Below are 54,774 nucleotides of genomic sequence, written 5' to 3'. Positions count from 1 at the left end.
TTAGATTTGGAGGGCTGTTAAATGGGAGGTGGTGGCAGTACTCAAAGTACCAATAAAACAACCAATACCAATACCTCGGGTTCGAGTGCCATTAGTGGTGACAACCTCGGGACTGTGCTGACTGGTGTCAATATTGCGAAAGGCTCAAGCCTTAACATTATGGCCACTGACCACGGCGCAGTAAAAAGTGCGGGTGATATTGCCAAGGCGGCATTACTGAGTAATACCGCTGCGATGAAAGAAGCCAGTGATTTAGGCTCAAAGGCGATTGATGCCAATACTGAAACATTGGGTGCTGCGTTTGATTTTGGCCGTGATGCGCTGAAAGAAAGCAGCAACACGGCGCAAAACGCTATGGCCGAAAATGGCGCAGTCAGTCGTGGTGCCATGGATAACATGCGAAAAAATAGCGAAAGTTCAATGTCAGCGGTTAAAGCAATGGCCTCGCAATCGGGAGAGAACACCCGTGCTGCGTTGGTCATGGCTGAAAATACCGCTAGTCGTAGCCAAATTGGTGCGGCGGGTGAAATGAGTAAAGTCGCTATTGCGGTAGCCGTTGTGCTTGGCGTTGGTTTTACCGTCATGGCGATTAAGGGGGCTAAATGAAAAAGCTAACCTTACAACCCAGTGGAACTAAACGCTTTGCCGTTAGTTCGGCCAAATGGCTGATTGTGCGTGAATCACAAGAATATTTATATATTCGCAGTGATAACGGTGAGCGTATCCGTGTTGATGCGGGGGATACCTTAGATATATCCAGTTTTAAAGAACTGGAAATATCTAATCCACATACAGCCGTTATTAATGCCGTCATTCAATTGGCTAAACATAAAATTATTACTACGCCACCTGCAAAAGTGAAGTTTGCAGAGAGCATGGCGATTAGTGAAATTAGAGCTGTGGTTAATACCAGAACTGAAATTGCACAACGTTTTATTAGCCGCCCTCATATAGAAATTCAACCGAACAGTAAGACCCGTTTGTTTAATGCCTCAGTCGTGCGACTTGAGGCCATTATCCAAAATATCAGCGATGCAGAAACCGAAGCAATGCTAGGTGATAAAGATGTATCAGCGGTGGCGGGTTTACCTGTGTTAGGGGACAGAAAAGCCCCTGCGGGAATGACTATCACGGGCGGTGGTGAATTGTGGGCATATAACAACAGTAATACGGTGTTAAAAATTGCGCTATTGGAGATACACCGATGAGTCAAATGTTACCCCGTAGAACGGTCATTACCTTTGACCCACTTACGGAACATTTAAAAAACTTACAGCCCGATGAAGTAAACGCACTGCAAATGATGCAGGGCGTTTACAGCAATCAGATAGCCCTGACTACTGCGGTTATCTCATTGCAACATCAGGCTATTAATTCAGATGACGATTTGCACGGATTAGCCGATTCAGTCGCAGCCAATACGCTGCCACGGTTAACCCCAATTTGTAACGAAATTAAGGAACATTTAAACAATGGATAATTTCCAAGCCATTGGGCAGTTGGTTATAAAAGCCCAGGACTTATTAGACAGCATCAAAGGCGGCGCAATCCGAGCGATGCAAACAACCTTTGATACCTTGGTTAATACCAGTAAAACTACATTGGATAATTTTATCACTGCTCAATATGGCCGTGTTAGCAGTGTTTTAAATGACGTACACGGTGAATTACCACATGTGCTTTTAACGCGTAATCAAAGACTCGAAGTCGTTAACGATTCTTCAATTCTCGGCATGAGAACACTTTATTGTGAAGAACTGACCGTTACTAAAGAGGCGATTATTTATGCCGGCAGTGGAAATGATACTGATTTTACGGGCAAAGGTATTGCAGCTGATTTTAGAGCAAATGTTATTGGTAATAGCTATGTGAATAGTTCGTTTACCATACTGCGCGTTAAGTTTAGACGCTCTGCAAATACCCATCCTAGTCGCTTAGATAATTTTTTTGCACGTGGTAATCATCAAGGTGCGATGACGGGTGCGGCGATTGTTAAAGTTATTTCAGGTTCATTAACCGGATGGGCAAGTCAAATCAGTCATGGCAACGGATGGGAAACGAGAGGCGCTCAAGCTAAAGCGACGTCTAGAGCGGGAAACCTTAGCGGTGGAATTGGTCATGGTTCAATTAATTTAGGCGATAACTCTATCCCTAATGATGAAGGTGAATTCTTAATTTGTCTTTATGGCGTGGTTAATGGCGTTGTTGATTTTGACCGTTGGGGTGTATTCCCTGAGTTAGATAAAAGTTGGAGAGCATAATCATGATTGTATTAGTTGGTAATAAACAAATTGCTGTTGTGGGTGGCTTAATTTCAATTTCAGAAGCTGTGAGTATGTTACTTGATGATGTCAGTGAAAGTGATGTGACATTGAAATTCTCTGATTTCACTGAAGTACGACAAGCGCGTGAGCCTCTTTTAAAATCTGCAGACGACCTTATTAATGCGGCAGAAGATAAAAGTGTTGATGTGACACCATTTCGCCAATACCGCCAAGCACTGCGCGATATTCCACAAACTTTTAACGATGCACAGGACGTGGTATGGCCAACAAAACCATCATTGTCGCAAGCATCTGTTTAATTGGGGGACTTAGCTACATGACCTATAAAGCAACTTTACCGCTTGGCGTAAAAAACAATAACCCGCTTAATATTGAATATAACAAGCGCAATGATTGGAACGGCCAGTTAAGTAATAACGGCGAACGATTCGCCCGTTTTAAAAATCCCGCTTACGGTTTTAGAGCCGCGGCGAAAGTGCTGCGCTCTTATGCTCGACAGGGTTTCACTACGCTTGAGCAAATGATTAATCGCTTTGCCCCAAGCCATGAAAACGATACTAACCTGTATGCGAAAAATGTCAGCGATTGGACGGGCATTGCGCAAAGCCAAGTTGTTAACGTTAATGATGATGCTGAATTAGCTAAAGTTATTCACGCTATGTCACGCATGGAAGTCGGTAAATACTACGGCTTAACCATGGCGCAAAAAGGGGTAGCGATGGCATGACCAAGACTGACTATAAAAATATAGCGATAACAATTGTGGGCGGCGTAGCTGCCGCTTATTCAATTAAATATCTTAAGCAGTGGGGACTTTTATAATGTTTACATTATTAACAGCCTTAGTGACTGGCGGGTTTAGTGCGTTCAATGCAGTACGTAAAAATAAGGCCGATGAAATTAAACAAGACGGCGTATTAAAAGCTGCTATTTCTGAGGCAAAAGCAAAACGAGTCGCGCAAGGTGACACGAACGCGGCCAAGCTGGATGAAATTAGTCTTAATGGACGTGGCTGGAAAGATGAATATTTATTATTACTGACCACTGCGCCGTTAATTCTGTGTTTCATTCCTGATTATGCCAATTACGTGTCTTTGGGTTTTGATTCATTGGATAAAGTACCGGAATATTACTGGTATGGCTTGGCGATGGTTTATATCGACACCTTTGGATTTAGACGGATGTTACGCACGGCCATGGAACAATGGGTAAATAAACGGGCGGTGCTGTAATGGATTTTCCTGCTATTTCCCTGCTAAACAGCCTCGGCATTAATCCGATTGTCGTTTTTACTTGTTGGGTAGGCTGGCAATTAGTCAAAGTAAGCAAAGGTATTCAAAACACCTTAACCGCGCATGATAAACGCATTGATAAAGTGGAATGGGAACAAGAACGCGCACAGACAAAAGCTAAATAAAACAAAAAGCCATTGAATAACGCTATTTAATGGCTTTTTTTATATCTGAAATATAATTTTATTGAATTGAAGGTCAGCTTTTGTATAATGCCCGTCCGCCTCCTTTCACTTGAAAAAGGCGGATACAATTTGCATGGGTTCCCTAACCCCATGAATTTAACTAAAAAGGTTTATTATGCGTGAATTAACTGCAATGCAGACGCGTCAAGCGTTGATCTGTCTCTCTTGTTTTCATATTTTAGTGATCACAGCGAGCAACTATCTAGTCCAACTGCCAATCAATATATTTGGTTTCCACACCACGTGGGGAGCATTTACTTTTCCGTTTATCTTTTTAGCGACCGATCTGACTATTCGAGTATTTGGTGCTGGCATGGCGAAACGCATTATTGCGCAAGTTATGCTACCGGCATTGTTGGTCTCGTATGCGTTATCTGTGGTGTTCTTTGAAGGTAGTTATCAGGGGTTCGCTGGTTTAAGCGAGTTTAATAGTTTTGTTGGCCGTATTGCGCTGGCAAGCTTTTTGGCTTATTTATTCGGACAGGCGCTGGATATTGTTGTTTTTAATCGTTTAAGACAATTAAAAAAATGGTGGGTTGCACCAGTATTATCAACGGTATTTGGTAATCTAATTGATACTATCATTTTCTTCGCCGTGGCATTTTATCAAAGTGCCGATCCGTTTATGGCGGCTAACTGGGTTGAAATTGCGACGGTTGATTATGGGTTTAAACTGCTGATCAGTTTGATAATATTCTTACCACTTTATGGTGTGTTATTAACCAAACTGGCACGTGTTATTACATTCGAAGCGAATATAACAGCAAATGCTCCGCTGCAAAATTGAGTTAATGTAACTTAGTTTTGCTCGAGGGCGAAAGGCGCTAAACTTACTCACCTATAAGTGTAAAGTTTAGCGCCTTTTTGTTTTAGTACAGTAATGTATTCGTAGTTTAAGGTATAATCGCCAGGTTTGAAATTTTACGTTTTTAATTTACACGCAATTGAGGTGCCGAATGGCAACAGCCGTGGGTTTATATGATGATATTCGTCCTTTTAATGATGACGAAATAGCAAGTGTTGTTGAACGCTTAGTTAACGATAACGAATTTATTACTGCGATCGCGCATTTCCAGTTTCCGCGCTTGATCAAGCATTTTAGCTGGGTGATATTCCCAATGATCCGCATGGCTCTGCGCCGTAAATGTCGCAACATCACCAGTGTGAGTGAAATACAGCACGAAGTGATCGCTTATATGCAAAAAATGATTGCGAACACCACCACTCAGGTTACCTTTAATGGTACCGAGAAGTTGGATAAAGATAAGAATTATTTATTCATTTCTAATCACCGTGATATTGCCATGGATCCGGCATTTTTAAACTGGGCTTTGCATCACCATGGTTTTGATACTGTGCGTATTGCGATTGGTGATAATTTATTGAAAAAGCCATTTGTATCCGACTTGATGCGCTTAAATAAAAGTTTCATCGTCAAACGTTCAGTCAAGGGTGTACGTGAAATGATGGCCGCATTTAAGTCATTATCGGGTTATATTGCGCATTCAATACAAACGGAGCAACAGTCGATTTGGATTGCTCAAAAAGAAGGTCGTGCTAAAGATGGCAATGACCAAACGGATCCTGCGATTTTAAAAATGATGTATATGCATGGTAAGGGCCAGAAAATCAGCTTTCCAGAATACATGAAATCATTAAATATCGTGCCCGTGACTATCTCTTATGAATACGATCCAAACGATGCGGCGAAAGCCAATGAGCTTTGTCAATTAGCAACAGCTGGTGAGTATAATAAAGCTGAATTTGAAGACATCGACAGTATCGTGCAAGGTATTAACGGTTTTAAAGGTCACGTTAATATTACTTTTGGTGATGTCATTGTCGATGATATTGCTGATGCGAATGAATTGGCTGAGCGTATCGATCAAACGATAGATACGAATTACTACCTGCATGCGACTAATTTATTAGCTGCTGAGCAATTATATGCAACTGCGGCATATAAACAAGCGGCAAGTAGCGTGTCTGCAGAGCAACGGGCTAAATTTGCTGCACACTTGCAAGCAATACCGGCCACGTTACATGCCACTGTGCTTGCTGGTTATGCTAAGTCAGTCGAGAAACAGTTAGGAAAATAATCATAATCAGAGATAGCCTCAGGTTATCTCTGATTAAAATGTTTTTCGTAGCCCCAAATTAAATCCTAATGCATTAGCTTCAGTGGTGATCGCAATATCGGTAAACTGATAGTCTAAGCCAAATCCCCAAGCCACCGCAGTATTACTATCTTCAAACGTCATATTGTTATAGACAGAATTTTGATCTTGGAGTTGATATTGCCAAGCGAAATGGTCAATACCTGACGTTGCATATACAGTGAAGGTATCGTTAATCGCATAATTTAGCTTAATAACCAGTGAGGCTGCGTAAGTTAATTTACCCTCTCTGATGACATAACCACTGTTATAATCATCAATGTGTTGCTCGCCCTTTAAACCAAAAGACAATTTACTTTCTGCCGCAATGGAAAAATCACTGTTATCTAACCATGTAGGCGCAAATTGATGCCCCAACAGTATATAACCGCCAGTCGTCGCAAAAGATGCATTTAATGCGACAGGGTCTAGGTAGCTAACACCGAGTGAATAATAATTTTGGCTGATTTTATTTTCTATTTGTTCAGCTGCAATGCTACTTTTTACTTGCTCAGCACTAATGCCACTTAGTGGAAAACTCAATATAAGCAAACCGATTAGATATCTTTTCACAATAAATCCCGTCTATGTCTAATAAAACAGCTTTATCTTAGCGTTTACTGTGATGCGCGTTGTATTAAATTTATTTTATATTGCTGCAGCTCAATTGCTGAGAGTAGGTAACTTTATCATGAGCTAAGTATGGAGTTTCATGCTTATGAGTGAGGGTTATTACCTTTTCGGATAACGTCTGGGAGCATTCATAGTTAATCACTCATTAAAAATAATTAACCCTAGGGTTTATGTGACAACCTGTTACTAACTGGTATTGTTTCAATCAACAGCTTAGTTAGGCTTAAACAACCTGTTTATCATGGTCACTTGGTTGTAAACGTTTAATTAAATTATCTTTAGACTCATGTTATTAGCACTTTTCATCAATTTATTTTCAACATTTTTTCATATTGATCAAATTCGTTATTTCTTCAGAATAACGCTTTAAATTACCGAAAAATATCAATCTTGATTAATTGTTTTAAAGGAATGAAACGATGATAATAAGTAAAAAAACACTGCTTTCAACAGCGGTTAAAGCGGCATTAATTGGTGCGATCACTATCCCTATGGTTGGTTGTGATGATGCTGAAACTTACAATCAGCAACAGTATGTTGAAGCTGAATCAAATTTTGTGCAGCAACAACGCCAGCAACTGGTTGGTAATGTGCAAGGTGTGGTACTGGATTCAAATGGTAACCCACTAGAGGGCGCTAATGTGTCTATCGGTACGCAAACGACAACAACGGATGCGTTAGGTTATTATGCATTTTCTGATGTTGCTGCGGTGAATGTAGCGTTAAATGCAGATAGTAATGTATTGGCTGCAGTGCCATTAGTGATCAGTGTTTCTGCTGAGAGTCACTTAGGTGGTCGCACTCAAGCTTCGCCAACAGCTATTTCAGATACTTTGCAATATGTTTATATCGACGGTTTTACGGCTCAAGCAAAAAACTTATATTTACCCGAATTAACGGCGTCAGTAAAAGCGACATTACGTAGTAGTGTAACGGGTGAAGCGATTGCTAATCAAAAAGTAACGCTTGAATTCGTTGGTGTTGACGAAGGTCTAACAAGTAATAATAATGACGGTGATGGTGAATTTTCTGATATCGCATCAACTTATTTCGCTGTAACTACTGATGCAAACGGTGCATTTGTGGCTGAAAATTTACCAGCTAATTCAAGCTTTAATGTGTTAGTTGAAGATTATCGCGTTGATGGTGAATCAATACTAGATGAAACCGGTGACGTAAGCATTATTGTAGCTTTAACTACGGGGAAAGAAGCAATTGTCTCGAACTGGGGTGAGATTTTTGTAACAAGAGAAGTTGTTGCAGATGAAATTCATCCGTTTGTAATTAATATTGAAAAAGCATCATCTGCAGGGGTTCTAGCAAAAGGAGAAGATGGTACTGCGCTTAAAGGCGGCTTAGTATTTTATTTTTCTGAATCTGTTAGTGTTTTGAACACAACTGCAGGTGGGTTAGACGAGAGTACTATTAAAGTCGTTTTCAAAAATTCGGACGGTACAAGTAAATATGTAACTGCAACGAGTATTATCACAAATAATTCTATCCAGTTGAACTTAGCGCAAGCGATTCTTCCTGGGCAGGAAGTTTATGTGTACTTTGAACGTGCGGATTTTGTGGATGCGAGTGAAAATGAATTAGTGGAAGATGATTCTGGTACTGGCAACGCATTTGATGAAAATGATGTAAAAGATCAACTAGCGCTTAATGATAAATATATCAAGTATACATTAACAGGTTATGAAGCTTCAGCGGAACTAGCTGGCGATCTGACGATAATTCAAACATTTGCTGACACGCTAGAATTTTCGGAATTGAGTACGCATAATGCGGCGCTTGTTACTGTTGCGGATTCTCATTCAATTGAACAACTGAATGATAATTCAGGTCATACTCAAACGTTATTAAAAGCACTTGCTACTCAACTAGTGACAGTATCTGGTGTTGATGGACCTGTATCGAATGTATTAGTGACTACAACCGCAAGAGTTGTAATTAACCTCCCTGATAATACGGCTTTCGCTTTTATTAATGTAACAGATGAAGAGGGTGACTCAGTTGGTTCTGTTATTAGAACTGAAGATGGAACTCTTACTTCTACTACTGTAGATAATATTACTACTTCTAATATTGAGAGCGATGATACAGTATTTTATATCAGTGACACTGCACCAGGGCATATTGTGACGGTTACTGCAACGGATGTATTTGGTGTTGTAGGTGTACCAGCATCAACACAGCTTGTTGACAAAGTTGCACCAACGACTGTTATTCAAAATTCATACCTTGTTGACGTTGCTGGTAACCTAGTCACAGGTGTTTCAGCTTCCAATGTGGAAATTGATGGTGGTCAGAATGTAACATCTGGTGTTACTGGTAGTCTTGGTTATCCATACATTACACTTGCTCCTGCTATTTTAGACCTAGAGACTCTAGTGGCTGATGATAATGAGACTTCTAACTCTTCAGGTGCAAGTGTCTATGATCAGGGTGAGTTCACCGCATGGGAAGGAAGCGATATCGTAACTGCAGTAGCTTTCTCTGAAAATATAAGCTGGAAAACAGGTGCACCAACACAAACTGCTGTAGCGAGTTTAACTGAGACTTTATTGACTTCATTTGATATTGTTAATGGCGTGCCTGCTAACGGTAACGGTGGGGGCGTTGATAACTCTGTAGCACAAGATTTTGTTACCTTTAACGTAAATAATATCTTTACGCTTGCAAACGATAACCATGGTGCAGAATTATCGTTTGATGGTTTAGTGATTGATTCAAACGGTATTGATGCATCAGCGGCTAAAGTTGTTGTTCGTGATGCCTTACCTCCGATGATTGCAAGTGCAGTGTTCAGTGGTAGATATACCGATAATGTTGTTCCTGCTGATATTACGGACACTCGGAAGTTAGTTATAACCTTTAATGAAGCTATATCCCCTAAAGCTAATTATACAGCAACAACTGAACCGTCTGTCTTTAGAATGGTACTTGATGGCAAAACATATTCAACAGATACAGCAGATACAGCAGATGTTGATATAGATGCTTCTGATATTGAGTTTGGTGCTTACAGCATTACTCTTGACGTTGAACATTTAGATTCATCGTATAGCGTGGATTATACCGCTGCGGAAGCTTTGGAAGGTCAGGCTATTACAGATCTTAAAGTTAACATCGCTGACCTACATGGTAATTCAGGTGATAGTCAGTATGGTAATACTTCATATAACTATAATGGCAACACTGATGAATTAATGTTTAAAGTAAATAATATTACTATTGCTACACAGTAAGCTTATATATCTAAACACCAAACCCAGCCTCGGCTGGGTTTTTTATTACCTGCAAAAAATAATATAAAGAAATATACTTTCTTAGCGAATAAAGCTTGCAAACGCTAATGAGAATGATTACTATTAACTTGTTCTTCAGGAAGTCAGTATTTATTTCGGCAGGACAAGACATTGCTCACATTGCTTCCGGGTTAATTTTAATCCATTACTCCTTGCAGGGTAAACCGAATTTTTTCGGGCCGGTAGATCAAACTTCTTATCCCTCGATAAAAGTGAAGTTTGATTAATACCGGCTTTTTATTTTCTGCTGCTTTATAATTCCAACGCTTCTGTATTAACGCGCTATTCTCGATTATCCGCATCACTTTACGCCGTCAGCTATTCTGTGTTTCAGTCTTTGAACATGATACTAAATGAGGCTTTTATATTTTTGTGATTAACTGCAATTATGTTGGTTTTATATAAATAAACACTTGCAAACGCAAATGAGAATCGTTATTATTAACTTGTTCTTCAGGAAGTTAGTATTTATTTCGGCAGGACAAGACATTGCTCACATTGCTTCCGGGTTAATTTTAATCCATTACTCCTTGCAGGGTAAACCGAATTTTTTCGGGCCGGTAGATCAAACTTCTTATCCCTCGATAAAAGTGAAGTTTGATTGATACCGGCTTTTTATTTTCTGCTGCTTTATAATTCCAACGCTTCCGTATTAACGCGCTATTCTCGATTATCCGCATTGCTTTACGCCGTCAGCTATTCTGTGTTTCAGTCTTTGAACATGATACTTAATGAAGCTTTTTTATTTTTGTGACTAACTGCAATTATTTTAGCTTTATATAAATAAACACTTGCCAACGCAAATGAGAATCGTTATTGTTAACCTGTTCTTCAGGAAGTTAGTATTTATTTCGGTAGGACAAGACATTGCTCACATTGCTTCCGGGTTAATTTTAATCCATTACTCCTTGCAGGGTAAACCGAATTTTTTCGGGCCGGTAGATCAAACTTCTTATCCCTCGATAATAGAGAAGTTTGATTGATACCGGCTTTTTATTTTCTGCCATAAATCATTCTTTATTAACATAAATCAAACATTCCAATACTTACCTAGTGTATTATTTTTAATCATCATGACTTCTTTTTGCACATAAAATACCGTGGTGTAAGATTCTTTTCCACATATTCTAAAATCGTTAGATAACTTTGGATCTTACGGGTTGTTCGTGTAAGTGGTTGTTATTAACTGATTTTTAGTTGTTGCGATTAAGATCTTTATAGATTTCCTATTTTTTTGATCGTCATTGTTAACAGAGTTATCCACAGTTAGATCAAGATCTATGATCGAATGGTTAAGATCTGATCGCGAGATATATTTTAATCATCAACATAGCGTGAATTCGCGGCTTGTGGCATGCTTAGTCTATCCATCATTTAATTCATTGAGTTTAATTTTTATGTCTACGATCCCTAACAATCCCCTTGTGCTTGTCGATGGCTCTTCGTATCTGTTTCGCGCTTTCTATTCGCCTCCGCATTTAACTAATGCTGAAGGTATGGCAACGGGCGCTGTGTATGGTGTCGTTAACATGTTAAAGAGTTTATTAACCCAGTTTGACCCTAGCCATATCGCGGTGATCTTCGATGCCAAAGGTCCGACCTTCCGTAATGAAATGTACTCAGAATATAAAGCTAATCGTCCACCGATGCCGGATGATCTCCGTTGTCAGATCGAGCCTGTGCATAATGCTGTTAAAGCATTGGGTTTGCCGCTGATCTGTATTTCGGGTGTGGAAGCCGATGATGTGATCGGTACGATCGCCAAACAAGCCAGTGCCGAAGGTCGGGCTGTTTTGATCAGCACCGGTGATAAAGATATGGCGCAGTTGGTTGATGAGAATGTCACGCTGATCAACACCATGACGGATACCGTGTTAGATCCACAAGGCGTTGAAGAAAAATTTGGTGTGCCGCCAGAGTTGATCATTGATCTGTTAGCTCTCATGGGTGATACGGCCGATAATATTCCGGGCGTACCGGGTGTCGGCGAAAAAACCGCATTAGGTCTATTGCAGGGATTGGGTAGTATTAAGGATATCTACAAAAACTTAGAGGGCATTGCCCCTTTAGGTTTCCGTGGTTCGAAAACGCTGGCTAAAAAGATGATCGAACATCAAGACAGTGCAGAAATGTCTTATGCATTAGCAACGATCAAGCTCGATGTTGAAACGGGTGTAACCCTTGATGATCTGGCGATCGCAGAAACAGATACCGCTGCATTGGCTGAGTTATACCAGCAGATGGGCTTTAAACGTTGGTTAGCGGCGTTATTAGATGGTGCTGATGCAACTAAGCATGTGTATGCGGGTAAAGCAGCAAAATCGAGTTCAGCGGCAAGTGAGTCTGACAGTAATGACGTTGTTGCGCCTTGTACAATTGATCGCAGTAATTATGAAACGATTTTAACCCAAGCCGATTTTGATCGCTGGTTAGAGAAGTTACAAAAAGCCGATCTGTTTGCGTTCGATACTGAAACCACCAGTCTTAATTATATACAAGCTGAGTTAGTGGGTCTGTCATTTGCCGTGGCAGAAGGCGAAGCCGCTTATTTACCGGTTGCACATGACTACATTGACGCACCTGAACAATTAGATCGAGACCATGTATTAGCGTCATTAAAAACATTGCTTGAAGACAGTAATGCCAAAAAAGTTGGCCAAAATTTAAAATACGACAAATCAGTGTTAGCAAACTACGGCATTAACTTAGCGGGTATTGCGTATGACACCATGATTGAATCGTATGTTTATAACAGTATTGCCACGCGCCATGATATGGACAGTTTAGCGGATAAATACTTAGGGCATAAAACCATTAGCTTTGAAGAGATCGCCGGTAAAGGTAAAAAACAATTAACCTTTAACCAGATTGAATTAGAGCAAGCGTCACCGTATGCAGCAGAAGATGCCGATGTTACGTTACGCTTACACAATGTATTGTGGAAAAAAATTGAAGCAGAACCAACATTAGTGGCGTTGTTTAACGAAGTTGAATTACCACTAGTCAGTATTTTATCGACTGTTGAACGCCAAGGTGTATTGATTGATAAATCAAAACTTGATGCGCAAAGTGTTGAACTCGGAGCGCGTATGTTGGAGCTGGAAGCTAAAGCACACGAAATTGCCGAGCAACCATTTAACCTAAGCTCGCCAAAACAACTGCAAGAAATTCTATTTGTGAAAATGGAATTGCCGGTGATTAAGAAAACGCCAAAAGGTGCCGCGTCGACAGCAGAAGACGTGTTACAAGAACTGGCACTCAATTATCCATTACCAAAAATCATCTTAGAATACCGCAGTTTAAGTAAACTGAAATCAACCTATACCGATAAACTACCTACCTTGATTGAAGAAAAAACCGGGCGGGTACATACCTCTTATCATCAAGCGGTTACTGCGACTGGTCGTTTATCATCAAGCGATCCAAATCTACAGAACATTCCTGTTCGTGCCGGTGAAGGTCGACGTATTCGTCAGGCATTTATTCCTGAAACGGGTTATAAATATGTCGCTGTGGATTACAGCCAAATTGAATTACGTATTATGGCGCATTTATCCCAAGATAAAGGGCTGCTAACGGCGTTTTCGGAAGGTAAAGATATTCACCGCGCAACAGCAGCGGAAGTATTCTCTGTTGAGCTTGATGCAGTCACTAGTGATCAACGTCGTAGTGCCAAAGCGATTAACTTCGGGCTTATTTATGGCATGAGTGCATTCGGCTTAGGTCGTCAGTTAAACATCCCACAGAAAGAAGCCAAGCAATACATGATGCGCTATTTCGAGCGTTACCCGGGTGTATTAATCTACATGGACGAAACGCGTAAAGTAGCTAAAGATAAGGGTTATGTTGAAACGTTATCGGGTCGCCGTTTATATCTACCAGAAATTAACGCGCGTAATAAAATGCGCCAAATGGCGGCGGAACGTGCGGCGATCAACGCACCAATGCAAGGTACCGCATCTGACATTATCAAAAAAGCGATGATTAATGTTGCCGGTTGGATGGAGACTGTAGAAACAGATTCTATTCGTATGCTTATGCAGGTGCACGATGAATTAGTCTTCGAAATTAAAGCAGAACATGTTGAAGCGTATGTTGTGAAGATCAAAGAACTGATGGCTGCGGCAATGTCGTTAGATGTACCACTGCTTGCTGAAGCGGGTGTGGGTGATAACTGGGATGAAGCGCATTAATGTCTAATGAAGCGCTAAAGCAGCGCTAATCGACTTCAATTATTATATTAAATATGAAATTAAAACCAGTCTTAAGGCTGGTTTTGTTGTTTTTATACATAAAATAACGCTCCAGGTGCGCCCTGTCACAAAAAATGTAACTAAATAACGTTTTTTACTTTCGGTGGAAATAAGTTTGCCGTATATTAACGGGGTAGGGTATGGAGGTTCGAAATTATGTTTCAAACCTTTTGTTTCAAATTGAATTTATTATTCATCGCCACGTCACTTTTTGACGAGGCGTTTTTTTTGCCTAAAATTCAGTGTTTGAATTAGTCTTCGTCAACGTAGTCAACATCGCTATCTTCAAACGCTTCATCGTCGTCACTGGCAATGTTTGTTGCAGGTTCCAAAGCATACCATTCGCATAGTTTGTTTTTAAGCACATCGATACCGGTATGTTTCAATGATGAGAAGGGTGCTACTGTTACGTCACCACCAAATTCTTTTACCGCTTCTTTGACTTCTTTAACTGTTTTACTGCGCACGCCTTGTTTTAACTTATCTGCTTTGGTTAATAGCGCCATCACTGGGATCTCAGAGTCGACAGCCCACAGAATTAATTGTTTATCTAAATCTTTTAATGGGTGACGAATATCCATTAATACCACGATGCCTTTTAATGACTGACGTTTTTGTAAGTATTCACCTAAGGCTTTCTGCCATTTCTTCTTTACTTCAAAAGGTACTTTAGCAAAACCGTAACCCGGTAAATCGATGAGGCGTTTGCCCTCTTCGATTTCAAATACGTTAATAAGTTGCGTTCGGCCAGGGGTTTTACTGGTTCTTGCTAAGCTTTTTTGGCGTGTCAGCGTGTTCAATGCACTTGATTTTCCTGCATTAGATCGCCCTGCGAAAGCAATTTCAATGCCCGAATCATCTGTTAGGTGACTAATGTCTGGCGCACTAATCCTAAACGCAGCGTTTTCGAAGTGTATCTTTTTGTTATCCAATCTAATATCTCTCATTGAAATTGTGTTAAATGATTACTTTTTTTTGAAAATGTGTAAAATAGTCAAATAGAATAATAATAAGTGTAACATGTCACGCCGTGACATGGGATCGGAAGCTGAAAATAACAAGTGGAATGCTATGAAAAGTCTTGTCTTATCTTTTGCAATGTTAATCGGATTAATGGGTACCGCTCAAGCTGCAGGGGATGTAGCTGCGGGTGAAGCCATTTCCGCTACATGTGCAGCGTGTCATGGTGCTGATGGTAATAGTCCAGTCAGTATCTATCCTAAGTTAGCGGGGCAAAATGCGTCGTATATTGTTAAGCAGTTGAAAGATTTTCAACTGGCGATGCAAACCGGTGGTGAAAAGGGTCGTAATGATCCAACCATGATGGGTATGTCGGCAATGTTAACTGAACAAAACATCCAGGATCTTGCGGCGTTTTATGCGTCGAAAACCATGAAACCTGAAGAAACACCTGAAGATGTGGTTGCTGCTGGAGAACGATTATATCGTGGTGGCGATCTCGAACGTGGCATCACGGCTTGTGCCGCATGTCATGGTCCACGTGGTAACGGCAGTGAAACGGCTAAGTTCCCGAAAATATCTAGCCAACATGCCGATTATATTAAAGCGCAACTAGAGAAATTTAGCAGCCAAGAACGTGCAAATGACCAAAACGGCATGATGCATGATATCGCATATAAAATGAAACCAGCAGATATGGAAATTATTTCTAAATATCTAGGTGGTCTTCACTAATCATTTTTGTTTAGTGAGTGCATTTTAATATCGTCAAAAACTCAGCTTCGGCTGAGTTTTTTATTTTCATCTTATCTAAATTATCTTTTTTCTTCCTTGCTTTTTTGGTAGTCTGCGCTCACTTAAAGAATTGCCTACTTATGTCCTTAATAAAGATCGGTAAATTGACTATCTTTAAATAAGGCGAAATACGATACCCACTAATCAACAATGTTGTAAACAAGCTTATTGTGAACCTTGTTATTAGACAGATTTAAAACAGAGAAAACTATGACTCGTAAAAGAAAAGAACGTTCAGGCGGCCCGTTGGCTATTGCTAAATCAGATCGTAAAAAACGTGAAACCAATACCCAAGCGGTAGAAGCGCGCAAGCACAAACGTTTAAAAAAGCGTAAAGGTTTAGCATCAGGTAATAAAACCACTGAAGCTGTAAAAGGTAAAAAAGGCACGGGTGGTTCACGTAAGTCGGGCGATCCAAGAGTGGGCAGTAAAGCTCCGATTCAATTGCTAACGACACCGACGCCAGTTGCACAACCTGCGATTATTAAAGTGAAACAACCGAAAGCTGAAGTTAAGTCTGTTGCACCAGTATTAACGTTTGAGCAAGAGTTAGACAAACTAGAAAATGATGCACGCTTAAGTGGTCTATTACTACGTTTAGATAACAATGAAGTGTTAAACAGTGATGACCAAGCCTATGTCGATCAAGGTGTGGAACGCCATCAATTCTTACTTGAAGAACTTGGCTATGCTGATGACGAAGAGTTTGAAGAAGATTACGACGAAGATGAGTGGGATGAAGAGATGATGGCTGAACTTGATGCTAAATCACTGCAAACTAATCATGAAAAATTATCGGAAGATGAGTTGTATGAACGTTTCTTAGCAACAGAGAAGAAGTTAAAGAATAACGACGCAGAGGACTAATAATGCAAGCGAGTTGGATGATATTAATGGGCATCGGATGCCTGATCATTCTGGCATTATCAGTGTATGCGGGACGTTTACTGTATCGTGTGAAAGCACAGCAAGTGCAGCAGCTAAATCAACAAAATGAAGCCATTGCTGCACGTAAAGTCCGTATCACTGAAAGTGTACAGATCATTGCCAAAGCGATGGGACGTGAAGAATGTGACCTGTCAGAAGGCACTATTCGTATCAGTAAATTATTGGCGGCTATACCTGCTGCAGAACCTGTTGATTGGGTGCTGCAATATCCTGATTTACATGCGTTTTATGATAAGGTAAAACATATGCCAATCATGGATGCTCGCAGTGAAATATCAAAAAAAGCACGTATGCAATTTGATTTAGATCGTTTTCGTTTTGAAGGTGAATATGCAGAACGTGTGCAAAAAGACGTAGCCCGCTTAACAACGTTTGAATGTTAATAAATAACGGTGTTAATCGGTAATATTATGATGTAAGACAAACGGCATGATGTTTATTTTCGGCATACTGCCGTGATATGTCTTAGGGGATGAATATGCTAAATCAAAAATTAGTCTGGGATCAGGCTATGATCGAAAAATATAATTACAGTGGTCCAAGATATACATCTTATCCAACTGCGTTGGAATTTGATGAAGCTTTTGGTTATCAAGACTTTCGCTTTGCTTGCGACGAGACACCAGATAAGCCGTTGTCATTGTATGTGCATATTCCTTTCTGCCATAAGCTTTGTTATTACTGTGGTTGTAATAAGGTTATTACTCGCCATCGACATAAAGCCGATCAGTACCTTGATGTACTCGAGGCCGAGATCAAGCAACAGGCACCATTTTTCAAAAATCGTAATGTATCGCAATTACATTGGGGTGGTGGTACACCAACATTTTTAACGCAGCCACAAATTCAACGTTTGATTGATGTGCTACGTGACAGCTTTAATTTTGATGATGATGCAGAAATTTCGATTGAAGTTGACCCGCGTGAAATTGAACTGAGTACTATCGATTTATTAGCTGAAGTTGGTTTTAATCGTTTAAGTCTTGGTGTGCAAGATTTTGATAAAAAAGTGCAAGTTGCAGTAAACCGTGAGCAGGATGAAGAATTTATTTTTGCGATCATTAAACGGGCACACGAACTCGGTTTTAAATCGACCAATATTGATTTAATTTATGGCTTGCCACATCAAACCAAAGCAACCTTTCATAAAACCTTAGAGCGTGTGCTTGATTTAGATCCGGCCCGTTTAACCGTGTTTAATTATGCGCATTTACCAAGCTTGTTTGCTGGTCAGCGTAAAATGAAAGAAGAAGATATGCCGTCGCCTTCTGATCGTTTAGCTATCTTAGAAGATTCGATTGCATTTTTAACTGACAACGGTTATCAATTTATCGGTATGGATCATTTTGCAAAACCGGATGATGAGCTTGCGGTTGCACAGCGCAACGGGATATTACACCGTAACTTCCAAGGTTATACCACTCAAGGTGAAAGTGATTTATTGGGTTTAGGTGTATCATCAATTAGCCAAATAGGTAATGCCTATTCGCAAAACCAAAAAGAGCTGAAAAAATATTATAAGCAAGTGGACGAACTTGGTCATGCGCAATGGCGTGGCGTTGGTTTGAATGAAGATGATTCTATTCGTCGTGCTGTGATCAAGCAATTGATGTGTAATTTTGAACTTGATATGGACAAAATTGCAGAGACATTCAACCTTGATTTTGCCACTTACTTTGCTGAAGACATGGCATTATTACAAACCTTCATTAACGATGAACTGGTTATTATTGAAGGCAATATGCTACAAGTAGCGCCGAAAGGTAAACTATTGATCCGTAATATTTGCATGTGTTTTGATGTGTATTTACGTCAACGTGCACGTCAACAACAGTTTTCTCGCGTGATTTAATTCCCGCAGAGAGATTAAATAATAATGAGGCACCTAAGGGTGCCTTTTTAATGCCTGTTTGCATGTAATCATTACGGTTTTAAGGAAAATAGTGCTCTAGATTTTCTGACTATTACGTTAGTATTGGATACCTGATTTCATAGAAGTTAAATATACATAACTTGGTATCTATGTAATATTGTTCTTCAGTTTATGTCATTTTATTTTATATTGTTTATCAGAATATAAAAGATCACAAAATATGGAAATACGCCTATGAAAGCGATAGTCATTGATATTGATGATACGGTATTAGATTTTGGTTCTCGGTTACGTGAGTTTGTTAATCACCAATATAATAAAAAAGTGACTGGTAAACCCTTAGCATGGGATTTATGCGAATGGTTAGGTGTTAAAGAAGGTCAAGATGTTAAAATATTAAAAGAGTTTGCATCTAGTTGGCAGTTTGGTGCATTAGATGCGCTGCCTGGTGCTTCGCGAATTCTAACTAAACTAATCCAAGAAGGTTATGATATTTTTTGTATTACCGCGTGTAGTCGTGACCCTCAGGTGGAAGCGCTGCGTCGAGCAAACATGTATCATTGCTTCGGTAATATTTTTCAAGATATATTTTTTGTTGAGTTTGGTGAGTCAAAAGCGACTTATTTAAACAAGATTAAGCAGACGCATGAGATCCATGCTTTTGTAGATGATAAATATGATAACTTGCTGGATGCGAAAAATGCTGGGGTTGATAATTGCATTATGATAAAACAACCGCATAATAAAGCGTTCAGAGAAAGAGTAACGAGTGCACACGACTGGTATGAAATTTCCTATATCATACAAACGTGGCATGAAAAAACATGGTCGGTACAATAAGCTAAACTTAGTATTAGCGATGAAGCTCTCAGTTATACTATGTATTTGAGTGTTTCAATTTGTAGTTTTAATTAGTACTTATGACTTTCAGGTGAAAGTGGTACTATCTGTTTAATAGGTAACTTAAATTGTGTGGGATATGAGCAATCATGCAGCAACGACATACTGATATTATTAATCTTGTAAATGAAAAGGGACGTGCTTCTGTTGGCGAAATGTCGACTAAGCTGGGTGTTTCAGAAGTTACGATCCGTCATGATCTGAACAAGTTAGAAAAAGAAGGTTTCATCCGTCGTGTTCATGGTGGTGCTACTCCACATAATACCGATAACGTGTCTCATCGTATTACGGTTAATTATGAACACAAGCGTAAAATGGCGATGTGTGCAGCAAGCCTTGTTGAACATGGTGAAACCGTGATGATTGAAGGCGGTAGTGCGAATGCATTACTGGCTAAAGAATTAGGTAAACGTAGTGATGTTACTATCATTACACCAAGTAGTTACATTGCCCATTTAATGAAAGAAACTGATGTTAAGATCATCGTGTTAGGTGGTCTTTACCAACATGAAAGTGAAAGTATGGTAGGTACCTTGACGCGTCTTTGTATCAAACATACTCACTTTACCAAAGCCTTCTTAGGCATCGATGGTCTGCATCCAAATACCGGTTTTACCAGTCGTAATATGATGCGTGCTGATGTTGGTGTGGCTATTTTAGAGAAAGGTGCACAAAATATTGTTATCACTGACTCTTCTAAATTTGGTCAAGTGCACAATACGCCATTATATCAATTCGATCAGGTTGATATGGTCATTACTGACGAAGATGCGTCGTTAGAATATGTACATTTATTAGAAAAACATAACATTAAAGTTATAAAATAATTCTCCTCTACGGCTGATTAAAGCTATTTTTTATTAATGCCAGCCAGAATTGTTATAAGATAACAATTCTGGCTGGCATCAGTCACGGCTGTTATGTTATATTATAACACCTGTTTACTGACCTCGTGTTTATACCATGTCTTTACTTTTATTTCTGAGCATCGCGACGCTCTTCCTTGGCCCTTATTTATGTAAATTTGTCGGTTCTAAATCTGATCGTTTTGCTTTCTTTGATAGTTTTATCTTTGTTTCCATTGGCGGTTTGGTGTTATTCCATATCTTGCCTGAATTACTGGAAAGTGGCGGTATTGCCGTTCTCGGACTGATGCTCGTTGGCTTATTTGGCCCGGGTATGGTAGAAAAAATATTCCATAAAGTCGCAAAGCAAACTCATTCTATTACCTTGATATTAGGTGTGTTCGGTCTTGTATTACACGCGCTCACCGATGGTGGTGCGCTGGCGATTAGAGATGATCAAACGGCTTATTTATTGGCAATCGGTGTGGTACTGCATCGTTTTCCCGTTGGTCTTACCGTATGGTGGCTGTTACGTCCGCATTATGGCAGGGCGTTACCGCTAGCGGTATTAACGGCGATGTCAGTAGCAACGGTTGCCGGTACTTGGCTAGGTGGAGAACTGATTGCACATGATAGTGGTAACTGGTTGATCTGGTTCCAAGCGTTAGTGATGGGTTCTATTCTACATGTGGTATTTCATCAGCCGTATAAGCAGGAACATGGTGAAGAAACTCAACGTGATAAATTTGCCGCTGGTACGGGGAGCTTGATTGGTGCTATCTGTTTACTTGCGGTATTACTGCCACATTGGTTAGGTTATGCGCCGCATGATCACGGTTCGGAAGACGTGGCCGTTGTATCACAAACGACGATATCACAAATGACGGTTTCATCTGCGTTACACGCGGATGACCACGCAGGACATGATGAGCATGTAGGGCACGATGAGCATGTAGGGCACGATGACCATGTAGGACACGATGACCATGTAGGACACGATGACCATGTAGGACACGATGACCATGTAGGACACGATGACCACGTCGGACATGATGATCATGTAGGACACGATGACCACGTAGGACATGATGACCACGGTAATGAAACAGCTGAAACCTTATTACGATTTGTGAGCTTGTCGTTACATGCGGCCCCCGCATTATTGTTTGCTTATATCCTGACATGGCTGATTAACTTTGTGAAACCTGCATTCAATCTGGTTGGCCAATTACGCAGTACTGGCCCAGTCGCTGGCGCATTAAAAGGCACACTGATTGGTTTACCTCTGCCGATCTGTATTCCAGATGCATCAAGCATGTATAAGCAGTTGATTAAAGCGGGCTGCGGCTCTGCATTAGCAGTGTCATTTTTGGTGGCGTCGCCTGTGATAGGGTTTGATGCATTACTTATTTCATTGCCGTTATTAGGTGCTGAGTGGGTTGGTATTCGTTTAGTGATGGCGATTATTTTAGCGGTAACCTTGGGTTTATTGATTGGGTTATTGTTTAAGAAAGATGATTCAAATACCAAAATATGTGCGACACCTGAACAGCTAAAACAATCTACATCGCGTTTGAAGCATGCTTTTGAACATGGCTTTGCGCATTTAATTGATCACACCGCGCCTTGGGTATTGTTTGGATTAATTGCCGCTGCAACATTTACTCCGACGATTGGTTGGCAGTTTTTACAGCAAGAACCTTGGTTGCAAGTGGTTCTCGCGATCTTGATCGCGTTACCTTTTCATTTTTGTGCGACGGGTATTACCCCTGTATTAGCGATTATGCTTATTGCTGGCGTATCGCCAGGTGCTGTTGTTGCCTTTAGTTTAGTAGGACCAACGCTTAATTTAGATTTATACCGCTTTATTAAAGATAACCAAAGTAAGCACATCGCAATAGCGGTGGTGATGGCGATTGTCACTGTAGCCTTGTTATTGGGTCTGGGAATTATGTATTGGGTACCTGAATTACCCAAACCTTGGTTAACACTAGCACCACATTGGCAAGATGATTGGTGGCGTTATTTAAGTTTAGTCATTGTGACGATTCTATTTGCGATAAGTATTTTACGTCGCGGTGCGCGTAGCTTTATGTTGGAATTATTACCGCATAGTTTTAGACATGCCAAACCGCACCATCACCATCATTAGATTGTAATATCAATCTTGTTTCTATGGATGCTACGTCGATTGTGTAATCGACGCTCGTAACGAGAACAGTGATTTGATTGACGTTGCCGCCGCTCATGGCGGTGACGTTGCTCTATGATAAACTCACCTGCTATTTCTATCGTGTCGATGACATTGATTCCTTGATTTACAGCGTCTTGCTTTGCGTCCATGCTTGGCCTACTTGTTATGCTATAGAAATAGCGCCTTGTTAACGCTCGATTTTATGTCTTAACTTCAATCTTACGGTTTTTATATTTGCAAGGTTAAATTAGTTCTGGTTTACTAAGGTTAGTATAATTAAGTGTAAATTTAGTACCAATCATTGGTGAATTTTGTATGACGGATAAGGATATTTGTATGCAAAAGCATAAAAGGTTATGTCATGCCAAAAAAAATTAGCGATGTATTAACCCAAGATGAACTCAGTTTATTACAGGAAGTGATTGATAGTCAGGATGATGATGAGCATCACGATGTGTTTATATCGCATATATCTAAGCAGATGCTGAGCCGATTGACTGACTCTGACGATATTGTACTGGTGACATCGAATCAAAAGGAAGAGTTTCGTTTTCCGTTATATCTGGTGAGTGATGGTTTTCATGGTGAGCTAAAAGAGTTAGGACCACCGGATATTATTGATCATAACGGTAGTGAAGGACGTTACTGGCGGTTAGCTGATCCGCGAGGGGTAAAAATATTTGACCGACAAGGTGAAACATTACTTGGCGCGGTGATGAATATTTCAACGTCGGGTTTGTTTATGTTGTGCAGTGCGCAACAATTCTCGTCTATCGACTTTAATTTAAAGGATGGCGATAATCTGCGTTTTTATTTAAAGATCCCGCAGCGTGGTTTTCATTTGGTTGAAGCGAGAGTGGTACGGATTGAAAATGAACATAATAATGGCAAAGGACTGGCACTAAATTTTGATATTAACAATGAACTTGAGTTGATATTGCATGATTATATTATTGAGTGCCATGATTCATCGACTGCATCAGACTAGCAGTTGATTACAGTCAATTAACTGCGATAAGAATGATGATTGATTGATTTCGCTTAACCCCGTCATCATCAGTGCATGCTGTCACGTCGAGTGATAATGACGGGGTTAATTAACGCTATCTATTAACGATATAATTAATTGATATCGAGTTCTTTTAACTTACGGGTGAGGGTATTTCTGCCCCAGCCTAGCAGTTTAGCAGCATCTTGCTTATGACCCTGAGTATACTCCAATGCCGTCTGTAACATGATACGCTCAAAATCTGGCATTGCCTCCGCAAGAATGTCGCTGTGTCCTGAGGCGAGTTGTTGTGCTGTCCAGGTTTTCAATTGGCTGCGCCAATCGCCATGTAGAGCACTGCCAGGACTGTTGAGTTTAGTCGGTTTTTCATCGGTAATTTCATGTGGTAAGTCAGCAATAAACACTTCTTGGCCGCTGGCCATCACGGTTAACCAGCGACAAATATTTTCGAGTTGGCGGACGTTACCGGACCAGTGGTGATTGGCTAAGTAAGTTTCAGCTTCTTTACTGAGTATTTTGGTTTCGACACCGAGTTCTTTACCCGCACTGATCAAAAAGTGATTGGCCAATTTAGGAATATCTTCACGACGTTCATTAAGTGACGGAATATGGATACGAATGACATTCAAACGATGAAATAAATCTTCACGAAAACTACCATCCGCCACTTTCTGTTCTAAATTTTGGTGCGTGGCGGCAATGATACGTACATCGACACTCACTGGCGAATGACCACCGACACGGTAAAATTGACCATCCGACAATACCCGCAACAGTCGGGTTTGAATATCAATCGGCATATCACCGATCTCATCTAAAAATAGCGTACCACCATTGGCTTGCTCAAAACGGCCATTACGCACACCTGCGGCACCGGTAAATGCGCCTTTTTCATGGCCAAATAGTTCTGATTCAATTAAGTCTTTGGGGATAGCAGCCATGTTTAAAGCAATGAATTCGTTGTTTACGCGTGGGCTGTGTTTGTGTAACGCTTGTGCGACAAGCTCTTTCCCCGTGCCAGATTCACCATTAATTAACACACTGATAGAAGAACGCGATAATCGACCAATAGCGCGAAACACTTCTTGCATGGCCGGTGCTTCGCCAATAATTTCAGGCACTGGTTCTACTTTATTATTTTTACGGCGATTTTTAGTTTGTTCTTTGGCATGGGTTACCGCGCGGGTGGCTAAAGATACAGCTTCATCAATATCAAATGGTTTTGGCAGGTATTCAAATGCGCCGGCCTGATAAGCGCTTACCGCGCTATCTAGATCGGAGTGCGCAGTCATGATGATGATCGGCAGGTCAGGATGAGTGGCGTGCACTTTAGCCATTAACTCTAGTCCGCTCATTTTGGGCATGCGAATATCAGAAATAATAATATCTGGTTGTTCGAATTCGAGTTTGTTTAATAAGGCATGCGCATCACTGAATGCAGACGTTTCAAACTGTTGTGATTTTAATGCTTTGTCGAGAACCCAGCGGATTGAACTATCGTCGTCGACAATCCAAATTGTAGATGTTGTCATAGTCTAATCCTTTATTTTCTTAGTGGCAGATAAATGGCAAATTCGGTATGACCAGGCCAACTATGGCACTCAATTTTACCTTTATGTTGTTTAATCAGGTTTTGAGCAATAGAAAGGCCGAGTCCGGTGCCACCTTCACGTGCAGTGACCATCGGGTAGAACAGGGTATCTTTAATATGTTCAGGAATACCTGGCCCGTTATCGATGATTTTTATTTCAACACATAAGCGATATTTCTGTCCCTGAATATTCACTTGATGTGCTGTTCGAGTAATGATTTTTATCGAGCCATGACCTTTCAGTATTTGAATGGCATTGCTAATGATATTCAGTAGTGCTTGTTGTAATAAGTCCGGCTCCATCTCAAAATCAGGGATGGATGGATCGTAATCTCGCTCGATAATAATGCCAGTTGGTAAATCAAACTCGACTAATTGTTTTACTTTTTCAATCACGGAATGAATATTTAAAATAGTTTGTTTACCGGGCTTTTGTGGCCCTAATAAACGGTCAACAAGGGCCCGTAATCGATCGGCTTGTTCGATGATAATACCAGTGAATTCTTTTAATTCAGCGGTTGGTAACTCTTTTTCAAGTAATTGGGCTGCGCCACGCAGGCCACCCAATGGATTTTTAATTTCATGCGCTAAACCACGAACGAGCTCTTGTGCAGCTTGTTGTTGGACGTGTTGATAAAGCTCTTGACTGATTTTTTTTTGTAAATCAATTTGCCTTGCTTCAATCAAAATACAGGTCTCGGAATCAAAAATCGTCAAGGTTGCTGATATTTCGACTAACAACTGGCGATCATCAATCACTAATGATACTTCATTGTCAGTAAATCCTTGCCCGGTTTTTATCGTACTTGCCAGTAATGAAAGGTCTAAGCTTGTGTGTTCGATAATGTCGGTTATCTTGATATCGAGTACCCGGCTGGCACTGGAGCCGAGTAGCTGCTCAGCGGCTGGATTAAGATATTTAATATACAGATCATGATTAAGCACGAATACCGACGAAATTAAGTTATTCAGTAATGATTGTTGGGGTTCTGGGATCATTATCATGACATTTCCTTATTAGGATCAATATCCCGCTACAGATTGCACTAGTTTGGTGCTAACTCTGAAATATTACTGTACAGCGTGATAAAATTAAAGCAGTAATGAGTTAGTTGGCCTTAAAACGATGCAAATAAACAGTAATTAACTCTGATGATGCAATTACCTTGCCTAAATTATTAATTATTTGTAGCTGTAATGTATGTGTACCCATGGGTACCTGACTGACCTTAAATTGGTTGTCTATTTGTTCGCTATGGATCACGCCATCAATTAATAAGCGAATATTTAAACCGTAGGTTAGTGTGGCACTGAGTGTGGCTGATACTGTTATCTCACCGCTATTACTGCGTATGGTTTGCTGATCGATAGGACTGTTAATACTAACGCCAATCGGTATTAAAGGCATGTCAGTATTACTTGCATTTGCAGCACTTGCTTCTGGTGTTCTTGACTGAATCAGTGATGCTATAGATGGCGGTGTGAGCTTCACATCAATTTCTGTGGCAGATTCAGGTTTACTTTCATCATCAGAAAAATGGGTAATACCTTGTTCATCAGTCCATTGATAAATAGCTGATACACTCGGGTAGCTTGATAATAATAATATTAATAGCATCATGTGTTTCATTACGACATCCTGTCTTTTGATTACTTGATTTATATAGTTATTTTCACCCAGTTATATAAAATTAACAAATAAAAAACCCGCTTATTAGCGGGTTTTTTTGTATTTATTTATTAAAATTATACGCTATAGTACATTTCAAACTCAATTGGATGAGTCGTCATGTTCAGTCTTTCAACTTCTTGTTCTTTTATTGCAATGTAAGCATCGATAGTATCGTCTGCCATTACATCGCCAACCGTTAAGAATTCACGGTCAGTATCGAGTGCTGATAGTGCTTCTTCTAGTGAAGAGGCAACCTGTGGAATTTCTGCTGCTTCTTCTGCTGGTAGATTGTATAAATCTTTATCCATTGCATCACCAGGGTGGATGCGGTTTTTAATACCGTCAATACCCGCCATTAACATTGCAGAGAATGCTAAATATGGGTTGGCTGCTGGATCTGGGAAACGTACTTCAATACGTGTCGCTTTTGGCGATGGTACGATTGGGATACGAATTGATGCTGAACGATTACGTGCAGAGTAAGCCAGCATTACTGGTGCTTCAAAACCAGGAACTAAACGTTTGTACGAGTTAGTTGTTGGGTTAGCAAATGCGTTAATTGCTTTTGCGTGCTTGATGATACCACCAATGTAATAAAGTGCAGTTTCAGATAGACCGCCATACAGATCACCAGAAAAAATGTTTTCGCCATTTTTCTGTAGTGATTGGTGACAATGCATACCAGAACCGTTATCACCTACCAATGGCTTAGGCATAAATGTTGCTGTTTTGCCGTAAGCGTGTGCCACATTATGGATCACGTATTTGGTAATTTGAACTTCATCCGCTTTTTCAACGATTGAGTTGTATAGTGCTGCGATCTCGTTTTGACCAGCTGTTGCTACTTCATGGTGATGTGCTTCAACTGTTAAGCCCATTTCTTCCATTATTAGGCACATTGCGCTACGGATGTCTTGTGCAGAGTCAACTGGTGATACTGGGAAGTAACCCCCTTTAACGCCTGGACGGTGACCCATGTTGCCGCCTTCGTACTCTTTATCAGAGTTCCAAGAAGCTTCTTCAGCGTCAATCTTGTACATACTACCGGACATGTCAGTTTTATACTTAACATCATCAAATAGGAAAAATTCTGGTTCCGGACCGAAGAATACATCATCAGCGATACCAGTTGAGCGTAAATATGCAAGTGCACGTTTTGCTACTGAACGAGGGTCACGGCTATAACCTTGCATTGTTGCAGGCTCTAGTACATCACAACGTAGATTCAGAGTTGTTGCTTCTGTGAACGGGTCAAGTACGGCTGTTGCCGGATCTGGCATTAAAATCATGTCAGATTCGTTGATGCCTTTCCAACCTTCAATTGATGAACCATCAAACATTTTGCCTTCTTCAAAGAAGCCGGCATTTACTTGATGATGTGGTAGAGAAACGTGCTGCTCTTTACCTTTCGTATCTGTAAAACGTAAATCTACAAATTTAACGTCTTGTTCTTTAATTAGAGCTAATACGCTTTCTGCTGACATAATAAAATAACCTCCGGTGTCATCAATATGATGGCTTCATTTAAAGTTGTTGACTGTAAACAATCATGAACTAGATAATGCCATATATGTGCCAACTATTTAAGTTGTTGATTTAAAAGTTTTAATGTACTTGTTGTTGGTTGCATAAATCCGTCACTGCACGAATGCTGTGCGTTTCTTGCACCTTTTTGGTGCGGTGGTTGTTGCAGCCATTAAACTCATACGTTTGCTATTACCAAGATCGATATTATGGTTTATTTTCAGTGATTACCAGTAAAATCGTATTCAAATATTATTGATAAAAGACAGGCAATATAAGCCTCAGTATTTACCATCTGGTAAGGTTTAGATGCATTTTTTGCTGTTTGCGAAAAGCCATGTGCTGTTTCGTGCACAATTTTAAATAAAATAAATTGCAATCATTTTACTCTGTGCCAAAATTTTGCTAGGTAGATCACAGCGAGGCGGTTACAATACCGCCTAATTTTTACCCATATAAAATATACAGAGGCATCACAGTGCTAGAGAAACTACGCAACATTGCGATTATCGCTCACGTTGACCATGGTAAAACCACTTTAGTTGACAAGTTATTAGAACAGTCAGGTACTTTACAAACACGTGGTGGTAATGAAGAACGTGTAATGGATTCTAATGATCTTGAAAAAGAACGTGGTATTACTATTCTTGCTAAAAACACAGCAATTATGTGGAAAGATTACCGTATCAACATCGTAGATACTCCAGGACACGCCGATTTCGGTGGTGAAGTTGAGCGTATTATGTCTATGGTAGACAGTGTTTGTTTGATCGTTGATGCAGTTGATGGCCCTATGCCACAAACGCGTTTCGTAACACAAAAAGCATTTGCACACGGTCTTAAGCCAATTGTTGTTATCAACAAAATCGATAAGCCTGGTGCTCGCCCTGATTGGGTTATGGATCAAATCTTTGATTTATTCGACAACCTAGGCGCAACTGATGAACAGTTAGACTTTAAAGTTGTTTACGCTTCAGCACTAAATGGCTGGGCTAACGGTGAGTCAGATGAACCAACTGAAAACATGGAACCTTTGTTCCAAGCTATTGTTGACCATGTTGCTCCACCTGAAGGCGATCGTGACGGTGATTTCCAAATGCAAATCTCGCAACTTGATCACAACGCATATGTTGGCGTGATCGGTGTTGGCCGTGTAACGCGTGGTTCTGTTAAAGTAAATCAACAAGTTACTATTATTGGTTCTGACGGTAAACAGCGTAAAGGTAAAGTTGGCCAAGTATTAGGTTACTTAGGTCTTGAACGTCATGATGTTGAACTTGCAGAAGCGGGCGATATCATTGCAGTAACTGGCTTAGGCGAACTTAAAATTTCTGACACTATCTGTGCACAGAATAATGTTGAAGCGCTACCACCGTTATCAGTTGATGAACCAACTGTAACAATGACGTTCCAAGTAAACAACTCACCATTCTGTGGTAAAGAAGGTAAATTTGTTACATCACGTAACATCCTTGACCGTCTGAACAAAGAGTTAGTACACAACGTTGCACTTAAAGTAGAAGAAACTGCTGATCCAGATAAATTCAAAGTATCTGGTCGTGGTGAACTTCACCTAGGTATCTTAATTGAAACTATGCGTCGTGAAGGTTTCGAGCTAGCAGTATCTCGTCCTGAAGTTATCGAACGTATGGTTGACGGTAAGCTACATGAGCCAATGGAAACATTGACGATTGATTGTGAAGATCAACATCAAGGTTCTGTAATGGAACAGTTAGGTATCCGTAAAGCGGAACTAACTAACATGATTCCAGATGGTAAAGGTCGTATTCGTTTAGACTTTATGATCCCAAGCCGTGGTTTAATCGGTTTCCAAACTGAATTCCTAACAATGACATCTGGTTCTGGTCTTCTATACCATAGCTTCGATCACTACGGCCCCCATAAAGGCGGTACAATTGGTCAACGTCAAAATGGTGTATTAGTTTGTAATCAAACTGGTAAAGCTGTTACTTACTCTCTATTCTTCTTACAAGATCGTGGTCGCCTGTTCTTAGGTCACGCTACAGAAGTATATGAAGGTCAAATTGTTGGTATTCATAACCGTTCTAACGATTTAACAGTTAACTGTATTCGTGGTAAACAGCTTACTAACGTACGTTCTTCTGGTACTGATGAAGCACAAACGCTTTCACCAGCAATCGTTTTGACTCTTGAGCAAGCGCTTGAATTCATCGATATTGATGAATTAGTAGAAGTAACACCGTTAAGCATTCGTATCCGTAAGAAACTTCTTTCAGAAAACGATCGTAAACGTGCTAGCCGTCCAGCTAAATAATAATAGTTAACAAGGTTATGAATTAATAATCTTGGCGCTATTTCAAAAAAAGGTGATACTTAGGTATCACCTTTTTTTTACCCTAAAATAACCAAGGAGGGAACCTGTGGTTAAGTTTCCGAATCAACAATCATTGCTATTACTCGCCAAAACAAAAATCAATATCTGGTCGTTCCTACTCACTTGTTTTGCCTTTCTGCGCTATCTTGGTAAACGCATAAGTGATGATAGGTTAACGGTTAACGCCAGCTCTCTGGCCTATACAACACTACTTTCTCTGGTGCCGTTAATTACCGTGTTGTTTTCTGTCATGTCTGCGTTTCCTATTTTTGAAACCTGGCAACAGAGCGTTGAATCGTTTTTGTATACCAATCTTGTACCGCATGCGACAGGTACTATTCAAGAGTACTTACAGGATTTTGTCGCCAATACTGGCAAGATGACCTCAATCGGTTCGGGGGCATTATTCATTGTGGCCTTGTTACTTATTAACACCATAGATAAGCACATTAATCATATTTGGCGTTGTAAAATAGAACGTAGTTTCTTTTTATCTTTCGCCGTGTATTGGCTGATTCTAACCTTTGGCCCACTGTTTATTGCCATTAGTTTAGGTGTGTCTTCCTATTTATTATCACTGTCATTTGTTACTGATGTGACCGAAGTGACGGGCTCTGTGAGCTTATTAAAACTGGTGCCAGCCTTGTTAGGTACACTGGGTTTGTTTGTTATGTATGTGGTGATCCCACACCGCCGAGTACCGTTGCGTTATGCATTTATAGGTGCGTGTTTTAGTGCCTTTTTGTTTGAAAGTATTAAACGTGCCTTTACTTGGTATTTAGTACAATTTCCGTCTTATGAAGTGATTTATGGTGCATTAGCAACTATACCTATCTTATTGGTTTGGATTTATCTGTGCTGGTTAATTGTGTTGTTAGGGGCTGAAATTACGGCGTCATTAACAGAGTTTAATGACCAGTTAAAACACAAAAAGGCACAGTTGGAATGATAAAAATAGTCACAAGTTCAGCAACAAGTACACCTATCTATGGATGACCGTTCTGACTAAGCAAGGTAATTTAAGTACGCAAACGCGTTACAAATTACCTCGCGTTCACGTTAGGTTCAACTATCAGCTTCTGGTGTCCGTGCTGTGGGAAAGGAGGTTGATATTGCTATGATTGGACTGTACCCCGCCATTCAGCATTATGCTGAACATTATTTACCTGTAGCTAATCGTTATTGTCTTTATATTGAAGAAGTCGGTAACCCAGACGGTATACCGTTATTATTCCTGCATGATGGTCCCGGTAAAGGGATTATGGCCGATGATAGGCGCTTATTCGACCCTAAGCTATATCGCATAATTTTGTTTGACCAGCGTGGCTGTGGGCGCTCAAAACCGTATGCGAGTATTGAAGATAATACCACCCAACATTTATTGCAGGATATTAGCACTATCTTAAGCTTGCTCGACATTCAGCGCTGTGTTTTGTTTGGTGAAGGTTGGGGTGCGACGTTAGCGTTACTGTATAACTTGCTCCATCGCGATAAGGTACAAGGGCTAATATTACACAGTTTATTCTTCGCGCGTCATCAGGACCTCACTTGGCAATTTTCAGCATCCGGTGGTGCGGCGCAGTTATTCCCCGATCATTTTGACCGTTTTATCCGTCGTGCCAATGGCAATGATTATGCGGCACTACTATCCTCTTATAGTCAGTTATTGGCCAGTGATAATGACATTGAAAAAATGACAGCGGCAAAAGCTTGGGTGGAATGGCAGGCGCAGATTGGTAATCCGCATCCGGAGTTTCGCAGCAAGGTCGACTTGATTGATGCCGATGTGGCATTAAGCATGTCGACATTACAATGCCATTATTTTTCTCAGAACTGTTTTATTGCTGATAACTATATTTTTCAGCGCTTAGATTCATTAGCGCAAGTGCCGATGATTATGGTGCACGGCCGTTTTGATATCTCTAATCCACTCGGGCCTGCTTATGAATTATGTCAGCGTTTACCGTTAGCTCAGCTGTTTATCGTGCCTTATGCTGGGCACTTTGACTGTGAGCCCGGCATGATCGATGCGTTACGAAAAGCGACAGAGCTCATGGCTGAGATTATTACCTTTGAGTTTGTCAGTGATTAATTTAAGCAGTTTCGGTATTATCAATAACATTAAATTTAATAATGATTATTGAGGCAAGGCATGATCGCATTGATCCAGCGTGTGCGCAAAGCAGATGTAAGCGTTGAAGATGAAGTTATCGGTAATATAGGCCAAGGTTTATTGGTGTTATTAGGTATTGAAAAAGGCGATACCGAAGCGAAAGCGAAACGTTTGAGTGAGAAGTTATTAGCTTATCGTGTGTTTAGTGATAGCGATGATAAAATGAATTTAAATGTGCAGCAAGTTAACGGTGAGCTGTTGGTGGTATCGCAATTTACCCTCGCAGCAGATACCAATTCAGGTACCCGTCCAAGCTTTTCGACGGCTGCCGCACCTGCTGATGCCAACCATTTATATGAGTATTTTGTTGGTCAATGCCGGCAGAAACAGATAACGACAGAAACAGGACGCTTTGCTGCAGATATGCAAGTGTCGTTAGTCAATGATGGACCCGTTACTTTTTGGCTGCAAGTGTAGATCCTAAGCCATGAGTGATAGTAATAGACAAGGAGAGACTATGTTTCACGTGCATGTACCTGAAACGGAACAAGAGTTAGAAGATTATTATCATTTACGCTGGTCGCTGTTAAGAGCGCCACTACAGCGTCCGCGTGGCACCGAGAAAGACATTTATGATGAACACAGTGAACATCGTATGATCTTGGATAATAGCGGCAGGCCAATCGCGTGTGGCCGGATCTATACTGCTGGTGCCGACGAATCACAAATTCACTATATGGCCGTTGATCCCAAGCACCGTAAGCAAGGTTTGGGTAGTTTGCTGATCTCGGCATTGGAAGATGAAGCGTACAAAGCGGGTAGCGAACGAATTGTCATGAATGCGCGTGTTGAAGCGGTGCCATTTTATGAAAAATGTGGCTTTTCTTTGGTTGGTAGTGGTCAAATCAGTGAGGGTGTTCGCCATCGTCAGATGATTAAAGAAGTGAACGCCATGGATAAGATCTTACGCCATCCAGAATGGTGTGCTGAGCTGCAACAAGAGTGGGCAACTAAGATCCCGATTAGCCAACACATGGGTATTAACATTCGGCAATATAGCGGCTGGCGATTTGAAACTGCAGCCCCATTAAACGCCAATGTGAACGTTCACGATACCATGTTTGCAGGCAGTATTTATAGCCAAGCGACGCTAACAGGCTGGGGATTAGTCTGGTTAATGTTAAAAGAACAGGGGTTACTAGGGAATATAGTGCTGTCGAAAGGTAATATTCATTATAAACGCCCGATTAATTTGGAGCCGTTTGCGGTCGCACATAAATACCGAATGAAGGGCAGTTTGCGGGAATTAATCGAAGGGCGTAACGCCAAACTTGATATTGACGTTGATGTTTATAGTGGCCCGAAATTGGCCGCGGTTTTTAGCGCGACCTTTGTGGTGATGCCTATCGGTGCGTAACCTCGCGCTGAGCCTACTTCGTTATCAAAAACCGCGTCAGGCGTTGGAATAAATGTCCTTGTCTGCCATCCAACGTTGGGTGATTGCATGGGCATTCTCAGGGTGTTGTTGCAGTAAGTGGCGAGCAATATTTTGTACCAATGGGATCAAGTGTTGGTCACGGACTAAGTCCGCCACTTTTAGATCTGCAATCCCGGTTTGCTTACTCCCGAGCATTTCGCCAGGGCCACGGATCTCGAGGTCTCGTTGTGCAATTTTGAACCCGTCTGTGGTTTCCCGTAATACCGATAAACGCTTGCTACCGGTATCGGACAGTGGTGCATGATAAAGCAGTACACAGTGACTGGCGACTTTACCACGGCCCACACGACCGCGCAGTTGATGTAATTGTGCCAGACCTAAACGTTCTGGATTTTCGATGATCATCAAACTGGCATTCGGTACATCCACCCCAACTTCAATCACGGTGGTGGCGACCAGTAAATCCAATTGTTTGGTTTTAAACGCGTCCATGACGTATTGTTTTTCAATGGATTTCATCCGGCCGTGCACTAAGCCAATCCGTAAATCGGGTAACTGTTTTTGTAAATCATTGGCGGTATCTTCAGCCGCTTGCGCTTCTAATACGTCCGACTCTTCAATCAGGGTACATACCCAATAGACTTGACGACCTTCATTTTTAACCGCTAATTCGACGCGTTCAATGATTTTACTGCGTTTGGTATCGGGCATGACGACTGTGGTGATCGGCGTTCGTCCCGGTGGTAGTTCATCAATAACCGAGGTATTTAAGTCTGCATAAGCGGTCATGGCTAAAGTGCGCGGGATCGGGGTTGCCGTCATAAATAACTGGTGCGGGTATAAACCATTGACCGCCCCCTTTTCACGTAGGGCAAGGCGTTGCTCGACACCAAAGCGATGTTGCTCATCAATAATCACTAAGGTTAAATTGAAGAATTTCACTGCTGCTTGGAAAATGGCATGGGTGCCGACTATCATCTGTGTTTCGCCACTGGCAATCGATGCGAGCTCTGCTTCTCGGGCTTTGCCTTTTTGTTTACCGGATAACCAACCGACTTTGATGCCCAGTTGATTGAACCAGCCTTTGAAATTAAGCGCATGTTGCTCGGCTAATATTTCAGTGGGTGCCATCAATGCCACTTGATAGCCATTACCGATGGCCTGTAGTGCCGCTAGCGCTGCGACAAGAGTTTTTCCTGATCCTACGTCACCTTGGATTAATCGCATCATAGGGTAGCCTTTCTGGAGGTCCTGCTGGATCTCACCGACCACACGTTGTTGCGCATTGGTTGGCGTAAAAGGCAATTGTGCTAAAAATTTATTGGTAATGGTTTTGCTCGCTGGCAATTTGATGGCGGGATGCTGCTGCATTTTCTTACGCAATTGCAGCATACTGATATTTTGCGCCAGCAGTTCTTCGATAATCAGGCGTTGTTGCGCGGGATGCTGACCTTGTTCTAACAGCTCAAGCGACACATCGGGTGTTGGTCGGTGCAATAATTTGATCGCATGATTCAACTCGATTTGCCCTGTATACAGTCCTTTCGGTAGCAATTCTTGTAATGTGGTTTGGCTGAGGTGCTGCAGTGCTTGGTCGGTCAGATTACGCAAGGTTAATTGCTTTAAGCCTTCTGTGGAAGGATATATTGGTGTCAGCGTTTCTGCACTCATCTCTGAGCTGGTTGCATGTGCGAGTTTATATTCAGGATGGACAATTTCATAACCAAAGCGGCCACGGCGGAATTCGCCAAATGCGGTGATGGTTTTACCCACGGTGAAACTGTTTTTTTGTCCGGCATTAAAATGGAAAAATAATAACGTGATGATGCCGGTGCCGTCGTTGACTTTACAAGACATGATCTTGCGTTTACCAAAGGTGACATCGCAGCTGACGATCTCGCCTTCGATAGTGCCATGCAGACCGGGTAATAGGTCTTGGATAGGATAGATGGTGGTGCGATCCTGATAGCGACTTGGCAGGTGAAAAAGCAGATCCTGAACCGTCATTAGGTTCAGCTTCGCTAACTTGTCGGCCATTTTGGCGCCAACACCTTTTAATTCGATAACCGGGATCTTATCTAATCGCATAATTACTCACGAATCTACTGTATATATAAACATATATTATCAGAAGACTTATACCCAAGCTACTTCAAAATGATATAGCATCTTGAAGTCACTTGGGATGGATTATATTAGCCTATTTTGAACTACGTAGTGCATCCCACCACGATTCGTCAGCAACAATTTGGCCTTCTGCATCTAACTCAGGGTAAGTTAAACCTTTACGCTTGCATGCTTTCGCATAGACAGGGTGGCCGCCTTCAAAGAAGATTTTATGCTGCTCTTCAGCGGGTAGTTTGCTTTCGCCTTGGTACATGCCAGCATTGTCACGTTGACGCTGTGCTTCATACAAGATAGTCGCAGTCGCTACTGATACGTTTAACGATTGCACCATGCCAACCATAGGGATGATGATATCTTGATCGGCAAGTGCCAATGCTTCGGCACTGATACCGGTCTTTTCTTGACCCATTAAGATCGCCGTTGGTTTGGTATAGTCAATGTCACGGAAGTCAACGGCAGTGTCAGACAGGTTAGTTGCAAGTACTTGCATGCCTTGGGCTTTTAATTCTTTGATTGCTGCAGCAATGTTATCGTGAGAGTGTACTTTTACCCAGTTTTGGCTGCCTGTTGCAGTGCCACCCGATACCTTTGTTGGACGTATAGACCATACCGCGTGAACATTATTGACACCCACAGCATCACAAGTTCTTACTACGGCGGCAAGGTTATGTGGTTTATGCACAGATTCCATACACACAGTAAGATCTGGTTGGCGGTGTTGGAGCATTTTAGTAATGCGTTCGAGACGTTCTGGGGTCATGGTCTTACTCTATCAGATTTAATTGGCGAGGTATTATACCCAAATCACGCGCTAATGCGAGTATCGGAATTTGGCTTAGATGGGTTTGGGACGGTTGAATGAGGCTTGCATAGCTAAGCCATCTTTCACAACGGCTTCGCTATCATTGAACTAACACTTTGTTATACACGCATTACATTGCTAGTTGCAGGCTTAGTTATAACTGCGTGATATTTTTAGTACGTCTTGTAATTTACGGATTTTTTTCATCACATCGGCCACATGTTTGCGGTTTTTCGCGGTAATGAGAATATCAACGTTATACACACGGGCATCTTTTTCATCGGTAACAATGTTATGAATATTGGCGCCAGTCGAGGCTACGGTATTGGTCAGTTTTGCTAATACACCTTGGTGATTAACCACTTGAATACGGATCTCAGTTTTAAACTCTTGACTAGGATCGATATTTTCGTCCCATTCAACAGGGATATAACGATCCGGTTCATTTTGATAACCGTGAATATTACGACAGGTCTCAATATGTATCACCAGACCTTTACCCGGGCTTAAATGAGCCACAATGGCATCACCTGGAATTGGGTGACAGCAGTTAGCAAAACTAACCAGCATGCCTTCTGCACCCTTAATCGGCATTTTGCCTTGTTCTTCCGAGCGTGGTGTCAGGTCGGTAAGTTCATCTACCCGGCCTTGTAGACGACGGGCAATGACAATGCTCATCATGTTACCTAAACCGATCTCGATAAGCAGCGCATCTAGGTTTTCGCATTTAGTATCAGCCAGTACTTGGGTTAAATTGTCTACGGCAATATCATCAATTTTAACCCCGTTGAGGGCATGATTTAAGAGACGGCGCCCCAGGATGATCGAATCTTCGGTGCGCATGTTTTTCAATTGCTGACGGACACGCGCACGCGCTCTACCAGTGACAATAAAGTTTAACCATGCTGCATTTGGACGTGCACCTGGTGCGGTAATAATTTCGACTGTTTGACCATTTTTCAACGGTTGACTAAGCGCGTGTGGCTGACGGTTTACACGCGCGCCTACACAGGTATGTCCGACATCGGTATGGATTGAATAAGCCACGTCTACAGGGGTGGCACCGCGTGGTAGTTCGATGATCTTACCTTTCGGGGTGAACACATAAATTTCATCTGGGAACAGATCGGTTTTCACACTCTCGATAAATTCAAACGACGAACCGGCACTTTGCTGTAATTCGAGTAAGCTTTGCATCCACTTCTGCGCACGTAATTGTGCGGTGGTATTAATTTTGTCTGCGCCTTGTTTATAGGACCAATGCGCAGCAACACCACGGTCAGCCATCAGATCCATATCTTTGGTACGGATTTGAATTTCCAGCGGTACGCCGTGTGGGCCAACCAACGAAGTATGCAGAGATTGATAACCATTGGTTTTTGGAATGGCAATATAATCTTTAAAGCGGGTTATCTTGGGTTTGTACAAACTGTGCATTTGACCAAGCACGCGATAACAAGTATCCAGGTCGTCAACGATGATCCTAAACGCATAAATGTCGACAACTTCATGGAACTGAACGCGTTTCTTCTTCATCTTGTTGTAGATACTAAAGATCAGTTTTTCGCGGCCATGAATCGTCGCTGGTACACCTGCTTCTGCTAAACGGCCTTCAATTTCTTGACTGATATTAGACATTACTTCTTTGCGATTACCCCGTGCTGATTTGACTGACTCAGCAAGAATCCGGTAACGCATTGGGTACATGGCTTCTAACCCAAGTTCTTCTAATTCATTTTTTATATTATGAATACCAAGGCGATTAGCAATCGGGGCAAAAATTTCTAATGTTTCGCTAGCAATACGGCGGCGTTTGTCAGGTCTTAATGCGCCTATGGTGCGCATGTTGTGGGTGCGATCGGCTAGTTTGATTAAGATAACGCGAATGTCTTGCACCATCGCCATGAACATTTTGCGGAAATTTTCGGCTTGTGCTTCTTTGCGATCGCGGAATTTTAGCTTATCTAGCTTAGAGACACCTTCCACTAATTCAGCAACTGTGCTGCCAAATAATGACGCAAGATCTTCTTGAGTCGTTGGCGTATCTTCAATCACATCATGGAGCAGGGCTGCCATAATCGTTTTATGATCAAGACGCATTTCAGCAAGAATTTCAGCAACGGCAACGGGGTGAATAATATAAGGTTCACCCGTACTTCTTTGTTGAGGTCGGTGGGCTTCCCGCGCGACTAAATAAGCATGCTCAATGAGTTCGACTTGTTCAATCGATAGATAGGTTGATGTCGTTGCTTTTAAATTTGCGAATATATGCAAGTACAGCCTCGTTACTGAAAAGTTGATATAAATGAGATGGTATTATTAGCAAGATAATAAAAAGTGCGAGCAATTGCACCTTTAAATTTACATCTTCGTTATATTTTGCCAACTCAATCTAGAATTAGCAATTTTGGTATTTGAAATATGAAAAAGTATAAACCCGTTTTTGGCTGGATCATAGGTATTAAAAAAGGTGCAATATGCACCTTTTTTATAAAATCACCAAAAAGACGATTCGGTATTAACCACGACCTTCAGCGATTGCGGCTACTGCTGCAATTTGCTGTGCTTCGTGTTCTTGCTGCTCTTGACGATCGCCAGCATCCATCAATTCGTTAGTAATTAGACCTGCTTCAATTTCACGAAGGGCTATTACAGTAGGCTTGTCATTCTCTGGTGCTACCAGAGGTTCTTTACCATGAATCTGTAATTGACGAGCGCGACGTGCCGCCATTAATATTAGGTCGAAACGATTACCAACCTGTTGTACAGCATTTTCTACAGTTACGCGTGCCATGCAGGATCTCCCAGTGAATTAAGTCTAAAAAATGACGAGAAACTATACTTTATTTTTGCCTAATTAACCAGCAAATCTTTCATTATTACGTTGTTTTTTGCTGCTTGCTTCGTTGAACCGAGTCGTTCGGCACGTACAATCGCGTGCAGATCTTCGAGTGCAGTCGAAAAATCATCGTTAATTATAAGGTAATCATATTCATTATAGTGTGACATTTCAGCTTTTGCTTCTGCCATGCGATTAGCAATGATCTCATCACTGTCTTGACCGCGACTATTCAGACGACGTTCTAATTCTTCACGACTGGGTGGCAGGATGAAAATACCGCGCGCATCAGTCATTTGTGCTTTGATTTGACGTGCACCTTGCCAGTCGATATCAAGGAAAATATCAATACCACGTGCCAATGTGTTTTCAATCATCACGCGTGATGTGCCGTAGTAATTACCGAATACTTCCGCCCATTCAAAAAATTCTTCATTTTCTATTTGCTGCTTGAAATCAGATACTTGGATGTAGTTGTAGTGAATTCCGTCTACTTCACCAGGGCGCATTGCTCGAGTCGTGTGAGAAACTGACACTTTCATATCGCTGCTTGGGTTTGCATCTAAAAGTGCTTTGATAAGACTTGATTTTCCTGCGCCACTTGGAGCAGATACAATAAATAGAGTGCCTTTACGTGCCATGGTGAGCCTTTGATGAGCATTAAAAGCGATCCAAGATAGCATAAATACAAGGGGGAATTAAACTGCTTTCATGCTTTACTCAGTAACAACGCACAAAAAAGTGCTGGAAACTGTTAGTAAAACAGCTTAATGGGTGTGTGGGATCGATGACAGATTGATTAAAGCAATGCCGACAGCGATAAATAACATGCCGACCCACACTTTAGCATCGAGGTGTTGCTTATAGACTAAGCTCGACATATAGGTCACTAAAATTATCGCTAATCCAGCCCATGAAGCATGGACGATACCGACAGGTAAATTCTTAACGGCTTGTCCTAAGAATAAAAATGCTAGCAGGTGTCCAAAGATAACAATGACACTTGGCCAGAAGTTGCTAAATCCATTGGTCGCTTTCAGTGCTACGTGTGATGTGGCTTCTGCCAATACGCCTAATAAAAGAAATAACCAACCCATAATGATGCCTGCTCACGATTTAATATAGATAATTTTGAAGATTAAAAGCCGCCTTCACACCGCGAATCCGCTATGAAGGCGTAGCCATAAAGTTGTTAATTTATGACTTGTCGAAGGTACGATGACCAACGATATTATGTTTTATCAAAGATACTATTTATCAAAGTGAATGACGGTGCGGATGCTTTCGCCTTTGTGCATCAATTCAAATGACTCGTTAATATCTTCTAAGCCCATCGTATGGGTAATGAAATCGTTTAGCTTGAAGTCACCTGCCATGTAGCGCTCTACAATTTCTGGTAACTCTGAACGACCTTTCACACCACCGAATGCAGAACCGCGCCATACACGACCTGTTACCAGTTGAAATGGACGGGTTGAGATCTCTTTACCCGCACCGGCTACGCCGATAACAATCGATTCACCCCAACCTTTATGGCAGCACTCTAATGCCGAACGCATGACGTCAACGTTACCGATACATTCGAATGAGTAGTCAACACCACCGTCCGTTAATTCAACGATCACGTCTTGAATTGGCTTATCGTAGTCTTTCGGGTTGATGCAATCTGTTGCGCCTAATTGACGGGCCAGTTCGAACTTGCTTTCGTTAATGTCGATAGCAATGATACGCCCTGCTTTTGCCATTTGTGCGCCAATAATTGCAGAAAGACCAATACCACCCAGACCAAATACAGCTACAGTATCGCCTTCTTGTACTTTGGCAGTATTCAGTACTGCGCCCATACCTGTCGTTACACCACAGCCTAATAGACAAACTTCTTCTAATGGTGCTTCTTTGTTTACTTTTGCTAATGAAATTTCTGGTAATACTGTGTATTCAGAAAACGTTGAGCAGCCCATGTAATGGAAAATTGGTTGACCGTCTTTGTAAAAACGCGTCGTGCCATCTGGCATTACGCCTTTACCTTGTGTCTCACGAATCTTTTGACAAAGGTTTGTTTTACCTGATTTACAGAACTTACATTCGCCACATTCTGGTGTGTAAAGCGGGATAACATGGTCGCCAACTGCAACACTTGTTACACCTTCACCAATTTGTTCAACGACACCGCCACCTTCATGTCCAAGTATCACTGGGAAGATACCTTCTGGATCATCTCCTGACATAGTGAATGCGTCGGTGTGGCATACGCCAGTTGCGATAATGCGCACTAATACTTCACCAGCGCGGGGTAACATCACATCTACTTCTTCAATAGAAAGTGGTTGGTTAGGGCCCCAAGCAATTGCCGCTTTTGATTTAATAAATTTGTCAGTCATTGTATTTTATCTCTAATTTATACTGTCAGTTGGGAGGTCACACTGAGGTCCCCTCGTTTTGTTGGAGCCATTATAGTTATTTCTGTGGTATTGATAATCCTATGAAATAGTAAATTACTTTTACTGAGTGGTAATAATATGGGCGTGTGTATGCTGATTGGGGCGTAATAATCGTTGAATAGAGGCTAGGTAGGGGTTATTTGCCGATATTTCTAATAGCGTTATCGAGTTGTTCGCCGTGGTTGTCCATTAATATTTGAATACTTTTGGCATCTTCTAAGGTATTAAATGCATTGCTGAGAGGGTGTGCCGATAGGGACTCGGTTGCAGGTGCTTGCGGTTGTTTGTTATCAGTTTCAACCGTCTCTGTATGTGCTGTCTTCTTCACGGCTATGGATGAGTTTGCAGTGATAGTAATAGCGTTGGCTTGAGCGTTCTCGTTGCTATTAGGGGGCTATTTTCTTTATCGGTAAAGTGCCATTGACCTTGGCTATCCTGCCAGCGATAAAGCGTCACTGATTTGGGATTATCATTGGTGTCGCTAAACAGTCCGAATTCGAGACCAGTAATATCTATTTTTACTTGTTCAAAGGCGCGGACAACATCTTGGAGTATGACGGTAGAGTTCAGTAATTTTTGACCATTAGGTTTGCTAATAAAAAACAGTGAAATGATGGCGCAGAGCATTAATGAAATCAGAAATTTATAAAACATCGCTATCACAATCCTTGTTTAGCTGTTGTTTACATTATTATTGTGTTTTTCACCAATTGCAAAAAAACAGCGAACCACTGGTTTAATGCAATTGGGGGGAGCACATTTATTTAGTTAAAAACTGGCTAAATTAAGCAAATTTCTTTTCTAAGTGCGCAATGATGTCACTTGATTCATACATCCATTGTACTTGACCATTTTCTTCGATACGTAGGCAAGGTACTTTACGTTTACCGCCTTGTTGCTCGAGTTCATTACCAAACGTGGCATCGTTTTTCGCGTCACGTACGGTGATATCTAAGTTTAAACGCTTCATACTACGACGTACTTTTACACAAAATGGGCAGGCTTTAAATTGGTACAGTGACATGTTATTGATCTCACTATCAACCTTTGCTTGTTCGTCAGCAGGGCGTTTCATGCTTTTTGGTGAGAAGATGAAATTAAGCGTTAAAATAAGACGGCCGAGTAGCCAGCGAATAACTTTCATGAATATGGTCCTGTTAAGAGGGCTAATAATGGAGTGCAATGCTAGCATATTCGTTCGAATAAATACCACATAATAAATATTGGATATATGTTATGTGGTATTTTCTGATAGCAATTAAGTACTAGCCATTCTTTAATGCCGCGGAACGAGCCAGGATCGCGAGCGTGGTACCGTTATGAAGTAGTGCACTCATCGCGGGGCTTAGCATTCCGAGTGCTGCTGCTAACATAATACCGCTGTTAACATATTCAGCGGCTTTGATGTTTGAGTTGATCATCGACATTGCAATTTGTGCCAATTGGCGTGCTTCAGCGACACCATAAAGCGTATCTTTTAATAACACTACATCAGCGGCTTGTCTTGCTAGTTCAGTGCCTTTACACATAGCAATGCCTACATCCGCAGCCGTTAATGCGGGTGCATCATTGACGCCATCACCAATAAACATCACTGTTTTACCAGCTTGTTTAAGTTGTTCAATAATACTGGCTTTACTTTCAGGAGTGGCTTCGGCATAAACTCGATCAAGTTTAAGTTCATCTGCGAGGGTTTGGGCTTTATAAGCACGATCGCCTGAGATCATAATTAACTCTTTGATACCTAAATGACGTAACATGTTCAGTGTTTTTTCTACATCTTCGCGCAAATGATCACGTAATCCGAGCATCCCGATTAGCTTACCTTGATGGGAAATAAACACTAAATGACGTCCTATTTCTTCAAGTTCACGAATTTGTGTTTCAAAGGGGGTGAAGTCAACATTTTCATGCATTTCAAGGAAGTGGCGGCTACCCATTACAAGACAATGTCCGTTGAGGGTACTTTTAAGGCCATGGGCAATGACATATTCCACCTCCCCGTGTTCTATGTGTGGGAGTTTATTGTGTTTTGCTGCATTGACCACGGATTGTGATAATGGGTGATTACTGTGCTCTTCTACAGACGCTGCAATTGCTAATAAGTCACGGGCATCGTTGTTTTGGCAAAATGGCACAACATCTGTCACTTCCATATCGCCATAAGTTAAGGTGCCGGTTTTATCAAACACGCAAGTATCGACCTTGACGATCTTCTCAATTGCACTTCCGCCTTTGAGTAAAATCCCGTTTTGTGCTGCCCGGTACATTATTGATTTAAATGTTACAGGCGTGCTTAATTTTAGTGCACAGGAATAATCGACAAGAAATACTGAGGCCACGCGATTAATATCTTGGGTTAGGGCAAATACTGCAGCGCCTATCCCTAAGGTTATTTTGACACGGCGATCTGCCATGTCTTGAGTGACTTGCTGTGTTTCACTTTTTTCGCTTAGCGAATCGTAAATTAACTGTGCTATTTTAGCCGTTGTAGCTTCACTTCCGACTTTTTCGACTCGTACTTTTATCGTGCCTTCATAAATGCTGGTGCCTGAATAAACGATAGCATCAATTTCACGCCGTACAGGTACGCTCTCGCCCGTTAGAGCAGATTGATTGATAAGTGCGGCACCTGCTATTACTACACCGTCGACAGGGATTGAGTCGCCAGGTGCAAGCTCGATAATATCATCGGCCTTAAGTTCATCGGAGTTAACTTGGCTTTTTCCTGATTCATCAATGCGCCACACGACAGATTGTTGAGGATGCATGAGTTCAGCCAGTAGTTGATCACTGTTTCGGCAGGTTTTCTGTTCCATGTACTCGCCTAAGCTGATTAAGCTTTGCGTGACCATGGCTGTTTTATAGTCGCCACGCCAGACGGATAAACCGACGGCAATTGCATCTAAAACCTCAACAGAGATACGTTTTTCTTTGATTTTATTAATACCTTCAAAGAGTGTCGGTGCAACAAGTGTTGCGGTTGTTAAAGCTCCCCATTTATTTGGTAATAAAGCGGTTGAAAGAATGCCAATAACATTCATGGCAATATCACCACGTGTGTATTGATGCTCTATTTCAGTCTGCTCTGCTTGAGTAAAATCAAGTTGTGACAAACGCGCTTCAAGGGTCTCTACATGCAATAATTGCGTATCATAATGGACGACGATGGAAGCCGCTGCCTGATTGATACGCACGTCACGAATCCCTTGAATAGCTAATAAGCTTTGTTTGATCCACTCTTCAATATCTGGAAAGTGGATCAGTGCCGCTACTTTGAAACGTATTCGCCCTGACAGGTGGTGCTTAACGACCAAGTCGATCATTTTTCGCCTTTATTTAAGTTACGGTAGTAATCTAGTTCTGCTTGTGTGTCTTCTAGACGTTCTTTTAATTCTTCTACTTCACCGCGTACCGCTGACCACGCTTTTTCGCCTGTTGAGCTAACGCCTTGCTGGAATTTTTTATTCGATAGTAAATAAGCGACGGCAGCGCCAGCTGCAAGACCCATGGCAAAGTGGGTTTTACTGTTTTGTTGCTTGTAACTTGGAGCCTGTTTTACTTCACCTTGCGGATAACCGTAATAAGGTGCATAAGAATAAGGTTGTTTATTATTCATGTTTTTTCCTTTCCGACATTTGATCTATCATGTATAAGCCAGCTGCGCCTACACTCAATATTGTGAGCAAAGATAATGCTGGCCGGCCCGCCATATTTTCGGCTATATAGGTAGATGTTCCACTGATCGCCCCCGCCTTAATTGCCGATTTTACAGCATTCATTGCGACATCATTGGTTGCTAATATCCCATTTTGGTGATCACGCCATTGGCCAGCTAATGAAGCGCCCCCGCCAGCCATTGCCCCAATGAGCATCGCTCGGTGGCTTGCGCTTAATTTGTCTGATGAATTACTCATAATTTAACTATTAGCTTTAGGTTGTTCTTCTTGATGGCGTTCTACTGATTCTTGAAAGCCTTGTTTACCAGCAGCATATGTATCACGGAAGATTTCGCTATTTGTTGTTACGTTATCTTTTACCGATGCGGCGGTTTGCGTTGCTGTATCTTTAACGTTTGAACCACCTGATTTAAGCATATCGCTGGCGCCTGCAACTAAATCGACTAATTTACCACGTACGTTTTCGTTGCTTAGTAATAGGGCTGCTGCCGCGCCAACCATTGCGCCTTTCCAAAATTCTTTATCATTCATACCAAAGTTTCCTAATAAGTCTTTAAACATTCCTACTTCTTCACCGAGCGCACCTTCAAGCATTGCTTGGGCTTGTTCAATGAAAGCATTGTTTTCTTCTTGTTGCTGAGCAGGGGGTTCTTGCTGTGGGTGCATACCTGAGTGCATACCTGGGTGCATACCTGGATGCATACCTGGGTGCATACCTGGGTGCATACCTGGGTGGTTATAACCGTATACAGGCATCATGTAAGGTGAATATCCACCATTAGTAGCATAAGGATCTGTTTGCTCGGTGTTCTGTGTATAAGGGATATCGTGTGAACCATATTTAGGACCATCACTCATCATTTACTCCATCTATCTTAAGACTTGCAGCAATATTCAAATAAGCTTGTTGCACGTCGACCTCTGATTCTGAAAACAGCTGATTGATAAATTCTGGTTTGATGATGCCAGCATCGTATTCAATCAGAATGCTACCCGTATCGCTGTTTATTTTATAATTTTTAAACGCAGGTATATCAGCTAACGCTTGCTCAATGTCAGTGATTTTTATCGTCATTAAATGGGCCATAATACCCATTTTGTATTTAAGTCGGATACGTCCTGGGATGTGGTGCGCTAGTGTTAACCAGCGTCTTATTTTTAAAGCTTTTTTAATTTTATCTTTCATCATAAAATTATATATAAGAAGAGAGGGGATGCGAATAGTGATCAATTGTTAATTGAATTTGATTGAGTTTTCTTTGCGCAGGGTCAACTTTGATGTTACCTTATTGATAATCATTATCGCTTGCATTTGAGTAGTTATGAACACGTATATTCACAAAACATCCCAACGATTACGCGTCAGATCCGACTATATTCGCCATAATCCAAAGGCCGTTATGGCATTGATTGAACAATTGCAGCAAATAGATGCGATCACGAATATTAAGCATAAATATCATGCAGGTTCAGTAGCCATTCATTTTGATCGTGAAGAACTTGATTGTGACAGTTTATTAGAGATTTTAGAGACGCATGAATGGACTAAAAGTGATGAAAAACCTTCATTTGTTGAAAACGCAGTGGTTAATGGTACAAAAACGCTAACCAAAGGTTTAGCTACAATGGCATTAAAACGTTTAGTTGGCCCCTCCGTTAGCCGTATGATTATGAGTTTTTAAATTTTTTGGCTGCACATTTGCATATTCCATTGGCTCGTGCGGGACATTTTTTACAAGCGGGTGATTTCAACGGAATATTAAGCACGGAGCGAGTTGCTGTGCGTTGTTGATGTTTAGCCAGCGTTAATATTTGGCCACTAGCGATAACGTCTTCATTGTACTCAACATTGTCTGAATCTTTTTTAAACCAAGATATAACAGGTTCTAACGGTGTTTTTAATTCTGACATCATACTGGCAATGACGTCTTGCGATAAATCCTTGATCTCGTAGTGCCATTCACTGTTATTAGCTGCGACTTGAGTAGTGATTCTAGATAATTTATGTAGTTGTTTTAGTGATTTTCTTTCAAGCTTATGACTTTGTTTTTTTAATTTTTTTAATGCTTTTTTTGCACTCATAACTACGCCTACTTGCTGACTTTTATATAATCTAACAAGTTATCAACTGCAAATAAATCTCATTCTCACATTTATATTTTTTTTATGTCATTAAACATGAAATTAGTGATCTTAATTAAGCGATCAGAGCTGCATTTTAATTAAGTTATCTTTCTACGCCCAGCAATATTCTAGGCGTATATATTGTGTCCTTTCTGCTTAAGCACGGCGTTTTCTAAATGCGTAGCTTCCTGCACTATAGATGGTTTTGAAAAATACTGGCCAAGTGCCTAAATTAGCTTTTGGCTGTTGCTGATTAGCAATACGCGCGAGCTGGGCTTCGTACCACGTAATCTCTAACATCGCGATGCGATCAATGGCTTTAACACCTGTGGTTAAGTTCGGTAAACTGATCTTGTGGTCGTCAGATGCCATTAATTTATTTGGCAACTGGGTATCTAACGACATAGGGCGCGCAAGTCCAATAAAGTCCGTGGCATTGTTTTGTAGTGCGGAAAGCATGGCTTTACTGGAACGGAAGCCCCCCGTTACCACTAATGGAGTGTCAGTAATGGCACGTACTTTTTCAGCATAAGCAAGAAAGTAAGCTTCACGCGCCAACGTTGACTTCTTCACTTTATGACCGGTCATCGTTGGGCTTTCATAAGTACCACCACTGATTTCGATTTGATCGATACCAGCATCAGATAATGCTTTGACTACTTGCATGGACTCTTCTTCGGTAAAACCACCACGCATAAAGTCGGCAGAATTCAGTTTAATGCCAATCGGGAATGCGTCACCCACTTCGGCACGTATTGCTTGATAGATTGATAGCACAAAGCGCATGCGGTTTTCAATTGTTCCGCCCCATTGATCATCACGTTGGTTATGACGTGGAGACAGGAATTGATTAACTAAATAACCATGGGCACCGTGAATTTGTACGCCAGTAAACCCGACTTGTTTGGCCAATTTGGCACTGGTTTGGAACTGACCAATAATGTTTAATATCTCTGATTCGGTCAGCGCGCGTGGGGTATTAAAACCTTTTTCCAAACCATTGGTCAGTGCGATTGCCGACGGTGCAACAGGCTCTGCATTAATAAAATTTGGTGTTTGTTTGCCGGGATGATTTAGCTGCGCCCATAGCTGGGTATCGTTAACGCTACCTTGTTGAGCCCAGCGTTTAAACTCAGTTAAATCACTCTGTTCATCTAACACCACTTGCTTTGGTTCGCCTAATGCATTGCGATCAACCATGAGATTACCAGTCACTGATAATCCTAAACCGCCAAGAGCCCAAGCGTGATAAAGCGTTGCGAGTCCCGGTAATGGATTATGTTTAGCATCACTCAGTTGCTCGCTCATTGCCGATTTAAATAAACGGTTTTTAATATATGTGCCATTTTTTAAGGTAAAACCTTGTTGTAATGTAATTGCTGCTGTCATTATCAATCCTACTTTAAATAAATAATTAGACCGGTCGTCTCGGTGTTGGGCCGAAAAAAGCGATATTATCATTCGACTCATAATATCGCGGTCTGCTTTTCTGCTTATTAAGTTAGCTAGCTTTTAAAATGTCATCAAAAATGAAATCAGTGATCTGAGTGAGATTATCGGTATTACCGGCGATCTTCATTTCGATTAAGCTGCCTTCCCACGCTGTCCACATCAGTGTTGCAAGTTGCTTCGCAGGTAAGTCAGTACGGATCAATTGCTGTGTTTGCGCATCGCTGATTAATCCAGACAATAGTGTGTTTAATGCTTTGACTGAGCGTTGCATTGCTTGTTGGCATAACTCACTCGAGTTACCAATGTCGTTAGCCACACTTGCGACTAAGCAACCTTGCTTCCCTTGGTGCTCGCTGTATTTTTGACGTTGTTTTTCAAACAATGCGCGCAATTTTTCAATTGGATTCAGGTTAGCGTTATCCAATAGCGGCTGCATTTGTTGTGCTTGCGCGTGCATATCGGCTTCGATTAGCTCGGCAACAAAAGCTTCTTTGCTATTAAAATAATTATAAAAGGACCCTTTCGGTACTTTTAGCTCATCTAGGATCTGTTTTATCCCAGTGCCGTGATAACCGTGTTGAGAGATATGCTTGATACCAACTTCAATCAGGGCTTCGCGGGTATGTTCGTTTTGTTTAGGTCTTGGCATTTGGTTATTCTATGACCGATCGTCTTGAAATGCAATCGTTAGGCGGATTACATGTAAAGACGCTTAACTTTATGCGCGTAAAAAGCAATGAAAGCATAACAAAGTAGCTCGATTGTCTCTTCGGAAATATTTTTTACATCACGTACATAGTGCTCCCCCATTACCGCTTCCCAAAAATCACCCATGCCATAAAGCCGTGAAAATATGAATAGCAGCACAATAAAGGTAATAAGCGTTTGCATGTTTTTATCAGCGAGTAAGGTCGACATTTGCTCGGCTAACTTGCCTTCCCGCAATGCATATACCAGACACCAAAAAGTGACATTTAAAGCGGGATAAATCCAAAATCCATGGAAGATAAGGTCAAAGTAGGCATCAAACTCTCTGATCAGTAACACCGCAAAAAAACCACTGACTAACATTGTTGCTAGTGGTAGGTAATTAGCGCGTTTTAGTTGATAAAAACACAGTATTGAAAATAATAACAATACTGCCTGTAATAATTCAGTAATGGATTGTTCACCTAATGAATTTTCTAACCAGAAATAATCTAATCGTTGTGCTGCTATCACGGATAAGCACAATAAAGTCGTGATCATTATGTTTTTTACTGTCTGTAAAATAGCAGTATTATTTTGTTTATTATTATCAATCAGTGCTGTGTTATTCGATGAAATCGGATTCATTTCTATATTCATTGGAACCTCAAGTAGTAAATCATCCGTGTTAATTAAATCCTGTAAAATAATGATGATTTTGCTGATTAGCTTTTATTCTGCTGCCATTTATCAACAACCAGCGCAGCGACAAGATCGCCTTCGACATTAACCGCGGTTCTGAACGTATCCAGTGGACGTTCGATAATAAGTAAAATAGCGATACCTTCAAGAGGTATACCTGCGGCTAGCATTACTAATTGCATACCAGACATAGATCCTGATGGCATTCCGGGTGCACCGACTGACGATACCATCGCCATGATAAATATCATCACGATGCCAGTGGTACTTAAATCAATACCAAATAATTGCGCCAGGAAAATAGCTGCAACGCCTTCAAATAAAGCCGTACCATCCATGTTCATGACCGCGCCAAGCGGTAGAACAAAGCTGCTAGTACTTTGTGATATGCCGAGCTCTTTTTCTGCTGCTTGCATTGATAACGGTAGTGTTGCCGAGCTTGATGAGGTTGCAAACGCCATCGCTAGTGGCGCTGATATGGCTTTAAATAAAGTGCTAAATTTAATCCCGGTAAAAATCTTGGCTAAGGTCGGTAAGACAATCAGACCATGAATAAGGGTGAGTACAAATACCAGTAATGCAAACAACGCCAACTGACCAAATAAACCCGTATTACCCCGGATGGTAAATTCAAATACGATAGCAAAAACAGCAATCGGCGCGAGACGGATAATGCCTTGGACTAATTTATTTAACCCTTTATTCAACCCTTCGATAACATCAAATACCACATGTTTTGGTGGTAATGATAATAATAACGATACCGAAAATAACAATGAGAATAGGACTATGGCTAATAAGTTGCCGTTAACCAAGGCTGAAAAAGGATTCACTAGCGCCATAGCCAGTAACTTAGCGGTAATGCTGGAGCCTGTGACTGTATCTTGTTCGATAAGCCTGATGTGATCTGCGACGGTCACAGGTTCAACAAGCGGCTGCCATTCTGGCATTAATAGTGCTGCACCAAGCCCTAAGCTGATGGCGATAATCGACGTTAGGCTATAAAAAATCAGCGTACTTACACCCAGCGTTTTTAATTTTAGCGTTGAGCCTATATTGGTAATGCCTTGCATTAAGGACAGCATCACCACCAAACCGATGATCATTTTTAGCAAGCCGATATACGTGGTCTTGCCTAACAAGATCAATTGATACCAAGCTTGTTCTGTAACTGGTTCGGTAATATTGGCTACTGTTGGTATTATTGTGGCAAAAAACCAAGCCATGATAGCGGCCGTCAGTAATTGCAACGGCAATGAACGCTTGATAGTTGATAACATAAAATTTCTCGTCAGTCTGATTTAGTATAAGTAAATGATGCGCGATTATATTGGAGTTATCCTGTGATAACAATTAACTTGATGAGCAAATCACTTTTACTGGTAAGTAATAATGTAGGTTTATTGAAGGAGATAACATATAATTATTACCTAATGGTTTAATAAGAGAACGTATTGATGAGTGATTGGTCTGGCGTCAGTGAGTTTGTTGCGGTTGCTGAAACCGAAAGTTTTACCGCGGCGGCAAAGCGTTTAGGGATCTCTACAGCGCAGGTAAGTCGACAAGTTTCTGCCCTTGAAGAACGGTTATCGGCAAAATTATTTTATCGTACCACGCGTAAAGTATCGGTGACCGAGGTAGGGGGGATTTACTATCAACATTGTCGTCAGGTCATGGATGGATTGGCCGATGCCGAGCGCGCGATCACCAATTTACAAAGTACGCCCAAGGGTAAATTAAAAATAACCGCCCCGATCACCTATGGTGAACGCAGTGTTGCGCCATTAGTGAATGATTTTGTGACGCAATATCCTGAATTAGAAGTAGAGCTGGTATTATCCAATCAACAAATTGATTTAATCGATGAAGGTTTTGATTTAGCGATCCGTTTGGGTCAGTTAGGTGATTCGACAATGATCGGTAAACGTCTAGCGACCCGTAAACAATATGTTTGTGCGGCACCTGAGTATTTAAGTGCGTTTGGTGCGCCGCATACCTTGTCAGAGTTAGATCGTCATAACTGCTTGTCAGGCACATTAGACTACTGGCGTTTTCAGGAAAAAGGCAAAGCCCGTAATATTCGCGTGAAAGGGAACTTTAGTTGTAATAGTGGACCGGTGTTAGTGGATGCGGCGCTGAAGGGGATGGGTATTGTGCAATTGCCAGATTATTATGTGCAGGAATACATTAATCAAGGTCAGCTCATTGAATTACTACCGAACTACCGCGAGCCGGATGATGCGGTATGGGCGTTATACCCACAGAATCGTCATCTATCTCCGAAAGTACGTATGTTAGTAGACTATTTAGCGAAAGAGTTGGCTGTCACGGCGCTATAATCGCGTTTGTTTGCAGGACATAAAAAGAGCGTCGGCAGTTAACGACGCTCTTCTCAGTACTAAGACGATTATTCAGTTAATGCCGCTACGGTTGCTTGTAATTCAGTTAATTGTGCTGTTAGCGTTGCCACCTCTTGCTCTAATCCAGCCACTCTTACAGTTAATGCCGCGTTTTCATCGGCGCTAAGTGCTGAGTTAGCTGTTGTGGTTGCAGCCACAACAGCTTCAGACGTTACCGGGCCACTAAATAAGTGGGCGTAACGACAAGCACTTTGTCCTGGCACACGCGCCAACTTCACTACAAATGGATATAACTCATGGTTAATCAGCTGGTCTAATGCGGTTTCAACTTCGTGCACATCGTTAAACTGACATTGACGTGCAGAGCGAGTTCTTAGTTCACCTGGGGTTTGTGGCCCACGTAAAAATAGCAGTGTTAGAATCGCTAATTGTTGCGGGTTGAAACGAATTTTACTGAACTCGGTATTACCAAAACGATGGCGGATTTTGGCGCTGCGTTTACCGCCATGTTCGTCATTCACCACTAAGCGTTTTTTGACTAAATCATCAACAATGTTTTGTACGTCGTCTTGGCTTAATGACAGTACTGGCTCACGACTGCTTTTTTGATTACAGGCCGAGGTTAATGAGTTTAACGACAGTGGGTAATTATCTGGTGTGGTGTGTTCTTTTTCGATTAACACGCCTAATACGCGGGTTTCATGTAGTGATAGTTCATCCATTACCAGTCGATTCCTATTTGCGCTTTAATACCTGAGCGAAAGGCGTGTTTTTCTTCTCTGACTTCACTCACTGTGTCGGCGATTGCGACTAACTCTTTGTGGGCGCTGCGGCCGGTGACGATAACCGTTTGATCGACAGGGCGGTTGCGAATAGCACTAAGTACTTCTTCTAGATCTAAATATTGGTAACTGAGCATGTAAGTCAGTTCGTCTAATAGCACCATTTTAAGATCTGGATTAGCTAACATCGCTTTAGCATGAACCCATGCAGCTTCTGCGGCGGCGATATCTGCGGCTTTATCTTGGGTATCCCAGGTAAAGCCGGTTTTCATGGCATGATAAGGCATATCAGGGCGTACTTGCTGGATAAATTTAACTTCACCGGCTTCCCAAGTGCCTTTGATGAATTGCACCACACCGGCATTAAAACCATGGCCAATACAACGAATAATATTACCAAAACCAGCGCAGGTTTTACCTTTACCATTGCCCGTCATCACGATCAAAA

General features: G+C 41.3%; 55 protein-coding genes (1 of these 55 running past the window's edge). 27 read left to right on the top strand and 28 right to left on the bottom strand.

Features of this window, described 5'->3' with window-relative positions; genetic code table 11:
* Positions 1-21: 21 nt before the first annotated feature.
* The 10 genes from HRT96_RS13525 (at position 22) to HRT96_RS13480 (ending at position 5,861) form a co-directional block, all read left to right on the top strand.
* A complete protein-coding gene (locus HRT96_RS13525) occupies positions 22-606 on the top strand; it encodes a hypothetical protein (RefSeq protein WP_293157579.1) in 585 nt (194 codons plus the stop codon).
* The gene (locus HRT96_RS13520; protein WP_293157576.1) at positions 603-1,208 is read left to right on the top strand and encodes a hypothetical protein; all 606 of its coding nucleotides are present in this window, start codon (positions 603-605) and stop codon (positions 1,206-1,208) included. The genes HRT96_RS13525 and HRT96_RS13520 overlap by 4 nt, the downstream gene beginning before the upstream one ends.
* Positions 1,205-1,480 (top strand): hypothetical protein, encoded by a 276-nt coding sequence (locus tag HRT96_RS13515; protein ID WP_293157573.1) that lies wholly within the window; start codon positions 1,205-1,207, stop codon positions 1,478-1,480. The genes HRT96_RS13520 and HRT96_RS13515 overlap by 4 nt, the downstream gene beginning before the upstream one ends.
* The gene (locus tag HRT96_RS13510; RefSeq protein ID WP_293157571.1) at positions 1,473-2,261 is read left to right on the top strand and encodes a hypothetical protein; all 789 of its coding nucleotides are present in this window, start codon (positions 1,473-1,475) and stop codon (positions 2,259-2,261) included. The genes HRT96_RS13515 and HRT96_RS13510 overlap by 8 nt, the downstream gene beginning before the upstream one ends.
* 2 nt (positions 2,262-2,263) lie before the next feature.
* Entirely contained in the window at positions 2,264-2,584 is a 321-nt protein-coding gene (locus HRT96_RS13505; protein ID WP_293157569.1) for a phage tail assembly chaperone, read from the top strand.
* Entirely contained in the window at positions 2,545-3,012 is a 468-nt protein-coding gene (locus tag HRT96_RS13500; protein ID WP_293157566.1) for a structural protein P5, read from the top strand. The genes HRT96_RS13505 and HRT96_RS13500 overlap by 40 nt, the downstream gene beginning before the upstream one ends.
* A gap of 94 nt (positions 3,013-3,106) precedes the next feature.
* A complete protein-coding gene (locus HRT96_RS13495) occupies positions 3,107-3,517 on the top strand; it encodes a hypothetical protein (RefSeq protein ID WP_293157563.1) in 411 nt (136 codons plus the stop codon).
* On the top strand, positions 3,517-3,702 hold the full coding sequence (locus tag HRT96_RS13490) for a hypothetical protein (RefSeq protein ID WP_293157560.1): 186 nt from the start codon (positions 3,517-3,519) through the stop codon (positions 3,700-3,702). Before HRT96_RS13495 ends, HRT96_RS13490 begins: the two co-directional genes overlap by 1 nt.
* Before the next feature lie 175 nt (positions 3,703-3,877).
* A complete protein-coding gene (locus tag HRT96_RS13485) occupies positions 3,878-4,549 on the top strand; it encodes a 7-cyano-7-deazaguanine/7-aminomethyl-7-deazaguanine transporter (protein ID WP_293157557.1) in 672 nt (223 codons plus the stop codon).
* A 169-nt stretch (positions 4,550-4,718) separates the two neighbouring features.
* Positions 4,719-5,861, top strand: a complete 1,143-nt coding sequence (locus tag HRT96_RS13480) for a 1-acyl-sn-glycerol-3-phosphate acyltransferase (RefSeq protein WP_293157554.1) — start codon at positions 4,719-4,721, stop codon at positions 5,859-5,861.
* 33 nt (positions 5,862-5,894) lie between these two features.
* Here HRT96_RS13480 and HRT96_RS13475 read toward each other — a convergent pair whose 3' ends face one another.
* Complete coding sequence (locus HRT96_RS13475; protein WP_293157551.1) at positions 5,895-6,491, bottom strand: hypothetical protein; 597 nt, start codon at positions 6,489-6,491, stop codon at positions 5,895-5,897.
* A gap of 479 nt (positions 6,492-6,970) precedes the next feature.
* On the opposite strand from HRT96_RS13475, the gene HRT96_RS13470 reads away from it, so the two are divergent.
* Both HRT96_RS13470 and polA read left to right on the top strand, forming a co-directional pair.
* On the top strand, positions 6,971-9,799 hold the full coding sequence (locus HRT96_RS13470; RefSeq protein WP_293157548.1) for a carboxypeptidase-like regulatory domain-containing protein: 2,829 nt from the start codon (positions 6,971-6,973) through the stop codon (positions 9,797-9,799).
* A gap of 1,457 nt (positions 9,800-11,256) precedes the next feature.
* Positions 11,257-14,052, top strand: coding sequence for a DNA polymerase I (gene polA / locus HRT96_RS13465; RefSeq protein WP_293157545.1), 2,796 nt, complete (start codon positions 11,257-11,259; stop codon positions 14,050-14,052).
* Positions 14,053-14,363: 311 nt separating this feature from the next.
* Here the strand turns inward: polA and yihA are convergent, their stop codons facing one another.
* Positions 14,364-15,044 carry a ribosome biogenesis GTP-binding protein YihA/YsxC gene (yihA, locus tag HRT96_RS13460; protein ID WP_293157542.1) on the bottom strand — a complete coding sequence of 227 codons (681 nt, stop codon included), beginning with the start codon at positions 15,042-15,044 and terminating at the stop codon, positions 14,364-14,366.
* 139 nt (positions 15,045-15,183) lie between these two features.
* Between yihA and HRT96_RS13455 the strand changes: the two genes are divergently transcribed.
* The 8 genes from HRT96_RS13455 (at position 15,184) to HRT96_RS13420 (ending at position 23,615) form a co-directional block, all read left to right on the top strand.
* A complete protein-coding gene (locus HRT96_RS13455) occupies positions 15,184-15,807 on the top strand; it encodes a c-type cytochrome (protein ID WP_293157539.1) in 624 nt (207 codons plus the stop codon).
* A gap of 270 nt (positions 15,808-16,077) precedes the next feature.
* Complete coding sequence (yihI, locus tag HRT96_RS13450) at positions 16,078-16,734, top strand: Der GTPase-activating protein YihI (protein ID WP_293157537.1); 657 nt, start codon at positions 16,078-16,080, stop codon at positions 16,732-16,734.
* Between the two features lie 2 nt (positions 16,735-16,736).
* Complete coding sequence (locus HRT96_RS13445) at positions 16,737-17,198, top strand: DUF2489 domain-containing protein (protein WP_293157534.1); 462 nt, start codon at positions 16,737-16,739, stop codon at positions 17,196-17,198.
* Positions 17,199-17,293: 95 nt separating this feature from the next.
* Positions 17,294-18,667, top strand: coding sequence for an oxygen-independent coproporphyrinogen III oxidase (hemN, locus tag HRT96_RS13440; RefSeq protein WP_293157531.1), 1,374 nt, complete (start codon positions 17,294-17,296; stop codon positions 18,665-18,667).
* A 255-nt stretch (positions 18,668-18,922) separates the two neighbouring features.
* Complete coding sequence (locus HRT96_RS13435) at positions 18,923-19,528, top strand: HAD family acid phosphatase (protein WP_293157528.1); 606 nt, start codon at positions 18,923-18,925, stop codon at positions 19,526-19,528.
* A gap of 149 nt (positions 19,529-19,677) precedes the next feature.
* Entirely contained in the window at positions 19,678-20,415 is a 738-nt protein-coding gene (locus HRT96_RS13430) for a DNA-binding transcriptional regulator YciT (protein WP_293157525.1), read from the top strand.
* Between the two features lie 136 nt (positions 20,416-20,551).
* Positions 20,552-22,585: a permease gene (locus tag HRT96_RS13425; protein ID WP_293157522.1), complete on the top strand. Its 2,034-nt coding sequence runs from the start codon at positions 20,552-20,554 to the stop codon at positions 22,583-22,585.
* A 403-nt stretch (positions 22,586-22,988) separates the two neighbouring features.
* Positions 22,989-23,615, top strand: coding sequence for a PilZ domain-containing protein (locus tag HRT96_RS13420; protein ID WP_293157519.1), 627 nt, complete (start codon positions 22,989-22,991; stop codon positions 23,613-23,615).
* Positions 23,616-23,749: 134 nt separating this feature from the next.
* Here the strand turns inward: HRT96_RS13420 and glnG are convergent, their stop codons facing one another.
* The 4 genes from glnG to glnA form a co-directional block, all read right to left on the bottom strand.
* The gene (gene glnG / locus HRT96_RS13415; protein ID WP_293157516.1) at positions 23,750-25,168 is read right to left on the bottom strand and encodes a nitrogen regulation protein NR(I); all 1,419 of its coding nucleotides are present in this window, start codon (positions 25,166-25,168) and stop codon (positions 23,750-23,752) included.
* Positions 25,169-25,179: 11 nt separating this feature from the next.
* Positions 25,180-26,232 (bottom strand): nitrogen regulation protein NR(II), encoded by a 1,053-nt coding sequence (gene glnL, locus HRT96_RS13410; protein WP_293157513.1) that lies wholly within the window; start codon positions 26,230-26,232, stop codon positions 25,180-25,182.
* Between the two features lie 103 nt (positions 26,233-26,335).
* The gene (locus HRT96_RS13405; protein WP_293157510.1) at positions 26,336-26,857 is read right to left on the bottom strand and encodes a DUF4124 domain-containing protein; all 522 of its coding nucleotides are present in this window, start codon (positions 26,855-26,857) and stop codon (positions 26,336-26,338) included.
* A 116-nt stretch (positions 26,858-26,973) separates the two neighbouring features.
* Positions 26,974-28,383: a glutamate--ammonia ligase gene (gene glnA / locus HRT96_RS13400; protein WP_293157507.1), complete on the bottom strand. Its 1,410-nt coding sequence runs from the start codon at positions 28,381-28,383 to the stop codon at positions 26,974-26,976.
* 518 nt (positions 28,384-28,901) lie between these two features.
* Here glnA and typA point away from each other — a divergent pair.
* The 5 genes from typA (at position 28,902) to HRT96_RS13375 (ending at position 34,309) form a co-directional block, all read left to right on the top strand.
* Positions 28,902-30,719, top strand: a complete 1,818-nt coding sequence (gene typA, locus HRT96_RS13395; RefSeq protein ID WP_293157504.1) for a translational GTPase TypA — start codon at positions 28,902-28,904, stop codon at positions 30,717-30,719.
* Between the two features lie 106 nt (positions 30,720-30,825).
* On the top strand, positions 30,826-31,728 hold the full coding sequence (locus HRT96_RS13390) for a virulence factor BrkB family protein (protein ID WP_293157501.1): 903 nt from the start codon (positions 30,826-30,828) through the stop codon (positions 31,726-31,728).
* Positions 31,729-31,896: 168 nt separating this feature from the next.
* Entirely contained in the window at positions 31,897-32,871 is a 975-nt protein-coding gene (gene pip / locus HRT96_RS13385) for a prolyl aminopeptidase (protein ID WP_293157498.1), read from the top strand.
* 60 nt (positions 32,872-32,931) lie between these two features.
* Positions 32,932-33,369 (top strand): D-aminoacyl-tRNA deacylase, encoded by a 438-nt coding sequence (gene dtd, locus HRT96_RS13380; RefSeq protein ID WP_293131868.1) that lies wholly within the window; start codon positions 32,932-32,934, stop codon positions 33,367-33,369.
* A 40-nt stretch (positions 33,370-33,409) separates the two neighbouring features.
* A complete protein-coding gene (locus HRT96_RS13375) occupies positions 33,410-34,309 on the top strand; it encodes a bifunctional GNAT family N-acetyltransferase/hotdog fold thioesterase (RefSeq protein WP_293157495.1) in 900 nt (299 codons plus the stop codon).
* 36 nt (positions 34,310-34,345) lie between these two features.
* Here the strand turns inward: HRT96_RS13375 and recG are convergent, their stop codons facing one another.
* From recG to HRT96_RS13300, 15 genes are all read right to left on the bottom strand, one after another.
* Entirely contained in the window at positions 34,346-36,418 is a 2,073-nt protein-coding gene (gene recG / locus HRT96_RS13370) for an ATP-dependent DNA helicase RecG (RefSeq protein WP_293157492.1), read from the bottom strand.
* A 112-nt stretch (positions 36,419-36,530) separates the two neighbouring features.
* A complete protein-coding gene (gene trmH, locus HRT96_RS13365) occupies positions 36,531-37,217 on the bottom strand; it encodes a tRNA (guanosine(18)-2'-O)-methyltransferase TrmH (protein WP_293157489.1) in 687 nt (228 codons plus the stop codon).
* A 192-nt stretch (positions 37,218-37,409) separates the two neighbouring features.
* Positions 37,410-39,533: a bifunctional GTP diphosphokinase/guanosine-3',5'-bis pyrophosphate 3'-pyrophosphohydrolase gene (spoT, locus tag HRT96_RS13360; RefSeq protein ID WP_293157486.1), complete on the bottom strand. Its 2,124-nt coding sequence runs from the start codon at positions 39,531-39,533 to the stop codon at positions 37,410-37,412.
* A 244-nt stretch (positions 39,534-39,777) separates the two neighbouring features.
* Positions 39,778-40,053 carry a DNA-directed RNA polymerase subunit omega gene (rpoZ, locus tag HRT96_RS13355; RefSeq protein ID WP_006030914.1) on the bottom strand — a complete coding sequence of 92 codons (276 nt, stop codon included), beginning with the start codon at positions 40,051-40,053 and terminating at the stop codon, positions 39,778-39,780.
* A gap of 59 nt (positions 40,054-40,112) precedes the next feature.
* Complete coding sequence (gene gmk / locus HRT96_RS13350; protein WP_293157483.1) at positions 40,113-40,739, bottom strand: guanylate kinase; 627 nt, start codon at positions 40,737-40,739, stop codon at positions 40,113-40,115.
* Positions 40,740-40,865: 126 nt separating this feature from the next.
* The gene (locus HRT96_RS13345) at positions 40,866-41,195 is read right to left on the bottom strand and encodes a multidrug efflux SMR transporter (protein ID WP_293157480.1); all 330 of its coding nucleotides are present in this window, start codon (positions 41,193-41,195) and stop codon (positions 40,866-40,868) included.
* A 153-nt stretch (positions 41,196-41,348) separates the two neighbouring features.
* Positions 41,349-42,479, bottom strand: a complete 1,131-nt coding sequence (locus tag HRT96_RS13340) for an S-(hydroxymethyl)glutathione dehydrogenase/class III alcohol dehydrogenase (RefSeq protein ID WP_293157477.1) — start codon at positions 42,477-42,479, stop codon at positions 41,349-41,351.
* 196 nt (positions 42,480-42,675) lie between these two features.
* Positions 42,676-42,867 carry a hypothetical protein gene (locus tag HRT96_RS13335; RefSeq protein ID WP_293157474.1) on the bottom strand — a complete coding sequence of 64 codons (192 nt, stop codon included), beginning with the start codon at positions 42,865-42,867 and terminating at the stop codon, positions 42,676-42,678.
* Positions 42,868-42,869: 2 nt separating this feature from the next.
* Positions 42,870-43,193 carry a hypothetical protein gene (locus HRT96_RS13330; protein ID WP_293157472.1) on the bottom strand — a complete coding sequence of 108 codons (324 nt, stop codon included), beginning with the start codon at positions 43,191-43,193 and terminating at the stop codon, positions 42,870-42,872.
* 130 nt (positions 43,194-43,323) lie between these two features.
* Entirely contained in the window at positions 43,324-43,683 is a 360-nt protein-coding gene (locus HRT96_RS13325; RefSeq protein ID WP_293157469.1) for a glutathione S-transferase N-terminal domain-containing protein, read from the bottom strand.
* A 121-nt stretch (positions 43,684-43,804) separates the two neighbouring features.
* Positions 43,805-45,865, bottom strand: coding sequence for a heavy metal translocating P-type ATPase (locus HRT96_RS13320; RefSeq protein WP_293157466.1), 2,061 nt, complete (start codon positions 45,863-45,865; stop codon positions 43,805-43,807).
* Entirely contained in the window at positions 45,862-46,158 is a 297-nt protein-coding gene (locus tag HRT96_RS13315; protein WP_293135684.1) for a YtxH domain-containing protein, read from the bottom strand. Before HRT96_RS13315 ends, HRT96_RS13320 begins: the two co-directional genes overlap by 4 nt.
* Positions 46,151-46,456, bottom strand: a complete 306-nt coding sequence (locus HRT96_RS13310) for a hypothetical protein (RefSeq protein WP_293157463.1) — start codon at positions 46,454-46,456, stop codon at positions 46,151-46,153. Before HRT96_RS13310 ends, HRT96_RS13315 begins: the two co-directional genes overlap by 8 nt.
* 3 nt (positions 46,457-46,459) lie before the next feature.
* Complete coding sequence (locus HRT96_RS13305; protein WP_293157460.1) at positions 46,460-47,080, bottom strand: YtxH domain-containing protein; 621 nt, start codon at positions 47,078-47,080, stop codon at positions 46,460-46,462.
* Complete coding sequence (locus HRT96_RS13300; protein ID WP_293157457.1) at positions 47,070-47,408, bottom strand: HMA2 domain-containing protein; 339 nt, start codon at positions 47,406-47,408, stop codon at positions 47,070-47,072. The genes HRT96_RS13305 and HRT96_RS13300 overlap by 11 nt, the downstream gene beginning before the upstream one ends.
* A 133-nt stretch (positions 47,409-47,541) precedes the next feature.
* Here HRT96_RS13300 and HRT96_RS13295 point away from each other — a divergent pair, with 133 nt between their 5' ends.
* Positions 47,542-47,901, top strand: a complete 360-nt coding sequence (locus HRT96_RS13295; protein WP_293157454.1) for an HMA2 domain-containing protein — start codon at positions 47,542-47,544, stop codon at positions 47,899-47,901.
* Here HRT96_RS13295 and HRT96_RS13290 read toward each other — a convergent pair.
* The 5 genes from HRT96_RS13290 to HRT96_RS13270 all read right to left on the bottom strand — a co-directional run bounded on the left by HRT96_RS13290 (position 47,888) and on the right by HRT96_RS13270 (position 52,464).
* Complete coding sequence (locus HRT96_RS13290; RefSeq protein ID WP_293157451.1) at positions 47,888-48,301, bottom strand: hypothetical protein; 414 nt, start codon at positions 48,299-48,301, stop codon at positions 47,888-47,890. The genes HRT96_RS13295 and HRT96_RS13290 overlap by 14 nt on opposite strands.
* Positions 48,302-48,499: 198 nt before the next feature.
* On the bottom strand, positions 48,500-49,732 hold the full coding sequence (locus HRT96_RS13285; RefSeq protein WP_293157448.1) for an NADH:flavin oxidoreductase/NADH oxidase family protein: 1,233 nt from the start codon (positions 49,730-49,732) through the stop codon (positions 48,500-48,502).
* 112 nt (positions 49,733-49,844) lie between these two features.
* Positions 49,845-50,444, bottom strand: coding sequence for a TetR/AcrR family transcriptional regulator (locus HRT96_RS13280; RefSeq protein ID WP_293157445.1), 600 nt, complete (start codon positions 50,442-50,444; stop codon positions 49,845-49,847).
* Between the two features lie 47 nt (positions 50,445-50,491).
* A complete protein-coding gene (locus HRT96_RS13275) occupies positions 50,492-51,142 on the bottom strand; it encodes a hypothetical protein (RefSeq protein WP_293157442.1) in 651 nt (216 codons plus the stop codon).
* Between the two features lie 65 nt (positions 51,143-51,207).
* Complete coding sequence (locus HRT96_RS13270) at positions 51,208-52,464, bottom strand: dicarboxylate/amino acid:cation symporter (protein ID WP_293157439.1); 1,257 nt, start codon at positions 52,462-52,464, stop codon at positions 51,208-51,210.
* Positions 52,465-52,641: 177 nt separating this feature from the next.
* On the opposite strand from HRT96_RS13270, the gene HRT96_RS13265 reads away from it, so the two are divergent.
* Positions 52,642-53,523, top strand: coding sequence for a LysR substrate-binding domain-containing protein (locus HRT96_RS13265; protein ID WP_293157436.1), 882 nt, complete (start codon positions 52,642-52,644; stop codon positions 53,521-53,523).
* Between the two features lie 68 nt (positions 53,524-53,591).
* On the opposite strand, the gene HRT96_RS13260 is transcribed toward HRT96_RS13265, so the two are convergent.
* Together HRT96_RS13260 and cobO are read right to left on the bottom strand one after the other, a co-directional pair.
* The gene (locus HRT96_RS13260; protein ID WP_293157433.1) at positions 53,592-54,266 is read right to left on the bottom strand and encodes a DUF480 domain-containing protein; all 675 of its coding nucleotides are present in this window, start codon (positions 54,264-54,266) and stop codon (positions 53,592-53,594) included.
* Positions 54,266-54,774, bottom strand: the 3' portion of a protein-coding gene (gene cobO / locus HRT96_RS13255) for a cob(I)yrinic acid a,c-diamide adenosyltransferase (protein ID WP_293157430.1). It continues 100 nt past the right edge of the window; only the last 509 of its 609 coding nucleotides appear in the window; its start codon lies off the right edge, out of view; the stop codon is at positions 54,266-54,268. The genes HRT96_RS13260 and cobO overlap by 1 nt, the downstream gene beginning before the upstream one ends.

The organism is Moritella sp., from assembly GCF_013215705.1.
Lineage (GTDB): Bacteria > Pseudomonadota > Gammaproteobacteria > Enterobacterales > Moritellaceae > Moritella.
The sequence above is the reverse complement of the archived record's forward strand: the minus strand, read 5'-3'. Positions and strand labels throughout refer to the sequence as shown.

Excerpts from the sequence above, each read along its gene's own strand:
- HRT96_RS13455 (WP_293157539.1), top strand. The coding sequence starts at position 15,184 with ATGAAAAGTCTTGTCTTATCTTTTGCAATGTTAATCGGATTAATGGGT.
- HRT96_RS13420 (WP_293157519.1), top strand. The coding sequence starts at position 22,989 with ATGCCAAAAAAAATTAGCGATGTATTAACCCAAGATGAACTCAGTTTA.
- HRT96_RS13500 (WP_293157566.1), top strand. The coding sequence starts at position 2,545 with ATGGCCAACAAAACCATCATTGTCGCAAGCATCTGTTTAATTGGGGGA.
- HRT96_RS13300 (WP_293157457.1), bottom strand. The coding sequence starts at position 47,408 with ATGATGAAAGATAAAATTAAAAAAGCTTTAAAAATAAGACGCTGGTTA.
- HRT96_RS13510 (WP_293157571.1), top strand. The coding sequence starts at position 1,473 with ATGGATAATTTCCAAGCCATTGGGCAGTTGGTTATAAAAGCCCAGGAC.
- HRT96_RS13280 (WP_293157445.1), bottom strand. The coding sequence starts at position 50,444 with ATGCCAAGACCTAAACAAAACGAACATACCCGCGAAGCCCTGATTGAA.
- HRT96_RS13480 (WP_293157554.1), top strand. The coding sequence starts at position 4,719 with ATGGCAACAGCCGTGGGTTTATATGATGATATTCGTCCTTTTAATGAT.
- HRT96_RS13305 (WP_293157460.1), bottom strand. The coding sequence starts at position 47,080 with ATGATGAGTGATGGTCCTAAATATGGTTCACACGATATCCCTTATACA.
- HRT96_RS13340 (WP_293157477.1), bottom strand. The coding sequence starts at position 42,479 with ATGACTGACAAATTTATTAAATCAAAAGCGGCAATTGCTTGGGGCCCT.
- HRT96_RS13445 (WP_293157534.1), top strand. The coding sequence starts at position 16,737 with ATGCAAGCGAGTTGGATGATATTAATGGGCATCGGATGCCTGATCATT.
- HRT96_RS13345 (WP_293157480.1), bottom strand. The coding sequence starts at position 41,195 with ATGGGTTGGTTATTTCTTTTATTAGGCGTATTGGCAGAAGCCACATCA.
- HRT96_RS13520 (WP_293157576.1), top strand. The coding sequence starts at position 603 with ATGAAAAAGCTAACCTTACAACCCAGTGGAACTAAACGCTTTGCCGTT.
- glnG (WP_293157516.1), bottom strand. The coding sequence starts at position 25,168 with ATGACAACATCTACAATTTGGATTGTCGACGACGATAGTTCAATCCGC.
- HRT96_RS13375 (WP_293157495.1), top strand. The coding sequence starts at position 33,410 with ATGTTTCACGTGCATGTACCTGAAACGGAACAAGAGTTAGAAGATTAT.
- HRT96_RS13470 (WP_293157548.1), top strand. The coding sequence starts at position 6,971 with ATGATAATAAGTAAAAAAACACTGCTTTCAACAGCGGTTAAAGCGGCA.
- HRT96_RS13405 (WP_293157510.1), bottom strand. The coding sequence starts at position 26,857 with ATGAAACACATGATGCTATTAATATTATTATTATCAAGCTACCCGAGT.
- HRT96_RS13265 (WP_293157436.1), top strand. The coding sequence starts at position 52,642 with ATGAGTGATTGGTCTGGCGTCAGTGAGTTTGTTGCGGTTGCTGAAACC.
- HRT96_RS13525 (WP_293157579.1), top strand. The coding sequence starts at position 22 with ATGGGAGGTGGTGGCAGTACTCAAAGTACCAATAAAACAACCAATACC.
- HRT96_RS13310 (WP_293157463.1), bottom strand. The coding sequence starts at position 46,456 with ATGAGTAATTCATCAGACAAATTAAGCGCAAGCCACCGAGCGATGCTC.
- HRT96_RS13435 (WP_293157528.1), top strand. The coding sequence starts at position 18,923 with ATGAAAGCGATAGTCATTGATATTGATGATACGGTATTAGATTTTGGT.
- HRT96_RS13320 (WP_293157466.1), bottom strand. The coding sequence starts at position 45,865 with ATGATCGACTTGGTCGTTAAGCACCACCTGTCAGGGCGAATACGTTTC.
- hemN (WP_293157531.1), top strand. The coding sequence starts at position 17,294 with ATGCTAAATCAAAAATTAGTCTGGGATCAGGCTATGATCGAAAAATAT.
- HRT96_RS13485 (WP_293157557.1), top strand. The coding sequence starts at position 3,878 with ATGCGTGAATTAACTGCAATGCAGACGCGTCAAGCGTTGATCTGTCTC.
- HRT96_RS13315 (WP_293135684.1), bottom strand. The coding sequence starts at position 46,158 with ATGAATAATAAACAACCTTATTCTTATGCACCTTATTACGGTTATCCG.
- HRT96_RS13295 (WP_293157454.1), top strand. The coding sequence starts at position 47,542 with ATGAACACGTATATTCACAAAACATCCCAACGATTACGCGTCAGATCC.
- trmH (WP_293157489.1), bottom strand. The coding sequence starts at position 37,217 with ATGACCCCAGAACGTCTCGAACGCATTACTAAAATGCTCCAACACCGC.
- HRT96_RS13290 (WP_293157451.1), bottom strand. The coding sequence starts at position 48,301 with ATGAGTGCAAAAAAAGCATTAAAAAAATTAAAAAAACAAAGTCATAAG.
- yihI (WP_293157537.1), top strand. The coding sequence starts at position 16,078 with ATGACTCGTAAAAGAAAAGAACGTTCAGGCGGCCCGTTGGCTATTGCT.
- HRT96_RS13425 (WP_293157522.1), top strand. The coding sequence starts at position 20,552 with ATGTCTTTACTTTTATTTCTGAGCATCGCGACGCTCTTCCTTGGCCCT.
- polA (WP_293157545.1), top strand. The coding sequence starts at position 11,257 with ATGTCTACGATCCCTAACAATCCCCTTGTGCTTGTCGATGGCTCTTCG.
- HRT96_RS13330 (WP_293157472.1), bottom strand. The coding sequence starts at position 43,193 with ATGTTTTATAAATTTCTGATTTCATTAATGCTCTGCGCCATCATTTCA.
- HRT96_RS13515 (WP_293157573.1), top strand. The coding sequence starts at position 1,205 with ATGAGTCAAATGTTACCCCGTAGAACGGTCATTACCTTTGACCCACTT.
- HRT96_RS13275 (WP_293157442.1), bottom strand. The coding sequence starts at position 51,142 with ATGAATATAGAAATGAATCCGATTTCATCGAATAACACAGCACTGATT.
- rpoZ (WP_006030914.1), bottom strand. The coding sequence starts at position 40,053 with ATGGCACGCGTAACTGTAGAAAATGCTGTACAACAGGTTGGTAATCGT.
- gmk (WP_293157483.1), bottom strand. The coding sequence starts at position 40,739 with ATGGCACGTAAAGGCACTCTATTTATTGTATCTGCTCCAAGTGGCGCA.
- HRT96_RS13490 (WP_293157560.1), top strand. The coding sequence starts at position 3,517 with ATGGATTTTCCTGCTATTTCCCTGCTAAACAGCCTCGGCATTAATCCG.
- HRT96_RS13285 (WP_293157448.1), bottom strand. The coding sequence starts at position 49,732 with ATGACAGCAGCAATTACATTACAACAAGGTTTTACCTTAAAAAATGGC.
- HRT96_RS13495 (WP_293157563.1), top strand. The coding sequence starts at position 3,107 with ATGTTTACATTATTAACAGCCTTAGTGACTGGCGGGTTTAGTGCGTTC.
- glnA (WP_293157507.1), bottom strand. The coding sequence starts at position 28,383 with ATGTCAGCAGAAAGCGTATTAGCTCTAATTAAAGAACAAGACGTTAAA.
- HRT96_RS13430 (WP_293157525.1), top strand. The coding sequence starts at position 19,678 with ATGCAGCAACGACATACTGATATTATTAATCTTGTAAATGAAAAGGGA.
- HRT96_RS13505 (WP_293157569.1), top strand. The coding sequence starts at position 2,264 with ATGATTGTATTAGTTGGTAATAAACAAATTGCTGTTGTGGGTGGCTTA.
- recG (WP_293157492.1), bottom strand. The coding sequence starts at position 36,418 with ATGCGATTAGATAAGATCCCGGTTATCGAATTAAAAGGTGTTGGCGCC.
- glnL (WP_293157513.1), bottom strand. The coding sequence starts at position 26,232 with ATGATAATGATCCCAGAACCCCAACAATCATTACTGAATAACTTAATT.
- HRT96_RS13325 (WP_293157469.1), bottom strand. The coding sequence starts at position 43,683 with ATGAAAGTTATTCGCTGGCTACTCGGCCGTCTTATTTTAACGCTTAAT.
- pip (WP_293157498.1), top strand. The coding sequence starts at position 31,897 with ATGATTGGACTGTACCCCGCCATTCAGCATTATGCTGAACATTATTTA.
- dtd (WP_293131868.1), top strand. The coding sequence starts at position 32,932 with ATGATCGCATTGATCCAGCGTGTGCGCAAAGCAGATGTAAGCGTTGAA.
- HRT96_RS13270 (WP_293157439.1), bottom strand. The coding sequence starts at position 52,464 with ATGTTATCAACTATCAAGCGTTCATTGCCGTTGCAATTACTGACGGCC.
- HRT96_RS13260 (WP_293157433.1), bottom strand. The coding sequence starts at position 54,266 with ATGGATGAACTATCACTACATGAAACCCGCGTATTAGGCGTGTTAATC.